A 45846-nucleotide genomic window follows, 5' to 3' on the forward strand; every position below is an offset into this window, starting at 1 on the left:
TCCGGCGTGAGACGGGAATGAGCTTCGCCGAATGGCGGCAGCAGGCCTGCGTCCTGGTCGCCCTGCCCCGGCTGGCGGCCGGCGACCAAGTGACGGCCATCGCCCTCGACCTCGGCTACGAGAGCCCCGCGGCCTACGCCACCATGTTCAAGCGCCTGCTCGGCGTCGCGCCGAGTCGTTACCAGCCGTAGGGGCCGCTCACCCTAGCCGAACGTCCCCGCGAACCGCTCGCGCAGCAGGTTCTTCTGGACCTTGCCCATGGCGTTGCGCGGCAGCTCATCGACGAAGAACACCCGCTTGGGCGCCTTGAAGGCCGCGAGCTTGGTCCGCGCCTGGGCGATCAGGTCAGCTTCGTCGCCCTGGCCTATCACCACCGCCACCACGGCTTCGCCAAAGTCAGGATGCGACACGCCGATCACCGCGCTCTCGCTCACCCCCGGCAGTTCGTCGAAGATCAGTTCGATCTCCTTCGGATAGACGTTGAACCCGCCCGAGATGATCAGATCCTTGGCCCGGCCGGAGATCCACACCCGGCCGTCAGCGTCTTGGCGGCCGACGTCGCCGGTGACGAAATAGCCATCGGCGGTGAACTCCTCGGCGGTCTTCTCCGGCATGCGCCAGTAGGCGGCGAAAACGCTCGGTCCCTTGATCTCAATGGCGCCCGTCTCGCCGCCGGCGATGCGCAGGTCCACGCCTGGCAGGGGATAACCGACGCTGCCGGCGATGCGTTCGCCCTCCAGCGGGTTGGAGGTGATGATCACCGCCTCGCTCATGCCGTAACGTTCCAGGATGCGCTTGCCGGTCCGAGCCTCGAACTCGGCGAAGGTCGATTCCAGCAAGGGCGCGGAGCCGGAGATGAACAGCCGCATGTGGCTGGCGTGATCTTGGGTGAAGCCGCGATTGGCCAAAAGGCGCGTGTAGAAGGTCGGCACCCCCATCATAACCGTGGCCTTGGACAAGCCGTCGAGCACCTGGGCGTCGTCGAACTTGGGCAACCAAACCATCGGCGCGCCCGACAGGAAGGCGCAGTGCAGTCCGACGAACAGACCGTGGACATGGAAGATCGGCAGGGCGTGCAGCAACACATCCTCAGACGTGAAACCCCAGATCTGATGCAGGGCCTGGGCGTTGGCCGCCAGGTTCCCGTGGCTGAGCATCGCGCCCTTGGACCGGCCCGTGGTGCCCGAGGTGTAGATGATCGAGGCCAGGTCATCGTCGTCCATGACCAGGGTCTGCGCGAGCGGCGGCCGGGTCCGCGCATCAGCGACCAGGGCCTGCGCGTCCTCAACGAACAGCACCGGCTCGGCGTCATCGAGGAAGTAGTCGATCTCCGCCTCGGTATAGGCGGTGTTGAGCGGCAGGAAGACCGCGCCCACCTTCAACGTCGCCAGATAGACCGCGACGGCCGCCACGCTCTTCTCCGACTGCAGCGCCACCCGGTCGCCAGGCTCGACTTCGTATTCGACCAGCAGGCTAGCGGTGCGCGCGACGTCGTCCTCCAACTCGCCATAGGAGATCGCGCTCCCGTCCGCGAGCAGGAAGGCCGGCTTGGAACGGTCGGCGGGAAAGCGCGACGAGAGCAGGTCGTAGAGGTTCATCGGGTCTCAGAGCGGGAGGGCGGTGGTGAACTTGATCTGCTCCATCGCAAAGGCGGAGGAGACGTCGTTCAGCGGAGCCGTGGCGATCAGGCGTTTGTAGAAGCGGTCGTAGGCGGAGATATCGGAAACCACCACCTTCAACAGGTAATCGGCCTCGCCCGCCAGTCGATAGAACTCGACCACCTCCGGCAAGGCCGCCGCGCCCTTGGCGAAGTCCGCGATCCAGGCCTCGTCGTGGCGGCTGGTGCGAACCGAGACGAAAACCACGAGGCCGAGATCCAGCTTGTCCCGATCCAGCAGCGCCACCTTGCGCTCGATCACCCCCTCGTCGGTCAGGCGCTTGACCCGCTTCCAGCAGGGGGTCTGCGACAACCCCACCCGTTCGGCCAACTCGGCGACAGGAATGGTGGAGTCGGCCTGCAACTCCCGCAGGATTCGCCGATCAATCGGGTCCAGGAGAATATTCGTCATTCATATCGCCATGTATGGAGAAATATTTTCTCCATACTGATCCAACTGCGATGAGATCGACAACGTCTTTCTCGGCCAGTCGCGCGATCCTGGGGCTCAAGCGATTTACAGGAGAGGCCCATGCTCGACGCGTTCACCCGGCACCCGACCGCCATCGGCGAAAGCTACGCTCAGCATCTGGCCCATGCCGCGGCCTTTGGCGCGACGATGATTGTCACCGGCATCGCCTGCCTGATCCACGCAATCTTCCCGTTCTGGTTCGAGAAGACCGCCAGCGATTGCATCCGACGTCTGCACGCCAAGATGAGCGCGCGGCTCCGCGTCGAAACTCCAGCGCCTCAGGGCTCGACGGCCGTCCAGGCGTAGGGGCCCTGCCCCTCTAGGCTATCACCGCTTCAAGGGCGCGATGAGCCGCGCGGGCTTGGGCCCATAGGTCCGGCGATAGCAAGTCGTCCGGGGCGATGCGTTCGGGCCAATAGGCTTCCACCACTTGCGACAGCGCCGCCCAACGCTCCGGGGTCAGCAGGAAGCGTTGGTCGATCCCCGCCAGCGCCGGTCCATCGACCGGAATACGCAGGCGCAGGCAGGCCGGGCCGCCGCCGTTGCGCATGCTCTCGCGCACATCGACCACCACGGCGTGCTTGATCGGATTGTCGCCGGCGACAACCGCCTCCACCGCGCTCCAGACCGCGGCGCCTTCCCGCGCGTCCGACGGCAAGACCAAGGCCATATCGCCACCCGGCAGGGTCACCAGTTGGGAGTTGAACAGGTAGGACGACACCGCGTCGGCCAGACTGACCCCGAAGGTCTCGACGATATGCAGGTTGGGCAGCCGCTCGCGCAGGGCGCCGTAGAGCCGCGCGGGGTCGGCGAACGCCTCGGGATGGGCCAGCAGCACATTGGCGTTGGCGACCACCACCACGTCGTTGTGGAAGGCGCCGGCCTGGACCGCCGCCTGGTTCTGCAAAGCATAGAGCGTGCGGGCCCGGTCCAGCCCCGCGAGCCGCGCCGCCGCCTCGCTGGCCCGGCGGTCCTGACGTTCTGGATAGCTCCCGCCCCGCAGTTCGCCGTGCACGAAGACGTTGAGGCCCGGAGCGCCATGGCTGGCCGCGAGCCGCATGTGATTGGCCGCGCCCTCGTCGCCGAAGTGACGGGCTGAGGGCAAGGGTTCGTGAACACAGAACCGGTCGGCGTCGGGGAACACGCGGCGCAGGAGTTGGAAGGTCTCATCGGCCTCGAAGCTCCGGTGCAGCATGCCGGCGAGATTGGCGGTGACCAGATGCACCCGGCCATCAGCGGTGTCGGGCGCCGCCAGGACGCTCGCGGCGTTGGCCCGCCACATGCTGGACGCCGAGCAGGCCGCGCGGAACAGGGGCAAGTCCTCCGAAGCGGCGGCCGTCAGGACGTCATCGTCACGGCCTTTGAACCCGAACGGCCGCAGGGCGGCGGCGGCCGGTCGCAGCGGCGGCGGCAGAAAGCCCTGGACCAAGCCCAGCTCCATCACCGTGCGCATCTTCGCCAGCCCCTGGCGGGCGGCGGCGCGCGGATAGGACACCTCGCCGAAGTTGGACTGCGAGGCGACATTGCCAACCGACAAGCCCGCATAGTTGTGGGTCGGCCCTGGCAACCCGTCGAAATTGATCTCGATCGCGCTCATCCCGTCAGCCCCGTGGCGATGCGGAAACTGGCGCTGTCAGCCTCCAGGCTCGCGACCGGATAGGCGCAGTAGTCGGCCGCGTAGTAGGCGCTGGGCCGATGATTGCCCGACAGGCCTGGCCCACCGAACGGCGCGGTGGCGGCCGCTCCCGTGGTCGGCCGGTTCCAGTTGACGATCCCGGCGCGGGCCTGCGACCAGAAGCGCCGATAGAGCGCCTCGTCATCTGAGATCAAGCCGGCGGCCAGGCCGAAGCGCGTGGCGTTGGCCACGGTCATGGCCGTCTCCCAGTCCGCGACCCGAGTGACCTGGAGCAGCGGCCCGAAGTTCTCGCGATCAGCGACCTCGACGCCGGTGACGTCGACCAGGCCAGGCGTCAGGTAGGGACGATCCGGCGCCAGCGGCTTTAGCTCACGGATTGGGCGGCCACCCAGCCGCCCTTGGGCGCGGAGCAGGCCACAGGCGCTGGCCATGTCGATCACCGGCCCCATGAACGGTTGCGGCTCATCGAAGGGCGCCCCGACCTTGATGCGGTCGATCAGCGCCGCCAGCGCTTCGATGATGCGCTCGCCCGCCACGCCTTGAGGAACGATCAGCCGCCGCGCGCAGGAACACCTCTGGCCGGCCGATACATAGGCCGACTGCACGATCAGATGCGCGGCGCTCTCGGCGTCGGCGACATCCCAAACGACCAGCGGATTGTTGCCACCCAGCTCCAGGGCGACGATCTTCTGGGGTTGCTCGGCCAGGGCCATATGGATCGCTTGGCCCGCCCCCACCCCGCCGGTGAAAAACACCCCGTCAGTGTCTGGGTGAGCGACCAGGGCCTGGGCGATCTCGGCGCCGCCGATCACCACCTGCAGAACGTCATTCGGCACGCCGGCCTCACGCCACAGCCCGGCCAGATAGAGGCCGCTGGCGGGGGTCTTCTCGCTCGGCTTGAAGACCACCGAATTGCCGGCCAGCAGCGCCGGAGCGATGTGGCCGTTCGGCAGGTGCATGGGAAAATTGAACGGCCCGATCACCGCCACGACTCCGTGCGGTCGATGAGCCAGCCTGGCTCGCGCGCCAGCCGCTTCGCCTACCCGTTCGCCGGCCCGCTCGGCCTGGGCGCGGATCGAGACCTCGACCTTGCCGGCGACCGTGTCAGCCTCTGTCAGGGTTTCCCAATAGGGCTTGCCGGTTTCCTCGCTGATCAGCCGGGCGATGACCTCCCGCCGCGCCTTGGCCAAATCGGTGAAGGCCCGGCCGATACGGTGACGTTCCTCCAGCGGCAAGGACGACCACGCCCCGAACCCATGCCGGGCACGCGCCATGACCGTGCTGAGCTCGGTGGCCGATGTCGCCGGGCCGCGCCACACGACCTCGTCGGTGCAGGGGTCGGTCGAAACGATCTCAGAATTCGACATGGCGAACGCGGTCTCCGATCTGAAGCTTTAGGGTCTGGGCGAGTTCGGGGCTGATCCGCAGTTGGTCCTCGGCCCAATGGACGAAGCCGCGCGTGGCCCGGAACGCCTCGGCCTCGCCGGTGCTGATCAGCACCTCGGGATCGCCGTCGCACGGGCCGATATCGGTCACGGTCGAGACCCGGCCGTCGCGGACGGCCCTCAGGCTGTCTATGTCGGCGACCATGGTCGGTCCGGCGTCGAAGATGTCGATGCAGCCTTCGAACTTGAACCCCTCCTCGCTCAGCAGGGCGTGGGCGCGAGCCCCGTCGGGATGGCATTGGCCCACCGCGAGCGCGGCGTCGGTCGGCAGCAGGTTGAGATAGATCGGATACTTCGGGCCAAGGTCGGCGATCACCTGCTTGCCGGCGCCGACGCTGATCCGGTCGGCCTCCTTGAACTCCAGGCCGTAGAACTTGCGGCCAACCGCCTCCCAGAACGGCGAACGGCCATCGACGTCCTGGTAGCCACGCAGCTCCGACACCACGCGCTCGCCAAACCAGTCGCGGTGCTGCGCCATGAACAGATAGCGGCTGCGCGCCATTAGCCGGCCGCCAGCAATCCCGCGTAGCCCCGGCCGCACGAACAGCCCGCCGACCTCAGCCGAGCCGTCATAGTCGTTCACCGGGGTTAGGAGGGTGTTCTCGACCACCTTCCCCAGGGCTTGGGAGGTCTGCCGCAGACGCCCGATCCGGTAGGAGTAGAACGGCCAGTCGCCGCCGACGCTCGGGAAGATGCAACCGGTGCCGACCACCTCGCCAGCAGCCTCCATCACCAGCAGGATCTGGCTGCCGGCCTTGCGCTCACCGGCCAAGGCCGCGACGCTGGCGGCGAGCAAGGCGCTCAGGCGCTCGCGGCAAGGGGGCAGATTGGTCATGCCGAGCCCCGCGGTGAGCGCGAGCGCGTGCAACGCTTCCAGATCGTGAAGTCCGGCCGGCCGGACGACGACGCCGATGGCGATCATGACATCCTCCGCAGAATGATCGAAGCCTAGGAACCCTAGTGTGATAGGGATTTCACGAAACAGGCGGCGGAAGACGACACCCTCCGCCGCAGAAGATGCGGCGAGATATGACCTTGGACGGATATTCTGCGCTCGATCGGCTGGACCTGCGAATCCTGGCGATTTTGCAGGCTGATGGCCGGATCACGAACCAGGCATTGGCCGAGCAGGTCGCGCTCTCACCCAGCGCCTGCCTGGCGCGCGTGCGGCGGCTGGAGGCCGACGGCCTGATCCTGGGATATCACGCCCGCCTGGACATCGAGCGCATCCGGCCGACCGTGACCATCTATGGCGAGGTGACGCTGAAGAGCCACCGCCCGGCCGATATGGCCGCCTTCGAGGCCGTGCTGTCCGATATCCCCGAGGTGGTCGAGGCCGCCCAGGTTTCCGGGCCCTTCGACTATCTGATCAAGGTGGTGACGCACGACGTCCGCGCGTGGGGGGCGCTGGCCGACCGCCTGCTGCAAGAGGGCCTCGGCGTCGACAAGATCGCGTCCCACATCTTGATGAAGGACGCCAAGCCTTATCGGGGTACGCCGGTGACCACGGGGCGCTAGCCCCTCTCCGCTTGAGGAGAGGTTAGCTCATCGCCTCCTTGATCTTCGTCGCCGGGATCTCGCCGGTGGCGAGCTTGGCGAGGATCAAGGCTGAGAGCTGGGCCCGCTCCACGAAGCTCTCAGGCCACGCATGCTCGGCTTCGCTATGGATGTCCCCGCCCCTCACGCCGAGCGTATCGACATTGGGCAGGCCGGCGGCGAACAGATTGTTGCCCTCGCAAACCCCGCCCGACGACCCCCAGGTGATCTCCTGGCCCAGCAGCGCGCCAGCCTGCTTCACCGCGCCAAACAAGGTCTGCTGCGCGGCGTTGAAGGGCTTGGCCGGCCGGGTGAAGCCGCCATGCAGATGCGCCTCGATCCCCTCGGCCGTGGTCGCCGCCACAGCCTGCTGGACGAAGGCCAGCGCCCAATCGGCGGCCGCGGCGTCAGGCGACCGAATATTGAACCGCAGCACGGCGCGATCAGGCACGACGTTCAGCGGCCCGCCGCCATCGATCCGCGCGACGTTGAGGGTCACGCCCTCGCGCTGATCGTTGGCCGCGACCAGCCGCACGGCCAGGTCGGCGGCGGCGGCGACGGCGTTGCGGCCCTTGGCGAATTCGCGGCCGGCATGCGCCGCGCGCCCCCGCACGACGACATGGAAATTGCCCGAGCCCTTCCGCTCGGCGGCCAGCGCCCCGCCGGCCATGGCCGGTTCATAGGTCAGGCCGACATGTCCCTGCCCCGCCAGTTCCGCCAGCAGCGGCCCGGAGGCCAGCGACCCGATCTCCTCGTCTGGCGAGAGCAGCACCCGGTAGCCAAGATTGGCCTGGGCCGGATGCGCCTCAATGGCCCGCAAGGCGGCCAACATCACGCTGATCCCGCCCTTCATGTCGGCGATCCCCGGCCCGTTAAGGGCGCCATCAGCCCGTGAGATCACGCGGGTAAAGCCGCTCTCAGCCGGGTAGACGGTGTCATAATGGCCGGTGAGGATCACCTGGACCGGCGCCTCCGGGCGCACGGTCAGGCGCAAGGCGGGCGTGTGGTGTTGAGCCCTCAACTCACCGTCGGCGGCCACCTCGTGACTGTCGGCCAGAGGGATGCTGTCCACCTGTCCAGGCAGGTCGCCCAGCAGGTCCTCCAGGACGGCGCGCTGGGCCTCGAGTCCCGCCAGGTTGCGGCTGCCGGACGCGATGGCGCACCAATCGACAGCGCGGCCAAGGATTTCGGCCTCTTCTCCAGCCAGCCGATCAAGGATCGTAGTGTCTTCGGAATTGAGCTTCATGGCCGAAGGTCACGCCGAAAACCGGGCGCGCGCAAGCGCGGCCTTGGATGCTATTTGAAAGGGCATGACCATCGCCTTCCTCACCCGTCTGCCCAACGACGACGCCAAACGATGGCTGGCGGCCTTGCGCGCGGCGCTTCCGAGCGATGACATCGTACTCGGGCTCGCCCCGGACGCCGAGCTCGCGGTTGTGGCCGCGCCCGCCCCCGGCGATCTGGCCAAGCTCCCCAAACTTGCCTTCATTCAGAGCGCCTGGGCGGGGGTCGACGGCCTGTTGGGCGACCCGCTGCTGCCCCGCCAAGTTGCGCTGGCGCGCCTGATCGATCCGAGCCTTGCCACGCAGATGGCCGAGGCGGTCGCCGCCCATGTGCTGGCGCTACACCGCCAATCACCCGCCTACCGGGCGCAACAGACCCAGGCGATCTGGCGACAACTTCCGCAAATCCCCGCCAGTGAGCGCCAGATCGGCCTGCTGGGCTTTGGTGAGATGGCGCGTGCCAGCGCGGCTCTGCTCGAGAAGCTCGGCTTCAAGGTCAGCGCCTGGAGCCGCAGTCACGGCGACTTGGGCGACCTGCTCGCCGGCAGCGACATCGTCGTCAACCTGCTGCCGCTGACGGCCCAAACCCAAGGCATTCTCGGCCGCGAGACCTTTGCCCGTATGAAGCCCGGCGCGGCGGTGATCAATGTCGGGCGCGGCGGTCATCTGGTCGAGGCGGACCTGATCGAGGCCTTGGCCAGCGGCCAGATTTCCCACGCGGTGCTCGACGTCTTTGAGACCGAGCCCCTACCCGCCAGCCATCCGTTCTGGAGCGACCCCGCCATTACCGTTCTGCCCCATGTGGCGGCGATCACCGATCCGGTCAGCGCATCGCAGCGCATCGCGGCCAACATCGCCCGCTTCCGCGCCGGCGAGCCGGTCGAAGGCCTGGTCTCGCCGGATGCTGGCTACTAATTTCAGTCTCTTCCTCTCCCGAAGGAGGGGAACGCCTCTATTCCCCTAGACTGGCAACTCGGTGACCGACTTCACCTCTTCCAGCACCGCATAGGTCCGCGTCTCACGCACGCCGGGCATCGCCACCAGCACCTCACCCAGGAAGCGCCGATAGGCCTCCATGTCGCTGACGCGCGCCTTGATCAGATAGTCGAAGCCGCCTGCCACCATGTGGCATTCGAGGATTTCGGGCGTACGCTGCGCGGCGTTGGCGAACTCGGTGAAGGTGTCCCCTGTGGTGCGGTCGAGTTGAACCTCGACAAAGATCAGGAGCGCGCGGTCGATGGCCTTGGGATCGAGGATGGCGGCAAAGCCGGTGATCACGCCGCGCTCGCGCAGGCGGCGCACCCGATCAGAACAGGCCGAGGCCGACAGATTGCACTGCTGGGCCAGGTCGAGGTTGCTGATCCGGCCATCGCGCTGCAGCACCCGCAAAAGCCGCCGATCGGTGTCATCAAGCTGCACATTATCCGGCATATTGTCAGCTTCTCTAATTTCGGTGCGCCCAAAGCCCCATAGGTCCGTAGGACATCCGCCATCATAAGAGCTACGCCGGACGATAGAAATTCCATTCTTTCAAGGCCTCGTCATGACTTCCTGGACCGCTCTCGACGACCCATCCGCCAAGTATCGTGACGAGACCGAAGCGGTCACCGCCTTGCTGGCCGCCCGCCCGCTGTCGCCCGAACAGCGGGCGAGCGTGCGGGCCCAGGCCGTCGATCTGGTGCGGACCGCGCGCCAGTCGGCCAAGCGGCAAGGCGTGGTCGAGAGCTTCCTCCAGGAGTTCAGCCTGAGCACCCGCGAAGGTTTGGCCCTGATGTGCCTGGCCGAAGCCCTGCTGCGCACTCCCGACCAGGACACCCGCGACCGGCTGATCGCCGAGAAGATCGGCGGCGCCGATTGGGCCAGCCACCTTGGCCAATCCGACAGCCTGTTCGTCAACGCCTCGACCTGGGGCCTGATGCTGACCGGCAAGTTGGTCGAGGTCGACGACCAAGAACGCAGCGACCCTCCCGGCTTCCTGCGCGGACTGGTGGAACGGATCGGCGAGCCGGTGGTGCGCAGGGCCGTCGCTCAGGCGATCGGCATCATGGGCGAGCAGTTCGTGCTCGGCCGCACCATCCAAGGCGCCCTGAAGCGCGCCGCCAAGGAAGGCCAAGTTTGCTCGTTCGACATGCTGGGCGAAGGCGCCCGCACCGCGGCCGACGCGGCTCGCTATGAGCGCTCCTACGCCGACGCCCTGGAAGCGGTCGGCAACGGCTCCAAGGGCGCTGGCCCGGAATCCGGCCACGGCGTTTCGGTCAAGCTGTCGGCGCTCTGCCCGCGCTATGAGGCCACTCATGAGGCCCGCGTCTGGACCGAGCTCTATCCACGCATCAAACGCCTGGCCCTGATCGCCGCCCGTCACGACATCAACTTCACCATCGACGCCGAAGAAGCTGACCGGCTGACCTTGTCGCTGAAACTGCTTGATCGCCTCGCCCGCGAGACGGAACTCGGCGACTGGAAAGGTCTTGGCCTCGCCGTCCAGGCCTATCAGAAGCGCGGCGCGCTGGCTGTCGCTCGGGTCGCCGAGATCGCCAAGGACAGCGGCCGCCGCCTGATGGTGCGGCTGGTGAAGGGCGCCTATTGGGATTCGGAGATCAAGCGCGCCCAGGTGAACGGCCGCCCCGACTATCCGGTCTTCACCACTAAGGCGGCCACCGATCTTTCCTATCTGGTCTGCGCGCGCGAACTGATCGCCGCCAGTCCCCACATCTACGCCCAGTTCGCCACCCACAACGCCCACACCCTGACCGCCGTCCACGCCATGGCCAAGCAGTCCGGCGTGCGGATCGAGTTCCAGCGTCTGCACGGCATGGGCGAAGCGCTCTATCGCGCCGCGGCTGACCTGCGGGCCGGCGCCGTGGTGCGTACCTACGCTCCAGTTGGCGGTCATGAAGACCTGCTGCCCTATCTCGTTCGCCGCCTGCTAGAGAACGGGGCCAACACCTCCTTCGTCCACGCCCTGCTGGACGAGCGCGTGCCGGCTGAAGACGTCGTGATCGACCCGATCACCGCAGTCGAGAAGGCCGGCGCCGGGCCGCATCCGAAAATCCCCCGCCCTGCCGACATCTACGGCGCCGAGCGCAAGAACTCGATGGGCGTGGATCTCTCTATCCCCGACGAGGCCGCACGCCTGCACCATGCCGCCCGCGCGCTCCAGCCGTTGGCCTCAGGTCCTCTAATCGGCGGCGCCCTGCGTCAGGGTGTCGATCTGCGGGCGGTTCGCAGCCCCACCGACAGCAGCGTCGTAGTCGGCCACGCCACCGAGGCCTCCGCCGCCGACATCGACGCAGCCTTCGCAGCCGCCCGCGCCGCTCAACCGGCCTGGGACGCCATCGGCGGCTACCGGCGCGCCGAGGTGCTGCGCCGGATGGGGGCGGCCCTCGAGGCCAATATGGACCGGCTGATCGCCATTTGTACCCGTGAGGCCGGCAAGACCCTGGCCGACGGCGTCGCCGAGGTCCGCGAGGCGATCGACTTCTGCCGCTACTACGCCCACCTGGCGCAGACACGGTTTGCCAGCCCTGAGACGCTCAAGGGGCCGGTCGGCGAGACCAACAGCCTGGAACTACACGGCCGCGGCGTTTTCGTCTGCATCAGCCCGTGGAACTTTCCTCTGGCCATCTTCACTGGCCAGGTCGCCGCGGCGCTCGCCGCCGGCAACGCCGTCATCGCCAAGCCCGCCGAGCAGACCCCGCTGATCGCCGCCGAGGCCGTGGCCCTGTTCCACGAGGCCGGCCTGCCGCCCGCACTGCTGGCTCTCACGCCAGGCCAGGGCGAAAGCGTCGGGGCGGCGTTGACGGTCCACCCGGGCTGCGACGGCGTCGCCTTCACCGGCGGCACGGACACCGCCCGGCGCATCAATCAGGCCCTCGCCGCCCGGCCTGGCCCCATCATCCCCTTCATCGCCGAGACCGGCGGCCTGAATGGCATGTTCGTCGACACCACGGCCCTCAAAGAGCAGGTGGTGGACGATGTCGTGCTCTCGGCCTTCGGCTCGGCCGGTCAACGCTGCTCGGCTCTGCGGCTCCTGTTCCTGCCGAGTGACACCGCCGACACGCTGATCGAATGCCTGAAGGGCGCCATGGACGCCTTGGTCATCGGCGATCCTGCCGACCCCGCGACGGACGTCGGGCCCGTGATCGACGATGAAGCCCGCAACGCTCTGGCCGCCCACGCGGTACGTCTGGAGAAAGACGCCAAGATCCTGCACCGGCTGCACACGCCGATCGACGGAACCTTCTTCGCACCGATGCTCGCCGAGATCCCAGCGGCGAATTTCCTGGAGCGTGAGGTGTTCGGCCCCATCCTGCACGTCGTGCGCTACGAGCCGTCTGAACTCGCGAAAGTCGCCGGTGAGCTCGCGGCCCTAGGCTATGGCCTCACCTTGGGCGTCCACTCGCGCATCGACGCCTTCGCGACCGAGGTACGCAGCCTGGTCCCGGCGGGAAACGTCTATGTGAACCGTTCAATCATCGGCGCCGTGGTCGGCGTCCAGCCGTTCGGTGGCGAAGGCCTCTCCGGCACCGGCCCAAAAGCGGGCGGCCCAAACTCGTTGTCGCGCTACGCGATCGAACGCGCCATCAGCGTCAACATCACCGCCCAGGGCGGCGATCCGGCCCTGTTGAATCTCAGCATGTAGGAGAAATTTGAGGAGCCCCGGAAACGGGGTTCTTCGCGATGGTACCACCTCTCGGGTTCGAACCGAGGACCTCTAGATCCACAATCTAGCGCTCTAACCAACTGAGCTAAGGCGGCGTGTCGCGAGGCGCCCTTCTAGTCGCGGTCGGCGGACCAATCAAGCGCTGCTGCGTGCGACCAAGTGATCTTTCCAAGAAAAAACAGCGGCCACGAAAAAGCCCCGGGGGTTCGCACCGCCGGGGCTCATTCTTGTAGTCGACGCTAGCGGCTTGGAGCCGTTAGCCCTTCGGAAGCACGAAGCGGATCGGGATCCGCACAGTGCCGCCTTCGACGGGCGCGCCGTCCTGGGTCTTGGGACGCATACGGAAGAGCTTGCTCAACCGAATGGCCGCAGACCCGAAGTCTTGGTCCGCAGGATCCTCGGAAACCACTTCGCAGCTTTCGAGGCTTCCCTTCGCCGTCACCTGGCAGCTGAGCGTCGCTCGGCCTTCGATGTTCATCCGCATCGCACGGTCAGGATAGTACCGCGCGATGTCCTCGCCCGAAGGTCGACGAGCCCAATCGGGGTTCGTGATGACCGAGGGACGCGGAGGAGCCGGAGGCGCAGCCTTCGGCGGTTCCGGAGTCTCGATCCGCTTCTCAACCGGCGGAACCGGCAGAGGGGGGATCGTCGGCATGTCCGCCGGCACATTCACCGGAGGCCGCGGTTGCAGCTTCGGCGGCGGAGGTGGCGGGGTGTTCGGCGGCGGAGGCGGAGGCGGCGGAGGAGGCGGCGGAGCGGGCTTGATAATCGCCACGTCCGTCACGTCATCCGAGTACTCCTTGTACGTCGGCTCGAACTTGGACTTGTACAGATAGTAACCAAGAGCGGCGTGCACGACGATGGAGCCAACGATGGCGACAGTAACGCCAACATTACGCTTCTTCTTCGGCTCGTCGAAGACGCTCCGCTCGTGGTGCTCTTCCTGGGTAGTGTCGGTGGTTTCAGCCATTCGTCACCCCCCTCTAGTTCTTGTCTTCGCCGATTAGGGCCACGCTGTAGAAACCGTTGTCCTGAAGCATGTTCATCACACCCATGAAGTCCCCATAGAGGACGTCTTTATCGGCGCGAATGAAGATGCGTTCTTTCTCCGGATTACGTTGCCCGATCGTGCTGCGCAGTTCGTTACCGAGATCAGCAACGTCCGTGGGGGTGTCACCAAGATAGATGCTGCCACCCGCCTGAATGCTGATGTAGACCGGCTTAGGAGGGTTCGTAGAGGGTTTAGCGATCGCGGGGGGAAGAGCAACTTCCACAGTCACGGCGGCCATTGGCGCCGCGACCATGAAGATGATCAGGAGGACCAACATAACGTCCACGAAGGGCGTAACGTTGATTTCGCTGTTCGCGTCTACCGCATACCGGCCACCCCCAGAACCTGAGAGTTTGGCTCCCATGTCGGTTAGGCCCCTTTGTCGAGCTGCCGGGAAATGGCGTTCATCAGTTCAGCAACGAAGCCTTCCGTACGCGCACCGTAAGCGGAGATACGGGTCTGGAAGTAGTTGTAGAAGATAACCGCGGGGATAGCGGCGAACAGACCGATACCGGTGGCGAGAAGCGCTTCGGCGATGCCGGGGGCGACGACGGCCAGGTTGGTCGTGTTGGTGTTCGCAATGCCGATGAAGGAGTTCATGATCCCGTAAACGGTACCGAACAGACCGATGAACGGACCGGACGAACCGACAGAGGCCAGGAACTGCATGCCGCTGGACAGACGCTTACCAAGGTTCGCTTGAACCGCACCAACGGCCATTTCAGCCCGGTGCAGCGTGGTTTCACGGTGAGCGCCGTTAACGGCGAGGCCCGCTTGACGCGACAGTTCGATTTCTTGAGCAGCCGCGGCGGCCATATCGGCCAGCGGGTTGCCTTCGAATTCGTCCGAGAGCGCGATACGGCCCATGTCGTTAACCGACTTGGCTCCACGGAAAGCTTCGACGAAGCGGTCCGAGGATTTGTTCAGCGAGCCGAATTCGACAAGCTTGGTGACCAGCAGGGTCCAAGAGAGGATCGAGGCCAGGACCAGGCCGATCATGACGACCTTAACGACCGGTTGGGCGTCCATGAACATCTGGATGACGGTCAGCTGACCGGCATGTTCGATGGTGGCCGGGGCGACGTCAGCCGCAGGAGCGGCGGCGTCGGCGGCAGGAGCAGCGGCGGTGGCCGCGGCGTCAGCAGCCGGAGCGGCTGCTACAGCGTCGGCGGCGGCGGGCGCGGCCGGAGCGGCGGCTTCCTGCGCGAACGCCGGCACGCTCGTCATCAGCGCAACAGCACCGAGGAGAGCGATGAAAGGGATCTTTCGTTTGTTGTCGAGCATCTGTCGCCAGTTCCTGATTGGTCTAGCACGTTTGGACCGAAGGGTCGTCGCGCGAGAGCGTCTCCCACCCTAACTAAACAAGCCCCTCGCCCCGCCTGGTTTGCACCAGCCAAGACGCGAGAGCCGCTTTCGCTGCGCCCGACCCGTGGCGCCTGTTTCCACTTGCGTGAAACTGGGCGTTCAGAGGCGGGTGCGAATTCGCTCTTCCCGGGGGAAGCTCGAAATCTTACCGCTATGTTAGACGTGCGGCAGGGGTCCTTTGGCAACCCCTATTCCGGGCGTCAAGAGGGCATACTTCCGCCTGCGACGCCACGAACCTGCCCCGGGGCCATGTAATGTTGCGACGCACAACGCACGACCCAAGTAATCCCGGTCGATTTTCTACTTTCGGAGGAATTTTTACGCTGCATCGCAGCAAATCTGGCGGAACGCTGATCTTGAAATAACCATCCCTTTGACAGCCACAAGGGGTCCGGCCGCCTGGATTTCACGCACCGGGCGCCAACATCGGCGACATGGGATTCTCTACCGCCGCCGCCGCTCAGCGTTCATCGACGCCCGATCGCCGAAACCAAATAGCGCGCGCCGCCGCCATGAGGCGATTTGCGCCGCTCAGGACGCCCCAAGACCAGGCGGAGAAGGTTCACATGAAGACAGAGAAGCAGAAGATGCTCTCCGGGCAGCTTTACAACGCCGCCGATCCCGAGCTTCAGCGCGATCAGGCTTCAGCCCAGGCCTGGATGGCCGCCTACAACGCTCCAGCCGGCACCAGCGCGCAGAAGCGCCACGCCCAGTTGGTCGATGGATTGGCCCAGGTCGGCCGCGACGTCGTCATCCGCCCACCGTTCCATCTGGACTACGGCTACAACATCACGTTGGGCGACGGCGTGTTCATGAACTTCGGCTGCGTGGTGCTGGATGTGGTCGCCGTTACCATTGGTGACGGGACTCAGATCGGTCCCGGCGTCCAAATCCTGACAGCTGACCACCCTCGCGATCCAGAACAACGCCGCTCCGGCATGGAGTACGGCCGTCCGATTCGGATCGGCTCCAATGTGTGGATCGGGGGCGGCGCAATCATCCTGCCGGGCGTGACCATTGGAGACGACGCGTTGATCGGCGCCGGAGCTGTCGTCACGCGCGATGTGCCAGCCGGCGTGACCGCTGTCGGCAACCCCGCGAGAGTCCTCTAGATCCCGAACGCCAGCCCTTCGTCTTCACCGACCGTGCGGCGCACAGGTAAGATAGACAGCATGATGGGCGCTCCCGCTGAACCAACCAGCAAGTCTTCATTCCCCGCCATCGCCGATGGGCGGACGCGGCTGCTAATCCTCGGCAGCCTCCCCGGAGAGATATCTCTCGCCCGCGCCCAATATTACGCCCACCCCCGCAACCAGTTCTGGCGATTGATGGAGACCGTGATCGGGCTCCCCCTGGTGGACGTCGCCTATGCGGACAGGCTGAACACCCTGCTCGCGGCCGGCGTCGGGATGTGGGACGTCATCGCCTCGGCCGAACGGATCGGCAGCCTGGACACCAAGATCCGCAATCATGAGGCCAACGCGCTGGCGGAGTTCGCCGCCACCCTGCCCTCGCTGCGGGCCATCGCCTTTAATGGCGGCAAGGCCTCGAGCATCGGCCGCAAGCAACTAGGCCCCGCCCCCTGCTACGCCCTCGTCACCCTGCCCTCCAGCAGCCCAGCCCACGCCGCGGTTCCCATCGACCGCAAGCGGGCCGAATGGCAGGTGCTGAAAAGCTTCCTGCACGGCGAAACCTGACCCGGCGCGCGACACGCGCGCGGGAGATCACTGTGGAGAGTGGGTTCGCGCCTCGGGAGCGAGCCGGGTCCAGACGTCCTCAAGAGCGGTCACGAAGCGGGCGTAGGACCATTGCTGGGCGGTCTCGAAAGCCGCCTCTCGCATCTGCCGCAAGGGCGCCCCGCCGGTCGCCACGAGATCAGCGGCCTCGGCGAGCGCGTCAGCCGCAGCCTCACAATCGTCTTCTGGGGCCCAAAACCCATTCGAGTCGGTCGCGAACTCTCGACCACCAATGCCGGTGAACCCCGCGCAGACGGCCCCGCTGGCCATGGCCTCAAGCGGCGTCATTCCCACCGATTCAAAGCGGCTCAGGCTCAAGAACAGAGACGACGACCCAAGTGCGCGCGCCACCTCCCGTTCGGCGAGGTTCGTGATCTCGGACCACGGAAGGGCTGCATGCCGAGCGTGAACCTTTTTGAAGAATGCCTGGATAATCTTGGCCTCGGATTGGCGCTTGCGAGGCGAATAGGCCACCGCGCCCACGCGATCCGCCTCCGGCCGAAACAGGCGTTCGTCGGCGAAACAAGGAATGATCTCGACCTTCGCCGCAGGATAGGCCCGTCGGATGCTTCTTGCGTTCGTCTGACCGACCGCGATGAAGGTCGGAGCGCGGTCTGGGGGAAATTGGTCGATGGCGTCGTAGGCCAGGCCGGCGAACGTGAACTGGTTCTGCTCAAACACGACGACGCGATGGCGGCCCTTGGCCGCCGTCAAAAGCGCATTGGGTGCGTCCGAGGGAAGAACGAGAATATCGTCGGGTCGGAAATCGGCGCCGACCTCCATCGGAACGACGAAGTCGAGCCAAGGGGGCGGCACGGAGGCTGGCGAGCGCCACCATACGCATTCGAAGCCGAGCCTCGCCAGCGCCTAGACGTGCCGAAGCACGACCTTCTGCCCGCCCGAGACGGCGCCAGTTGGATACGACAGGTACACGATGCGAGACATGCGCGTCGGTAACACACGCGGCGGGAGCGCAAAACCAACGACGGCCCAGACATATAGCCAGCGGGGCGGAGACCGCCCAGCGCGGCAAACACCGGTCAAATCTCTGAGTTTATCGAGGAGAAAGTGGTGCCTGGGGGCGGGTTCGAACCACCGACACGTGGATTTTCAATCCACTGCTCTACCAACTGAGCTACCCAGGCCAAGAGCCGTTCCGATCAACGATCAGGCGGTTCAGGATCTTTCAATTCGCCGCGTTCTGGAGGAAAGCGGCAGGCCCCGCCTGCGCGGGAGCCGCGTCTATAGAAGAGGTGTTCGCCGCTGTCCAGCGGCTCTTCAGTCTTCTGAATCTTCGTCGTCCGGACGGCTGTCGTCATCGACCACCGGGATGGCGTAGCGGTTGGTCAGCCAACGCTGCAAGTCCACGTCCGCGCACCGTTTGGAGCAGAACGGGCGGTACTCGGGGATCGAGGGCTTTTTGCAGATCGGGCAAGGGGCGCTCATGACGCACTCACATCGAAACGCTCGCGGGCGGAGGCAGGCTCGGGACGAATCGTGAAGCGAGCGCCGATCCTGGCGGCCAGCTTCATGGCCAGGGGCTTGGCGGCCTCGGCGACAGCCGGGGCGCAGACGGCGGTCAGACGCGCGCCCGGCTGGGCCGCCCCCTCGTTGTCGATCGCCCGGATCAGGCGCAGGGCCAGGGTCAGGTTCGACAAGGCGCCGGTCGCATCACACAGAGTCTCGGCCACGGGCGGAGCGCGGCGCGGAATAGTCATCTCCATGGTGCCGAACCGGCCGACCGGGCCAATGGCGACGCCGGGATTGTCCGGCGAGAAGGCGCTACGGGCGGCGGTCAGCAGCGCATTGCCGTCGTGGCCGCGCCCGACCAGGTCGATGACCACGATCCCGCCTAGGCTCTTCAAGCGCAACAGACGGCCGGCGGCGGCCAAGGCGGCTAGGTTCGCCGCCCGGGTGACGCGCTTGACGTCATTACCCTTGCGCTCGCCAATGTCGACGTCGATGGCGACCAGGGCGCGCGTCGGTTCAATGGCGATATTCCCACCGCCGGGCAGCGGATGGATGATGTCCAGCGCCTCGGCCTCGGCCTCATCGGCGACCTGGCGCGCCTCGCGACCTTCGATGATGTCGACGCCGCGCGCGAAGTTCATCAATTGCTCGGCCATCGACGGCGGCGCGGCCAGCGGACGTGGCGCCCCCTGGGCCGGGCCGATCACCCGCACGGTGGCGAGTTTGCCGAGCCGCGGCTCGGTACGAATCTCGACCTCCAGCGACTGGCCCTCGACGGGCCGGGCGTCAGGCTTGAACGAGAACAGCGCCTCGACGCCGCCGAGATCAACAAAGGCCGAGGCGAAGGCCGGCTCCACCTTGCGCACCCGCGCAATGTGGCGCGCGCCCAGGCGGGTCGCCTGGTCATCGCCGTCGCGCTCGATCAACAGGCGCTCGGGGCGGCCGTCCAGCAGGACGACGCCGCGCGTTTCACCGATGCCGCGATCCAGAAAGAGGCTGCGCTCGCTCATGTGCGGACAAACCCCAGGCCGGTCAGAAGGTTCATGGTTTCATAGAGCGGCAGGCCGACCACGGCCGGATAGGAGCCCTGGATCGACATGACGAAGGCGCCGGCCTTGCCCTGAATAGCGTAGCCGCCGGCCTTGCCGATCCCCTCCCCGTCCTGGAGATAGGCGTCGATCTCGGCGGGCGTCAGGCGCTTGAAGTGCAGCCGGGTTTCAACGAGCCGCTTCACCGTGCGGCCGTCAGGCGCGACCACGGCGACGGCGGTCAGCACCTTGTGAGCGCGGCCCGAGAGCAGTTCCAGACATTTGCGACCCTGCGCCTGCGTCTCGACCTTGGGCAGGATACGGGTCCCGACCGCGACGATGGTGTCGGCCGCCAGCACATAGGCGTCACTGTTGGTTTCGGCGACCTTGGCGGCCTTGGCGAGCGCCAGGCGCAGCGCTGTCTGGCGGGGGGTCTCGGTCTTCAGAGGCGTTTCGTCGATCTCGGCGGCCACGACCGCATCAGGCGTCAGGTCGACCTGACGCAGGAGATCCATCCGCCTGGGACTTGCGGAAGCCAGCACCAGGCGCTGCGATGTCATATTTGGCAAAAGGCCTCTAACGGACTCGGAAGGTGATACGGCCCTTGGTGAGGTCGTAGGGGGTCATCTCGACCACGACCTTGTCGCCTGCCGAAACGCGGATGCGGTTCTTACGCATCTTGCCGGCCGTGTGACAGGTTATCTCGTGATCGTTCTCGAGTTTCACCCGAAACATGGCGTTGGGCAGGACTTCACTGACCGTGCCGGGAAATTCCAACAACTCTTCTTTCGCCATGCAAGCTCCAACAGGTGGCGGTCAAAGGGAACGGCCAACGAAGTGAGTCGCGACGTGAGCCGGAGCTACAGATGTAGCTTTAAGCGCTGTACGCGCTCGAATGGCCAATAGCTAGCGGGGGAACCGTTCGGCGATCCGCTGCGCCAGACTGTCGCGCACCTCGCGATAGGCGGCCAGTCGCGCCTCGCGCGAACCGTCAGCCAGGGTTGGATCGAAGGTGGGCCAATACTCGATGTCGGCCGAGCGTCCGCGGGTCAGTTCGACGGCACGATGCTGGGCCTCGGGCGTCAGCGAAATGACCAGATCGAAGGAGGCGTCCTCCAGATCATCGAAGGTCTTCGGTGCGTGGCTTTCCAGGTCGCAGGATATCTCGGCCATCACCGAACGCACGAAGGGATCGGCGCCCTCGCCCGCCTCGCCGGCCTCGCGCTTCAGGCCGCAGCTATCGACATAGACCCTGTCGCCCAGCGCGCGCTTCAGCAACGCTTCGGCCATGGGCGAGCGCACCCGGTTGAAATTGCAGGCGAAGAGGACCGCGCCGGGCAAGGGCGACCGCGATGCGTCAGCCGGCATAGAGCCTAGCCTCGCCAATGCAGGGCGCAGATCAGCGTGAACAGCCGCCGCGAGGTGTCGAGATTAGTCTCGATCTTGCCATGCAGCCGGGTCCGCAGCAGCTCGGAGGCTTCATTGTGCAAGCCACGCCGGCCCATATCCAGCGCCTCGATCTGCTGAGGCGTGGAGTTGCGGATCGCCTGATAGTAGCTCTCGCAGATCAGGAAATAGTCCTTGATGAGCATGCGGAACGGCGACAGCGACAGGATATGGCGCTTCTCGTAGTCCGGGCCGCGGACATCCAGCACAAGCCGGTTCTCCAGCAGCCCCATGCGCAGGTCATAGGGACCAGTCGCCGCGCCCTCGGGGAAGAAGTAGTTCTCCTCCAGAAGATCGAAGATGGCGATCTGCCGCTCCTGCTCCTGGTCGCGTGAGACCGCGGCGAGGGAATCCTCGTCGATCTCCACGGACTGCAGGCGGTGATGGGTGCGGTCTTCGTCGGCCATGGCTCAATGGGTGAGGGCTTGCCTGGAGCTTTATTGCAAAGCACCCCCTAACGTCATCCTGCCACGTGCGATCTTCGCACCCGTGCACAATAAAAAGCGCCCGGCGTGTCTCGCCGGACGCTTTCGAGGCCAACTAGGCCCGCCTAGTAGCGGTAGTTCGCATTCTGATAGCCGGCCGGCTGGACGTAGGCGCCGTGGACATAGCCGACGCCGACGCCGTTCTGGCCCACCAGGATCCACTCAGTGCCACGCACCCTGGCCAGGGCTTGGAAAGTCTGGCCCGGCCGCAGGCTACCCACCCGCGCCGCCGAGGTGGTGGGCGCCGCCCGCAGGTTCAGCGTCGAGCCCGAAACGAAGGACCCGCCGTCACGAACATAGGCGGCCGGGGACAGGTTGCCGTTCAGGCGATAGCCGTTCTGGACGTAGGTCGTAGGACGGTAGGCCTGTTGCTGCTGGCCGTAGTAGGCGTTCTGACCGGCCGCATCGCGCTGCATCTTGCAGCCGACCCAGGAGCCGGTCGCCGCGCCGGCGACGGCGCCGATGGCGGTGCCCGTGCCGCGATCGTTCTTGGCCAGGTTCGAACCCGCCGCCGCGCCGACCAGCGCGCCGATCAGGGCGCCGCCCATCTGCTTGCCGCCGGGCGCGTCGCAGCTGACGATGGAGCCGGGGCCGCCGCCGGTCGGCGCGCGGTACTGCTGGGCGTTCGCCGTGCTCACGGCGCCGATCGCCAGAGCGCCGGTCAGGGTCGCCACGGCCGCGCCGCGCATCAATTTCGAAGTCTTCAGAGTGCGCATAGCCAGGTCTCCGTCCTTGGTAAGGTTCTGTCTGGAGCCTTCCGGCCCCGATGACGAACACCCTAGAGCGGGCTTCCTGAACGGCCTCCAAGACGGAACTGACAGGAACTGTTCAGCTTCGTTGACGACTGCGCCAGACTCATTCCTCTCCCCCGGGAGAGGTCAGGTGAGGAGGAGGCGCGCAGCGGCGCTCTACCGACCATCAGCCCGCGTATCGGCAAGGCAAAAGCCCCTCACCCAGCCTCTCCCCGGCGGGGAGAGGAGAAGTTACCCCTGCTTGGTCAGGCGGATCGCGGCCGAGCGCGCGTGGGCGGGAAGCCCTTCGGCGTCGGCGAGCGCGACAGTGCGCGGCCCCAGGATCGCGAACGATTTCTCATCGCACTTCACGATCGAGGTGCGCTTGATGAAGTCGAACAGCGAAAGGCCCGAGGAGAAGCGCGCCGCGCGGCTTGTCGGCAAGACGTGGTTGGAGCCGGCCACATAGTCGCCGATGGCCTCAGGCGTCAGCCGGCCGAGGAAGATCGCCCCGGCGTGGCGGACCTGATCGGCCAGGCGCTCTGGATTATCGAGCGCGAACTCGACGTGTTCCGGCGCGATGTAGTTGACCAGACGCGGCGCTTCTTCGAGCGGCGCGATGATGATCGCCCCGTGATCGCGCCACGAGGCGGCGGCGTCCTCACCCGTGCTCAGCGACTTCAGTTGCTCGGCGACCTGGGCGGCGACCGCTTCGCCGAACGCCTCGTCGTCAGTGATCAGAATCGATTGGGCGGCGGGGTCATGCTCGGCCTGCGACAACAGGTCGGCGGCGATCCAATCTGCACGGTTGGCGCCGTCGGCCACCACCACGATCTCCGAGGGGCCAGCCAGGGCGTCGATGCCAACCGTGCCATAGACCCGGCGCTTGGCGGCGGTGACATAGGCGTTGCCGGGGCCGACGATCTTGTCGACCGGCGCGATGGGGCCGGCGCCATAGGCGAGCGCGGCCACGGCCTGCGCGCCCCCGACGCGCCAGATCTCGGTGACGCCAGCCTCCTTGGCGGCGGCCAGGACGGCCGGCTGCAGGCGCCCAGGCGGCGTGACCATGGCGATGCGCTCGACGCCAGCGGCGGCGGCGGGCACCGCGTTCATCAGCACCGTCGACGGATAGGCGGCGCGGCCGCCCGGCACATAGATCCCGACCGCTTCGATCGCCGTCCAGCGCCAGCCTAGCTCGACGCCGGCCTCATCGGTGAAGGCCATGTCAGCGGGCCGTTGGCGCTCGTGATAGGCGCGGATGCGCTTTGCCGCGAAGGCGATGGCCTCGCGAACCTCGGGCGAGCACTCAGCCGCACCGGCCTCGATCTCGTCAGCCGTGACCCGGATGTTGCTTTCGTCAACCTCGACGCGGTCGAACTGGCGTCCGAACCGAAGCACGGCGGCCAGCCCCTCGGCGCGAACGGCGGCCAGGACGTCACGGACGGCGGTGTCGACTTCCTCGGGCGTCTCGCGGCGCTCGTCGATGAACGCGGCGAAGGCGGCCTCGAAGCCGGGATCGGAGAAACGGAAGCTGCGCATGGGCGCTGTTTAGCGGCCAGGGCCTTGCCGCGCTAGGGCTCAGAGCTCGTGTTTGGGCGTCCGCGGCGTCGGCCAGGGCGGGCTGACGTCGGCCAGCACCGCGTCCAAGCACTCGACCTCCGCCCGCAGGTCGCCGCCGCCGGCGAAGGTGAAGACCACCGCCCCGCCCGGCGCCTCGCCCGGCTCGAACGCGATGTTCAGCAGCTCGACCACCGCGTCCTTGGCCCCGCGCCGCAGCTTGCGGGCCTGGACCTTCAGCACCGAGCCAAGCTGGATGGCCGAACGCACGCGCTCGCCGCCCTGGCCTTCCCAGCGATAGCGGTTGAGCGCCAGGGTCAGTTGGCGGGTCGCCGGCTCGTATAGGATGTCGCCGATCTTGCCGACCGCGTCCTGCAGGGCGGCGGCGATCACGGCCAGGTCCTCGGCGTCTTCCGCCAGTAGGCGCAGACCAGCAGTCTCTGTCATTTCAATCCTCTGGCTCGCCGGTTCCGGCGATGCGGCGGACATTGGCCCCGCAAGCGCCCAGCTTTTCCTCAAGGCGCTCAAAGCCGCGATCAAGGTGATAGACGCGGCTGACCACCGTCTCGCCCCGCGCGGCCAAGGCCGCGATCACCAGGCTGACCGAAGCCCGCAAGTCGGTGGCCATGACCTGAGCGCCTTCCAGCGTCTCGACGCCGCGCACGCGGGCCTCGCCACCCGACACCAAGATGTCCGCGCCCAGCCGCGCCAGTTCAGGCGCGTGCATGAAGCGGTTCTCGAATATCGTTTCCTTGATCACGCTCTCACCGTCGGCCAGCGTCATCAGGGCCATGAACTGCGCCTGCAAATCGGTGGCGAAGCCCGGATAGGGATCGGTCTCGATCTCCACCGCCTTCAGCCGCGCGCCGTTGCGCTTGATGGTCATCCCGTCGTTGTGGCGGATCACCTCGACTCCCGCCTCGACCATCTTGTCCAACAGGGTCTCGACGAAGTCGCTACGAGTCTTGGTCAGGCGCACCTCACCACCGGCCATGGCGGCGGCGAGCGCGAAGGTCCCGGTCTCGATCCGGTCCGGGATCACCGAATGTGTCGCACCGTGCAGGTGGTCGACGCCCTGGATGCGGATGGTCGACGTGCCTGCCCCCGACACCTGGGCGCCCATCTTGTTCAAGCATTCGGCCAAGTCGCCCAGTTCAGGCTCGCGCGCGGCGTTCTTCAGCACCGTCTCGCCCTTGGCGAGCACCGCGGCCAGCATGACATGCTCGGTCGCCCCGACCGAGACGAACGGAAACTCGATCTCGGCGCCGATCAGGCCACGCGGCGCCTGGGCGTAGACATAGCCCTCATGCAGGTCGATTGACGCGCCGAGCGCGCGCAGCGCTTCGAGATGCAGGTCCACGGGGCGCGCGCCGATTGTACAGCCGCCGGGCAGTGAAACCTTGGCGTGGCCGGTCCGCGCGATCAGCGGCCCCAGGACATTGAATGACGCCCGCATCTGGCGGACTAGGTCGTAAGGCGCGAAGGCGCTGACGATCTCGCGGGTATGAAGGATGGTCTCGGCGCCGTCGTCGCCATCCTGTTCGATGATGTCGGTCCCGAGCCGGCGCAGCAATTGGCCGAGGAAACGGGTATCGGCCAGGCGCGGCATGTTGGTTAGGCGCAAGGGTTGGTCGGTAAGCAGGCTGGCGGCCATGAGCTTGATAGCCGAATTCTTGGCGCCGCTGATGACGATTTCGCCCTCAAGCCGCGCGCCGCCGATGATGGCGATACGATCCAATCTAGTCCCTCAGAAGGGGGCATGCGCTTAGGGGGCGCTCTCCCAGACCCTTCGCTGGCTATCTAGCCTGCGTGGGACGACGGCGAAAGCGGCCCCGCTTCACGAGCACTTGTCCGAATCGTCGGGCTTCGCGGGCGGCTTGGCGCTCGCTTTACGGCGTCGCAGATTCGCCCTGAGCGCGGCGACAAGCGCCGTCTCCCTCTCTTCAGCAGCCGTTTTCCCCGGTTTTTCCATGCAGAATGGGGGTGCGGCGAGACGACTTGCACGTCAAGTGCGGTTTCCGCGATTTTACGCTTCACTCCGGCCCGCGCTTTGGCTATAGCCCGCGCCTCGTCGCCGCCGTAGCTCAGTGGTAGAGCGCATCCTTGGTAAGGCTGAGGTCCAGGGTTCGAGTCCCTGCGGTGGCACCAGTGTTCCCCCAACCCTTCTAGGGGTTGGGGGAACGCCAACTCCCCCAACATCGCGACGAGAAATTTAGAGCAGCCGCTCCATTCGCGCGATGAACGCTTCGTGGCTCTCGACATTTCCCCATTCGCCGATCTGCGGCGCCAACGAGGTTAGATCGGCCAATTGCCGTTTGGCCTGATCGAACCGTTCCGAGCGTCGCCGCCGGAAGGTGTCGGCCACCATCACCCGCAACAACAGAGTCGCAGCCATCGGATGGCGCGCCTCCAGCATGGCGGCCGCGGGTTCCAGCACTTCGATTCGGCTGGGTTCAATCTCGGAGGCGCGACTTAGGACCAACTCCGCCGCGGCCCCGACCGCCGGCCACGACGCCAGGAACCCCAGTGCGTCGCTGAACTTGGGATAGAGCTTGGCGAAATCCAACGCCCGTTCCTCGGCCTCGACGTCGTCGAAGTCCTTTAGCCTGCGCAGGAAGTCTCGCAGTCGACCAACCGCCAGGCGCGTCTCAAACGCCCCCCAGCGAAGCTCCTGCGCCAGTTCGTTTTGACCATCGGCCTCCAGGGCGGCGATGTAGACCTCCTCCCAGGCCTCGCCCCCAGTTGGAAGCACTCTGCCCCCGGTTGGAGGCGCTGAGTGAGCGAGCGCGGCCAGGGCGTCCTCGGTCCGGCCCGCCGCCAACAGTCGCCGCGCGATCTCCGCGCCAGCCATGGGCAGCCGCGCCTCGGCCTCAGGAACAGTGGCGATGTAGCCCTCCACGTCGCCCTGCGCGTCGGCCAGGGCCTGCACAGCCGCCCGCACCCCGGGCCGCCCACGCGGCGCGGTGTCCAACAATTGCTGCAAACGAGCCCGAAGCGCCGCCAAGCCTGCCGCGTCGAGCGCCGGAACCAGGGTCGTCACCAGGTCGCCCAGCACCTGTTCGCTATCAGCCTCCAACAGATCGGCGACCTGCTCGGCCAGAGCCAGCGGCTCGGGGCGCGCACGCGCCACGATGTCGCCAGCCGCCGCCACGCCGGCGCGAAACGCCTCTTCGACCTGGCCGCGTCCGTCGTCCACCAGGTTAGCCAGCCCCTCGGCCATCCCCAGGAAGCGCCATAGGAATTGCAGAGCCAGGGCCGCGTCCTTCTCCGCCAATGGCCCCACGATCATCGAGCGCTGGAGCTCAAGGTCACGCGCGAAGGCCTTGTAGCTGCGCCAGTGCACGCGCGAGCGCCGATCCTCGATGGCGGTCAGCCGCTTGGCGATCTCGTTCGCCAGATGATCGGCCCCCACCTCGCTGGCCAATTCCATGCGTAGCCGCCGCTTGAGGCTAGGATCGCCGTCGGCGACGTCCATCAACACCGCCGCCAGGCGTTCGGCGCCCAGGGCGACGAGGTTGGGCGCGTTCAGCGTCTTGCGCGAGCCAGCCCGCTTCACCTCACGCACGACGGCCTCATGGACAGCAGATTCAAAGGGGCGGGCTCCAAGCTCGGTCGACGGATGCTGGCCGGGCGCCACGCCAGCGACAGCCGCCGAAGTCTCGCAGGCCGCGGTCGATCTGGGCCACGTTCTCGCCCAGCGAGCGACGATGATGATGAGAACGCACCTAGCCCCTCAGCCGCACTTCGGCGAGGCCGATAAACCGCGAAAGCGTCGGCGCCGACCGGCAGGTCGCACTTTTCCGCCCGAGGCCGGTGCGCGTCTGACCCCTAGGCGATACCCTGTATCGGCGCTGACATCAGGATATCGGCATCGGAGAGTCCGCTCCGGACAGGCCGCTGAGGCGCAGCAACGGTGCGGGCTGGAGCCGAGGCCACCACCCGCAGCCCGACCAGTCCGGGTTCAAGGGTGATCCGACCATCCAACTGCGTCATCCGGGCCTGCATGCCGCTGACCCCTACCCCGACGGACCGCACCGCCGGGTCAGACAGGCCGACGCCGTCGTCCTCGACCTGTAGAGACACCTGCTGGTCTTCATAGCGGAGCAACACCCCGACCGACCTCGCCCTCGCATGGCGGTGAACGTTCATCAGCGCCTCCTGCATGACCCGGAACAGGGCGAGTTCAAGATCGAGCGACAGGGACTGACTGGCGCCCACGACATCCACCGAGATGCGCAGTCCGGTCCGCCGCGCGAACCCATCGGCGAAGGCCCGCAGGGTATCAGGTAGGCCGCGCTCTTCCAGTTCCGGCGGATGCAGCATGAACGAGAAGGTTCTGATCTCGCGCTGGGCGGCCGACAGGGCGGTACGGGTGTCGTGAAGCGCCGAGCCACCCTCCAGGTGAAGGCTGATCCGGCGCTCCAGAGCCGTCAGCGACAGGTCCATGGCGACCAAGTGCTGAACAGTGGAGTCGTGCAGTTCACGTCCAACTCTGCGCCGTTCGGAGGTCTCGGCAATAGCGAGCGCGTGGGCTGCCGCCTCCAGGGCCTGGGACAACGCATAGTGCTCGCTGACGTCCGTGGCCGTACCGATGGTCTTGCGCACCGCCCCGCTGGCGTCGCGGGCGAACACCCGGGCGCGCGAGCGTATCGGCAACCACCGGCCGTCCGGCGCCAGCATCCGCAGCGTCACGTCCGAGACCGCGTCGTCGTTCATGGACGCCAGTTGGGCCAGGTGATTGATGAAGTTCGGTACGTCCTCGGGGTGCATCCGCTCACGGATGGCGTCAAAGTCGATCCCAGCCGGCGGAATGCCAAGCAAATCCAGCAGCTCCTTTTGGACGTAGCTGGTTCTGTGCGCGGCCAGGTCATAGACATAGACCATTCCCATGTTGAGCGGCCCCAGCCGATCAAGCAGGGTGCGCCGCTCCTTGGAGAACATGTCGCGGCGAGCCGGCTCTATCGTCAGCAGGATCTGGCCCGCGGCCCCATTGTGAATAGGACTGGCCACGACGTCGCGCCGCAGAGCGCTCGTGGCGGTTCGGTAGGTGATCGAGGCGCTGGCGGCCTTGGCCTGCTGTTGGCACCGCCTGACCGCGTCGGAAATCAGCAAGTAGCTCTCAGGTGGAAAGACGTCTCGCAATCGACGCCCCCGTATCGCAGAAGCTTTCAGACCCAGCTCGGCCAGGAAGGCGCTGCTGAACCCCATGAAGCTTGGATCCCCGTCGTTTACGTCCAGCACGGCGGCCGGCCTCGGCATCGCCGAAAGGATGGGGCCATAGTTGATCGATCTTGCTCTACTTGTCTTGTGCGCCAACCCCGTCATCGACACCATCGCCCTCCTCGAAGGGCGCCGCCTCATCAAGCGGCGCCGTACGCGGAACTGAATAGTCCCACGGCTTCCGCCCCGTCCCAACGCCAACTATACACATACAGCTAGATCAGGGTTCTTACCTATACGATAATGCCACCATCAGGTGTACTACCTAAGGGATCGCTGATCCCGATAGGAGCAACCGATGCTGAGAATTCTCATCGCAGACGATCATGAGATCGTGCGGCGCGGTGTTCGACAGATCGTCGAGGCCCATCCTGGCTGGGAGGTTTGCGGTGAAGCGGCCGATGGCCAAGCGGCGCTGAACATGGCCATCCAGGAGAAGCCGGACGTGATGGTGCTGGATGTTTCCCTACCGGTGATGAACGGGATCGCGGTGACCCGGCGGCTCCGTCAGGACGCACCTCAGACCAAGGTCCTGCTGTTCACCATGCATGATGACGACGAGACGGTGAGCGCCGGCCTGTCGGCTGGAGCCCGCGGCTATCTCCTGAAAATGGAGAACGAACAGCTTTTGGAGGCGGCGATTTCGGCGCTCGGGGCCAACCGGCCCTACTTCTCCTCGGTCGTGTCGGAACTGCTCCTGGACGCGGCGGTTCATGATCGCCGGAAATCTCGACTGGAGAGCTTCACCAATCGCGAGTTGGAGGTCGCTCAGCTGATCTCAGAGGGCAATTCCAACAAACACATCGCGCGTCTACTGTCCTTGAGCGTGAAGACCGTGGAGAGCCATCGCGCCGCGGCGATGCGCAAGGCCGGAGTGCACACCACCGCCGAGTTCGTCAGATTCGCCATCAAGCAAAAGCTCATTCAGCCCTGATAGGGTTCCATGCGGAGCATGCGCTGAGGGCGGTGGGTGAAACCCTGTGAGGGTCTCGCCGTTGCGAGGGCTCGACGTCCGCGCCTGGTTTCCCAACGTTTCGACCGACCGAAGCCACCAGCCAGGAACCGGAGGCCGAACTCGAATTCAGAGCGCGGCGCACAGGCTATCCTGAGACAGGCTTGAGGGTTTCGCCCGACTGACGCGGAGGCGGCGCGGGCAAACCATCGGTGCGGTTCAGGCACGCGAAGGAAGCCCTCCATGTTCCGCCAAGTCACCGCCCCGGCTATGTTGACGCTTCTACTGCTGGCGGGCTGCGCGAGCGGCCCGGATGTTAGGGTCGACGTCGATCCCTCGGCCAATATCGCCGGCTACCGAACCTATTCCTGGGCCTATCACGACACCCCGCGCGGAATGAACCCGCTAGCCTACCAGCGTGTACGGCAGTCCATAGACGCCAACCTGGCGACCCGAGGCTATAGCCAGGCCGACCCTGGCGACTTCGCGATCAGCTTCACCCTTGGCGCGCGCGACAAGGTCGAGGTGACTGACTTTGGCCCCTACGGCCCCTTCTATCCCGGCTATGGCCGAGGCTTCCGTGGCGGCTGGGCCGCGCCCTACAACAATGTCGACGTGCGCAACGTCACCGAAGGCACCCTCACCATCGACATCTACGACACCGGCACGAAGAAGCCGGTCTGGCACGGCGTCGCGACCCAGAACATCGGATCGAACGTCACCCAGGATCAGATTGATCTCGCGGTGAGTTCAGTGCTCGCCAAGTTCGCACCCGGCCAAGCGGCTCCGCCGCCAAACTAACTCAGCACGCCACCCGCCAGGTGTCGTTCCTGGCGGGCAAAGACACCCACTGGGAGCCAAGCCCATGAGGCAATTCAAACTACTTGCGGCGTCCATTCTCGGAGCCGGTCTGCTGACAGCCCCTATCCACGCGGCCGCCCAGACGCCACCGGCCCAGCCCTCGGCGCCAGCAGTCGATCCGGCCGCGCTCAAGGCGCTTGAGACCATGAGCGCCTATCTGCGCACCCTGAACGCCTTCGAGATGAAGGCCGACGTGGTGGCCGACGACGTCACCGACGAGGGGCGCAAACTACAGATCGGCAGCACCATCACCTACCAGGTGCGCAAGCCCAACCAGTTCACCATCGACACCGTCTCCGACCGCAAGGTCCGCAAGCTCTATTACGACGGCAAGCAGATCACGCTCTTCGCGCCGAAGGTCGGGTTCTACGCCCAGGCCCCGGCCCCGCCGACGATCCGCGAGACCCTGGACGTGCTGCACGACCAGTATGACATCGAGGTGCCCCTGGAGGACCTCTTCCGTTGGGGTGAGCCGGGCGACAATCGCGACCAGCTGACCCGGGGCTTCTATGTCGGCCCGGCCAGGATCGGCGGGATCGAGACCGATCAATACGCCTACAGCACCGGCGACGTGGATTGGCAGGTCTGGATCGAGCGGGGCGATAAACCGGTTCCGCGCAAGATCGTCATCACCAGCCTGTTCGACGAGACCGATCCGCAGTTCGCCGCGACCATGAGCTGGAACACCGCCCCAGGCCTCAAGGACGCCGACTTCACGTTCGCGCCGCCGCCGAACGCGACCTCGATCAAGTTCGCCACCGCGACCACAACAGCCACCAAGTGAGGAGCGCCGTCATGATATCCGCTCGTCGAGCCCTGCATCTCCAAGCCGCCACCCTGATGGGCGCGGCCCTGGCCATGACGATCACCGCCATTCCCAAGGACGCCTTCGCCCGTCCAGGCGGCGGCGGTGGGGGCGGCGGCCGCGCCGCCGCCAGCAGCGTTCAGCGTGGCGGCGGCGGGGGCGCCCAGCGCGCCGCCGCCTCCAGACCTCAGACCGGCGCCAGGCAACAACCCGCCGCGCGCCCCGCCAACGCCAATCGCGGCGGCGACGTCGCTCGGGGCGGAGGGAACGCCGCCTACGGAGGCGGTAACGTCGCGCGCGGTGGCGGCAACACGGCCTACGGCGGCGGCAACGTCGCGCGCGGCGGCAACAACCGGGTGAACACGGGCAACGTCAATGTCGGCAACGACGTGAATATCGATGTCGATAACGGGTGGGACAACAACGGCTGGGACTACCATCCCGTCGCCCGGGGCGTGGCCTTCGGCACCGCGGCGGCGGTGACGTCGGCCGTCGTCGGCTCGATGATCTACAGCCTGCCGCCGTCCTGCTCCAACCGCGTGTACGGCGGCGTCACCTACTCCTACTGCAATGGAGCCTGGTACCAGCCGCAGTATTCTGGTTCCCAGGTGACCTACGTCGTCGTCAACCAGCCCTACTGACGACTCGCGGGATACCGACCGGGTTCGCACTCGTCGTCTCGCTGGCCGCTCGGCGCCCTCGGTGAGGTCCGAAACAGGCGCCCAATCGGGCGGCGAGGCGTTTCTAGCCCCCCCAGCCCCAAAGGAAAGCTGGGGGGATGGCTGGCAGGGTCAAGGTGCGGACGACGCCGATCACGCAGGCGACCGACGACAGCAGGGCCAAGATCATTCGCACCCTTGGGCGCTTGAAGGTCTGGCAAATCCCCCCAAAGAACAGCGCGCTGGCCAGGATCACGGTCGCCTGAACATAGATGTCGCCAATGTCGTTGTCGCGCTGCCCCTGATCGAAGATAGCCTGGGCTTTGGCTTCGAGCGCCTCGGCCTGTACGCGTTCCGGCAGGCTGTATTCCTTCATGACGAAGGGTCCCTGCGGCGCGTCGGGGTTGGTCAGCGGATGCAGCGCGGTCCAGGCGTCGAACGCCTGCCGGAAGTCAGGCCGAAACCGCGCGTAGTAAAAGTCCTGCAACTGGGTTTCGCCGGCGCCCACCGCGTTGAGCCAGGATGAGAAGATCGCGAGATCCACGGCCTCCAGGATGTCGGCCCGAGCCGAGGCCTTCGCCCCCTCGATCCGCAGGGCGTTGGCGCGGGTGTAGCTCGCCGCCTGCTCGCCGTCCCAGAGCGCCGCCTGATAGGTGGACCAGGTCGTGGTCAGCGCGGCCACCGACAGGCTGACGACAATCAGCGCCTCCAGCCACGGAGGATCGACCTGATGCTTAGCGTCCACCATCCTCAGACCTCCACCTCTGGCTTGCGCTCATGCTCCGGCTTGCGCTCATGCATGAAGGCTTCGAGGTCGCGCTCCAGGAAATAGCTGAGGAAGGTCCGTATCGCGGCGATCGCCGCCAATTGGCCGATATCGTCCCAGGTCGGGGCGATGGCGGTCCGCACGATGTCGGCGGCCAAGGCGAACTCCAGCGACAGCAATATCCACGAGGCGAAGCGCACCCAGACGACGCGCTTGATCCCCTGCCCGCTCAACTTGTTCCAGCCCATCCCCAGGCGGATCAGCGCCTCTGCGGCGCCCAGCGCGACGACCAGCACCGTGGCCAGTTCACAGGCCAGGGCCACGGTCTCGACGACAATGTTCAGGAAGCTCTCCATGGCCCCACGGCGCCATGAAGGGCCTCGCGGCGAAATCGGGCGAAACCCCGAAGGCCGCCAGATCGACGCCTAGCCAGCCGCCGCCGCGATCAGGACCACGGGACTGCGGCGGACGTTCTGGGGCGCGCTGGCGGCCTGCCTAGGGTCCACACCTGATCCCTGCGACCGATGGTCCATGATGTCGTCGCCGCTCAGGACATCGAACGGAGACGACCATGCCCGTGGGAAAGCCCAACATCCTCGTCATCTGGGGCGACGGCATCGGGATCAGCAATCTGAGTTGCTACGCGGACGATCCTCCGCGCCAGAAGGCCGCGAGCTTCACCATCGGCCAAATCATGGCGAAGATGGAAGCCAGCCTGGCGGGACAATAGGCCATGGCTCCACCGCTTGCCTCCTGGCGCTCCGGCCCGGCCCGTGACGCCATCCTCGATTTCGTCGAGGCGGTGACTGCACAAGGCGGGGCGGACTTTGTCCCCCCGCCCGAGCGGATCGCGGTGTTCGACAACGACGGCACACTCTGGTGCGAGCAGCCGGTGCAGGTGCAGGTCGCCTTCGCCCAGGCCCGCCTCCATCAACTGGCCGACGCCGACCCGACGCTCAGGCGCCGCCAGCCCTACAAGGCCTTCCTCGACCACGACCTGGCGACAATCCACACATTGGGAAAGCAGGGCGTCTTCGAAGTCGCTTTCGCGGCGCACTCCGGCCTCACCGTCGAGGCCTTCGACAAGCTGTCAAAGGCTTGGCTGGCGACGACCCTGCATCCCAAGTTCAAAAGGCGGTACACCGAACTGGTCTACCAGCCGCAGCTCGAATTGCTGGCCCATCTGCGGGAGAACGGCTTCAAGACCTTCATCGTCTCAGGCGGCGGCGCCGACCTCATGCGGTCCTTCGCCGAACAAACTTACGGGATCCCGCCAGAGCAGGTTGTCGGAAGCTCGGTCAAGACCGAGCTGAAGGAGATCGACGGCGAGTTGCAGCTCATGAAATTGGCGGAGCTGCAGAGCTTCGACGACCGCGAGGTGAAGGTGCAGAACATCGGCCTGCACATCGGCCGGCGCCCCATCCTGGCCTTCGGCAACTCGGACGGCGACCTAGCGATGATGCGCTACACCTTGTCGGGCGCTGGCCGGCGTCTGGCCCTACTGGTCCACCATGACGATGACGAGCGCGAGGTCGCCTATGATCGGAACTTCCGCCTCAGCCCTCTCGTCGAGGCGCTAGACAAGGCTGGCGACTACGGGATCACGGTCGTCAGCGTCGCCAAGGATTGGGCCGAGGTCTTCCCGCCAGGCGCTTAGGACGTCAGGTGAGCACCCGAGGTCCGATAGGGGGATGGCCTGATCGCTGGCGGCCCGATAGCGTGGTCCTCTGAATCATGTCCATCGCCGCCGCATCCCCCCCTGAACCGCAAACGCGCCCCGGCATGGTCTGGATTCCGGGCCGGACGTTTCGCATGGGCTCCGACCGGCACTATCCGGAGGAGGCCCCGGCCCGTGACGTGACTGTCGCCGGTTTCTGGATCGACCAGGCCCCGGTGACCAACCGCGACTTCAGGGCCTTCATCGAGGCCACCGGCTGGATCACCCAGGCCGAGATCGCACCCCGCGCCGAGGACTATCCCGGCGCCGATCCGAGCCTGCTGACCCCCGCCTCTCTGGTGTTCACCCCGACCGACGGGCCGGTGGACCTGCGCAATATCGCCAATTGGTGGCGGTTCCTGCCGGGAGCCCAGTGGCGCCGCCCCTATGGACCAGACAGCTCGATCGAAGGGCTGGACGACCATCCCGTCGTCCACGTCGCCTGGAACGATGTCGTCGCCTACGCCGCCTGGTCCGACGCCGAGCTGCCGACCGAGGCCGAATGGGAGTTGGCCGCGCGCGGCGGGCTGGAGGACACCGAGTTCGCGTGGGGCGATGAGTTCACGCCCGGCGGTCAGCAGATGGCCAATACCTGGCAGGGCCAGTTTCCGTACCAGAACACCGTCGAGGACGGCTGGATCCGCACCTCGCCGGTCGGCGCCTATCAGGCCAACGGCTATGGCCTGGTCGACATGGTCGGCAATACCTGGGAGTGGACACAGGACTGGTGGTCGTCGCACGCCGCCGAAGCGCCCAAGAGCTGCTGCGCGGCTAGCCGGCCGCTCGCCGAGATCGAGACCGCCAGCATCGATCCGAACGACCCGGCGCGCATCACGCGCAAGGTGCTAAAGGGCGGCTCCCACCTCTGCGCGCCCAGCTACTGCCGGCGCTATCGGCCGGCCGCCCGGCACGCCCAGCCGATCGACACATCGACCAGCCACGTCGGCTTCCGCTGCGTGCGCAGGCCGCCCGCGGATCGGGCCTCCTGACAGGTTCGGAGCGGGTAACACCTGATCCTCGTCTCCACCGGCGCCCGACATGGTCGGGAAAACCCTGGTCGGAGCCTCCCATGCCGAAGCGTATCTCAGCGGTTGTCGGCCTTGGCGCGGCCCTCCTCTTCCCTCTAGCGGCGCTCGCCGCCCTGCCGACAGCCGCCCTCGCCCAAGACCACGACAGCGCCGAACTGGCCAAGCAACTGTCCAATCCGGTCGCCAATCTGATCAGCGTGCCGTTCCAAGCCAACTATGACTGCTGCTTTGGGCCGGAGGACGCCGGCAAGTTCACGCTGAACATCCAACCGGTCATTCCGGTCAGCCTGAACGAAGACTGGAACGTCATCATCCGCACCATCGTGCCCGTGATCTGGCAGGACGAGACGGTCGCCGGCCAAGGAGACTCGTTCGGGTTCGGCGACGTCACCCAGAGCTTCTTCTTCACGCCGAAGAAGACCAAGGGCGGCGTCGTGTGGGGTGTCGGCCCCGCGATCCTCTACCCGCTGGGCAACGATGAGCTGGGAACCGAGAAGTGGGGCCTGGGCCCGACCGCCCTGGTACTGAAGCAATCGGGGCCGACGACGGTGGGCGTGCTGGTCAACCACATCTGGTCGGTAGCCGGGCAGACGAACCGCGACGACGTCAGCACGACCTTCTTGCAGCCGTTCTACGCCTACGCCTACCCCAACAGCACGACCGTCTCGATCAATCTGGAATCCACCTACGACTGGGAGCGCGACCAGTGGACGATCCCGCTGAACGCCGGGGTCAGCCACATTTACAAGGTCAAGGAGCAGCCGGTCTCGCTGGCGGTCCAGGGCCGCTTCTATCTGGAGCGTCCGGAGCAAGGCCCCGAGTGGGGCGTGCGGGTCGTCGCCACCCTGCTGTTCCCGAAGAAATAACGCCGGGCGCGTGACTGGACCTCTTGAAATTGCGCAAAACTACACAACGTTCTCTGGTAGATTTTACGGAGAACCGCTGATGACCACGCTCGTCTTCGTCGCCCTGGCCCAGGGCGACCAACAGGCCGGATACACGGCCAGCTTCCCCGACCTGCCGCAGGTCACCGCCAGCGGCGCCGACATGGCCGAACTGGTCGTCGGCGCCCGCGAGGCGGTTCTGAAAGAACTGCAGGCCATCGCCGACGATGGCCGCGAATGGCCCAAGCCGACACCGATCGAGGACGTCACCCACAAGCCCGGAGTCATCGCCTTCCTGGTCGACATCACCGTCGAGGACACGCCGGTGCGGGTGAACATCTCGATCGGCGAGCGACTGCTGAAGCGGATCGATCAGGGCGCCGAAGCGCGCGGCATGAGCAGGTCAGGCTTCATCGCCTCGGCGGCCCGCACCGCGCTCGGCGACCGACCGGCGAGCCCCGGCGTCACCGACTTCGACGCCGTCGCCCGCAAGCTGCAGGACGAGTGGTCGGTGCTCGGCCGCAAGATCACCGACAGCCTCGGCCCCGACTCGGCGTTCAATCGCAACATGACCGAGTTCGACAACAAGGTGACCGAGACCATCCGCAAGACCGCCGACAACATCTCGGCGGCCATGGCGCGCCGGAAAGAGACCGAGGCGCGGGCCGCGCGCGACGAGGCCGCGCCCACGGCCGAAAGCTAGCGGCGCGTGGGCTCCGCCGCGCTGGTCGCCGCCGCACGATCAAGCGACGACCTGAAGGCGCGCGAACTGAAGCGGATGCAGACCATCGCCACCGGCCTGCTGGTCGTGATGGCGATGGTCTTCGTCGCCGCCAGCCTGGCGGACGACCGATGGCCATGGCTGGGCTATGTGCGCGCCTTCGCCGAAGCCGGCATGGTCGGGGCCTGCGCCGACTGGTTCGCGGTCACCGCCATCTTCCGCCGGCCGCTGGGCCTGCCGATCCCGCACACCGGCATCATTCCGCGCAACAAGGACCGGATCGGCCAGGCCTTGGGCGACTTCATCGCCAACAACTTCCTGACCGTCGACGTGCTCGACAGCCGGCTCAAGCAGCTGGAGGTCGCCCGCTGGGGCGGCGAATGGCTGCGCCAGCCGCGCCATGCGCGCCGCCTCGCCCGACGGCTGGCGAGCCTGTTGCCCGGCGCTCTGCGGGTGCTGCCCAAGGACATGCTGCGCGACACCGCCGCCTCGGTCGGCATGACCGCGGCCAAGGCTATTCCAGCCGCCCCCACCGCCTCCAAGATCTTGGCCGCCGTCTGGAACGAGGGCCGCTCCCAGGCCCTGTTCGACTGGGGGATCGACCAGCTCTCCGCCTACCTCGCCGAGCACGAGGAGGAGATCGCGGCCAATGTCGAAACCCGGTCCTGGAAGTGGATGCCGAAGTTCGTCGACAAGATGATCGCCGAGAAGATCACCAAGGGCCTGGCGCAGGTGCTGGAGGAGATGCGCGCGCCCGACCACCCCTGGCGCCAGGAACTGGGCGCGGCCATCGAGACCTTCATCGAGCGCCTGGCCCACGATCCCGAGCTGATCGCCCAGGGCGAGGCGCTGAAGCTGCGGCTGCTGCAGGACCCGCGCCTGCACGAACAGGCCCGCAGCGTCTGGAACGAACTCGAGGGCCGGCTCAGCACCGCCGAGAGCCCGATGATCGCCGAGCGGCTGGAGCAGATGCTGCTGGCCCTGGGCGAATGGCTGCACACTGAAGAAAGCGCCCAGGCGCGGCTGAACGAATGGGCGCGCATCCTGGCCCGCCAGGTCATCGCCCCCCGCCGCCATGAGATCGGCGGCTTCATCGCCCAGGTGGTGGCGAGCTGGGACACCAAGGGCGTCGTGGACAAGCTGGAGTTGCAGGTCGGCAAGGACCTTCAGTACATCCGCGTCAACGGCACCATCGTCGGCGGTCTTGTAGGCCTTGTCATCTATACGTTGAGCCAAGCCCTGAACCTCTAGGCGCCGCGCAGCTAAGGCGCGAATGCGTCGCAAAAACTTTTGCATCGCCACCAGGGCGTGCTAGTGCGACCCACTTGCAACTAGCTTGACCTGGAGCCGGCATGTCCCTTTCTGTGTTCGCCAACGTTCTGATGCGGACCACCGCCGGCGCCTGCTTGGCGATGATGGGCGGCGCGGCCTACGCCGAGGCGGAAACCGAGGACAAACGCCGCAAGGCCCCCGTCGCGATCAGCGCTCAGAGCGCGGCCAGCGACGTCAATGACGTGGAAGCCGTGGTCGTCACCGCGTCGGGCTTCGAACAGCGCGTGGTCGACGCCCCGGCCAGCGTCACGGTCATCCCGCGCCTGGAGCTGGAGCAGATGCGGGCCACCAACCTGGCCGAGGTGCTGTCCACGGTCGAGGGCGTCGATATCGGCGGCGCGGTCGGCAAGACCGGCGGGCTGAACATCAATATCCGGGGCATGGGCTCGGACTACACCCTGATCCTGATCGACGGCCGCCGCCAGAACACCGCCGGCAGCGTCACGCCCAACGGCTTTGGCGAAACCTCGACCAGCTTCCTGCCGCCGGTCGCCGCCATCGAGCGCATTGAGGTGGTCCGTGGGCCGGTCTCAACCCTCTACGGCTCCGACGCCATGGGCGGGGTGGTCAACATCATCACCCGCAAGATCGGCGAGACCTGGGGCGGCTCGGTCACCCTGGACGCCACCTTCCAGGGCGACGAGCAGTTCGGCGACCTCCAGGGCGGCAATTTCTACGCCAACGGCCCGATCGTTCGCGACCTGCTGGGCCTAGCCGTGCGCGGCAGCTTCGTGAACCGCGAGGCCTCCAACCTGACCTTCGAGAACACCACGGGCGCCGATGCGCCGGTGACAGGCTTTGGCCGCAGCTCGACCAAGAGCGAACTGCGCAACATCGGCGGGCGCTTGAACCTGACGCCCCACCCCGACCACGACGTCTGGCTGGACGTCGATGTCTCGACCCAGTGGTACGACAACAGCAAGGGCCAGATGGGCACCAACACCACCGCGGGCGGCTACGCCAATGCGCTGGAGTTCAACCGCGAGCAATACGTCCTGGCCCATGACTGGCGCACGCCGTTCGGCGTGATCGAGAGCAACCTCTCGCAGGCCAAGACCGAGACCATCGGCCGGATCATCCCCAATGGCGTGGCCGGCGCCGGCGGCGCGCGCACGCTCGAATCGACCAACACCATCTTCGACACCAAACTGTTCTCGCAGTGGCGCAACCACACCTTCACCGTCGGCGGCCAGTACTGGGACGCCGAGATGGTGGATGGCGTCGCGCCCGAGACCTTCGAGCACCAGCAGTGGGCGGTGTTCGCCGAGGACGAATGGCGGTTCACCGACAACCTGGCCCTGACCCTGGGGGCGCGGCACGACGACCACAGCACCTTCGGCTCGCACTTCAGCCCACGCGCTTATCTGGTCTGGAACGCCAATGACAAATGGACGGTGAAGGGCGGCGTCAGCCAGGGCTTCAAGACCCCCCGGCTGGAACAACTGGCCAGCGGCATCAACGGCTTCGGCAACCAGGGTCGCCTGCCGCTGCTCGGCACCCCGACCCTCAAGCCGGAAACCAGCACCAGCACCGAGTTCGGCGTCTATTACGACAACCTCGCCGGCTTCAGCGCGAACGCCACGGTGTTCAACAACACCTTCGAAGACAAGATCTCCACCGGCATCCCGGTCGCCAACTGCAGCGCCGGCCTCAGCCAGGCTCAGTACAACGCCGGCGTCGGCGGCCCGGCCGGCTGCGTCGATGTAGGGTTCTTCCCGAACTTCCCGACCTTCGGCCAGAGCGTGAACATCGACGAGGCGGTCACACGCGGCATCGAGACCTCGGCGCGACTGCGGTTCGCGCAGGATTGGAACCTCGGCGTCAACTACACCTACACCGACAGCGAGCAGAAGAGCGGCGCCTCGACCGGCAAGCCGCTGACCGACACCCCCAAGCACATGCTGAACGCCAACCTGCGCTGGGCGGCCACCGACCGGCTAACCACCTGGCTGCGCGGCGAGTATCGCAGCGAACGCTTCCGCTCCGACGCCGCCGTCCGCCAGGTCTGGGGCGACTACAAGGCCTACAGCCTGTTCCACGTCGGCGGATCGTTCCAGGTCACCCAGAACGTCACCATCAATGCGACGGTCTACAACCTGCTGAACACCGACTTCGTGAAGCTTCTGCCCTACGGCTCGCCGGTGGCCTACGCCCCTGAGTACACCAACAACCAGGAGCCCCGCCGCCTCTGGATCTCGGTGAAGGTCGACTTCTAAGTCATGCTGGGCGCCTCTGGGGGTTCTCCCCCGGAGGCGTTTTCGTATGCCGAAAAGCGCCTAGTGGGCCAAGCAAGCCTTAGCCCGATCCACCACGTCCAGGACGCGCGAGCGGCAGATCGCCGCGTTGGCCAGTACTCCTGACATCTTCAAAGCCCCTCCCCCGAAAGGTCGCGCTGGTCCGCAATCTGTGGTATGGATCACACCAGCAGCTTCAAGGACGCGAAACTGCTAAGACGCCGGGTACGGCTTTCGCTCCGCGAGCCTCTGATTACTTGAAAGTACGGCTATAGCTATCCAACCTGACGCAGGTTTGGCGTTGGCGGTCGTCGCCTCGTCTACGGCTCCCATCGTTTTGCTGGACGGCGAGCTCACCGTCATTGGCGCAAGCGCATCGTTCTTCCGCGCATTTCACATCGACCCGTCAACCGCGACCGGCCTGAAGCTTTTCGCTCTAGGCTCCGGCGAATGGGACGTGCGCCAACTCCGGTCGCTGTTGAAGGCAACAGCATCCGGCGACGCCGAGATCGAGGCCTACGAGATGGACCTCAAGAGCGCCCAAGGCGCCCCTCGCAGGCTCATTCTCAACGCGCAGAAGCTTGACTACGGAGACGCCGCGCATAGCTGGATTCTATTGTCCGTCGCCGATGTCACTGACGCGCGCCTAGCTGAGAAGCTGAAGGATGACCTTCTGCGAGAAAAGGCGATCCTCCTCCAGGAGGTCCAGCATCGCGTCGCAAACAGCCTCCAGATCATCGCTAGCGTGATCTTGCAGAGCGCCCGCAAGGTCAGCTCAGACGAGACACGGCTTCACCTCACCGACGCACATAATCGGGTGATGTCGGTCGCGGCCCTGCAGCAGCAGTTGGCGGCCTCCCGGCTGGGTGAGGTCGAGCTAAAATCCTATTTCACGAAGCTCTGTGAGAGCATCGGCGCATCCATGATCAGGGATCACGATCAATTGGTCCTGGAGGTGAAGGCCGATGATAGCACCTGTGAGGCCGACGTCTCCGTGAGCCTTGGCCTCATTGTCACCGAGTTGGTCATCAACTGCTTGAAGCATGCCTTTCCCGGCGGACGCCTGGGAAAGATCGAAGTTGGCTATCACTCCCGCGGGCCAAATTGGACCCTATCGGTCGAAGACGATGGGGTGGGCATCCCCAAGGACAGGGCAAGCTCGACACCGGGCCTGGGCACCAGCATCGTGGAGGCGCTCGCAAGGCAATTGAGCGCCCGCGTCCAAGTCTCTGACGCTCACCCGGGGACCTTGGTCTCGGTGATCCACAATCAGATCGCGGCGGTCGCTGAGGCGGACGACGACGCGTTGCAGTCAAAGGCGGCGATCTAGGCGTAATTTGGCGCCGACAATCACGCGCCCCGGACTAGTCCTCGCCCGCGAACTGGCCGATCAAACTGAGGCCCTCGATCCAGGTCGCGCCGTCTTGCTTGGTGACGGTGCGCACCTTCCCCGCTCCAGTGGCGGCGATAGCGTCGGCCAGGGGCTGAGAGTGCGTGACCAGCCAGACCTGCGAGCGCTCCGCGGCCTGGGTCACCAACTGAGCGAGCGGGGCCATCAGGTCCGGATGCAGGCTGGCCTCAGGCTCGTTTAGCGCGATGAACGGCGGCAATCGATAGGCCAGCAGCGCCCCAGCCAAGCCGAGAAACCGCAGCGTACCGTCGGACAGTTCCTCGGGCTCGAACACCCGCTGGGGGAACTCAGAGAACACCATGCCGAAGGTCGCCACCCGCTCGGGCCTTGGAACGACCAGACGCGCGCCGGGAAAAGCCGCGGCGATCACGGCGTCCAGGTCGTGGGTGTCCTCGCGAATGTGGGCCAGGGTGGCGAACACCGCCGCCAAGTTCGCGCCGTCCGAGGCCAAGGTCGGGGTCGCGACCGCGGGACACGGCCGGCGCAGGGGCGAACCCGCGTCGGTGCGTAGGTCGTGGTAGAAACGCCACTCCAGCAGGGTCCGCCGCACCATGTCCAGCATCGGAAAGCGGCTGGGGTCCTCCAAACGTCCCAGCACCGTCTCCGAGCCGAGCAGGTCGATGTCGATCTCGATCGGACGTCCCGCCTCGTCCCTCGCCATCACCGAGGGACCGCGACGATCCACCAGTCGGACCTGCCGCTCGCCATTGTCATAGGAGAGCCACTCTTCCTTGATCTGCGGTTCGGCGGCGAAAGCGGCGGCGGTGGGCGCGGGAAAGCCGATGGCGACATGGTAGCGATAGACCCCGCGCGCGGCGCCCCGCGCCTGCGGGTCGGAGAGGCTGGCCTCCAGCTCGATGCGGGCCGGTCCCGAACGGCGAGCGCCAGCCCAGAAGGCCGCTTCCATCCCTTCCTGCGCCAGTTCGAGCCCCAGGGTATTGGTCGCCGCCGCCCGAACCAGCTCCAGCGCGCGATAAAGGTTGGTCTTGCCGACCCCGTTGCCGCCGACAAAGACTTCGAGCTCGGAGACCGGGCAGACGATCTTGCGCAGCGACCGGTAGCCGGACGCGGAAAACTCACGCAGGCGCAGCAAGGATCGACCCTCCGACGATTGTCAGGTCAGGAATAACAGCCCGCGCCTGGTGCGTCCGCCTTCAGGCGGCGAGATTGAACACCGCGCGCAGATCGCGCGCCAATTCATCAACGCGGCGCAGGTCGGCGTCCCAGGAGAACATGAACCGAGCCCCGCCGCCGATGAAGGTGTAGAAGCGCCAGCCCCTGACCCGCAGCGCGTCCAGGTGCTCGTCCGAAGCCTTCAGGAACACAGCGTTGGCCTGGACCGGGAACATCAGGCCCGCGCCAGGCAGCGTCCTCACCTGATCGGCCAGGGCGGCGGCGCAGGCGTTGGCGTGGGCGGCGTTGCGCAGCCAAGCGCCGTCCTGAAGTATCCCGATCCATGGCGCGGCCAGGAAGCGCATCTTGGAGGCCAGTTGCCCGGCCTGCTTGCAGCGATAGTCGAAGTCCTCGGCCAGGGCGTGGTCGAAGAACAGGATCGCCTCCCCCACCGCCATGCCGTTCTTGGTGCCGCCGAAGCACAGCACGTCGACCCCGGCCTTCCAGGTGATGTCGGCGGGCTCGCAGCGCAGGTGGGCGCAGGCGTTGGCGAACCGCGCGCCGTCCATGTGCAGCCGCAGGCCTAGCTCACGGCAGACCGCCGAAATCGCCCGCACCTCGTCCTGCGAATAGACCTGTCCGGTCTCGGTCGGCTGGGTGATCGTGACCACGCGGGGCTTGGGATAGTGGATGTCGCTGCGCTTGCCGGCGATCTCGCGGATCGCGGCGGGGGTCAGCTTGCCGTCCGGGCTGGGCGCGACCAGCAGCTTGGAGCCGTTGGAGAAGAACTCCGGCGCGCCGCACTCGTCAGTCTCGACGTGGGCGGATTCGGCGCAGATCACGCTATGATAGGATTGGCAGAGCGCCGCCAGCGTCATCGAGTTAGCCGCCGTGCCGTTGAAGGCGAAGAACACCTCGCAGTCAGTGGCGAACAGCGCACGGAAAGTGTCGGCGGCGGCCTGCGTCCAGGCGTCCTCGCCATAGGCCGGCGCGTGGCCACGATTGGCGGCGTCCATCGCCGCCCAGGCTTCCGGGCAGATGCCGGCATAGTTGTCGCTGGCGAACTGTTGAGCGGCGTCGTGCATGAGATCAGGCCCCTTCATCGGCTACGCATCGAACGGCGTCTGACGTGAGGCTTGATCCCGTAGTTTGCCGGACCGGCCACATCCCCCCTTGCGGAGGCGCCACCTTGCTCGGGAGCAGGTTGGCGTTGAGCGTCAGCTCAACTCTTGATGCTTTTACAGGGGCTCGATAGTCGAATTTGGGGCGGCGCTCAAGAGCGGCCGCCCCGGGTGTCGTTAGCTCGCAGGGGCCACCGGCGGCGGGGCGGCGAACGGCTTGATGTTGAGGTGCTGGTAGATTTCGGCCGGATAGTAGGCGACGCCGCCCTTCATGGTCATGCGGACCTCCCGGATCTTGGAGATGTCCTTGGTGGGATCGCCGGCGACCAGGATGAAGTCGGCCAGCTTACCGCGCTCGATAGAGCCGAGCTGATGGTCGCGGCCGAAATAGACCTCGGGATCCAGGGTCGCCAGACGCAGGGTCTTGGCGGGCGTGATGCCGGCGGCGACATAGACTTCCAGTTCGCGATGAACCGAGAAGCCGGTGCCGTCGTCTGTGCCGGGCAAGAGCTGGATGTTGTTGTCGTCCAGCAGCTTGAGGACCTCGAGCACCTTCTTGAAGCCTGCCTGATAGTCGGCGTCCTCCTGCGGTGAGTTGACGGTCACGAAGCTGCGCTTGCGGTAGCGCTGATAAGCGATCGGCACATGGTCGATGTAGTAGGCGTCGCCCGCCTGCACCTGGCCCGAACGGCTGAGCATCAGGCGCTCGAGGATCATCGCCGTAGTGTCGAGCTTGGCGCCCTTGGCCTTCATCAGGTCGATGGTGGCCTGGACGCGGGGCGAGGTCAGGTCGAGGTCCTTGCCGCGCGCCATGCCGGTCAGGCGCAACGGCGTGCGGGTGTCTTCCTTGCGATCGAGGATCCAGCCCAGCATGAGCTGGTTGATGTGGGCGATGTCGTCATAGCCGTCACGGATCACCCGGTCGGGCGAGGAAAAGGCCGGGACGTGACCGGTCACGCCCATGCCCAGGCGGTGAGCCTCGGCGGCTAGCGGCGCGACCCACTCGGGGTTCATCGAGTTGTAGATCTTGATCTGCCAATAGCCGTGGTCAGCGTACCAGCGAACGTTGTCCAGGCCCTCTTCCAGCGTCGCGGGGATGAAGCCGTGGCGAGCCGAATAGTCGCTGCGGCCCTCCAGGAAGCCGTTGCGGACAATGCGCGGGCCAGCGAGCAGGCCGTTGTCCATGCCCTCCACCCAGCCGAGCAGTTCCTCGTTGTGGTTGCCCTGGTCGCGCGTAGAGGTGACGCCGGCGGCCAGATAGAACAGGTTCGACGACAGCGTCGTATGCGAATGCATGTCGTGCAGGCCGGGCACCAGCGTGCCGCCCTGCCCGTCGATCACCACCTCGCCCTTGGGCGCCGGAGCGCCGGGAATCTCTGGCATGACGCCGGTGATCTTGTCGCCGAACACCACCACCGACGACAGCTCGCCGAGCTTCATGGTCTTGGGATCGAACACCCG

General features: G+C 66.3%; 47 protein-coding genes, 3 tRNA genes and 1 riboswitch. Of the genes, 20 read left to right on the plus strand and 30 right to left on the minus strand.

The annotated features are described in order from the left end of the window. The coding region (locus Q7T84_RS12090) for an AraC family transcriptional regulator (protein WP_304809138.1) at positions 1-191 on the plus strand (191 nt) is incomplete at its 5' end. A 12-nt stretch (positions 192-203) separates the two neighbouring features. Here Q7T84_RS12090 and Q7T84_RS12095 read toward each other — a convergent pair. Both Q7T84_RS12095 and Q7T84_RS12100 read right to left on the minus strand, forming a co-directional pair. Continuing rightward, on the minus strand, positions 204-1598 hold the full coding sequence (locus Q7T84_RS12095) for an AMP-binding protein (protein ID WP_304809141.1): 1395 nt from the start codon (positions 1596-1598) through the stop codon (positions 204-206). 6 nt (positions 1599-1604) lie between these two features. Continuing rightward, positions 1605-2069 (minus strand): Lrp/AsnC family transcriptional regulator, encoded by a 465-nt coding sequence (locus tag Q7T84_RS12100; RefSeq protein WP_304809144.1) that lies wholly within the window; start codon positions 2067-2069, stop codon positions 1605-1607. A gap of 120 nt (positions 2070-2189) precedes the next feature. Here Q7T84_RS12100 and Q7T84_RS12105 point away from each other — a divergent pair, with 120 nt between their 5' ends. Then, the gene (locus tag Q7T84_RS12105; RefSeq protein ID WP_304809146.1) at positions 2190-2435 is read left to right on the plus strand and encodes a DUF6356 family protein; all 246 of its coding nucleotides are present in this window, start codon (positions 2190-2192) and stop codon (positions 2433-2435) included. Positions 2436-2448: 13 nt separating this feature from the next. On the opposite strand, the gene Q7T84_RS12110 is transcribed toward Q7T84_RS12105, so the two are convergent. From Q7T84_RS12110 to Q7T84_RS12120, 3 genes are read right to left on the minus strand one after another with little or no spacing between them, the layout of a single operon-like run. After that, positions 2449-3726 (minus strand): N-succinylarginine dihydrolase, encoded by a 1278-nt coding sequence (locus Q7T84_RS12110; RefSeq protein WP_304809148.1) that lies wholly within the window; start codon positions 3724-3726, stop codon positions 2449-2451. Beyond that, on the minus strand, positions 3723-5132 hold the full coding sequence (gene astD / locus Q7T84_RS12115) for a succinylglutamate-semialdehyde dehydrogenase (protein ID WP_304809152.1): 1410 nt from the start codon (positions 5130-5132) through the stop codon (positions 3723-3725). The genes Q7T84_RS12110 and astD overlap by 4 nt, the downstream gene beginning before the upstream one ends. After that, positions 5119-6132: an arginine N-succinyltransferase gene (locus tag Q7T84_RS12120; RefSeq protein WP_304809155.1), complete on the minus strand. Its 1014-nt coding sequence runs from the start codon at positions 6130-6132 to the stop codon at positions 5119-5121. The genes astD and Q7T84_RS12120 overlap by 14 nt, the downstream gene beginning before the upstream one ends. Positions 6133-6239: 107 nt before the next feature. Between Q7T84_RS12120 and Q7T84_RS12125 the strand changes: the two genes are divergently transcribed. Further along, complete coding sequence (locus tag Q7T84_RS12125; RefSeq protein ID WP_304809158.1) at positions 6240-6728, plus strand: Lrp/AsnC family transcriptional regulator; 489 nt, start codon at positions 6240-6242, stop codon at positions 6726-6728. 22 nt (positions 6729-6750) lie between these two features. Here Q7T84_RS12125 and Q7T84_RS12130 read toward each other — a convergent pair whose 3' ends face one another. Beyond that, positions 6751-7992, minus strand: coding sequence for a hydrolase (locus Q7T84_RS12130; protein WP_304809160.1), 1242 nt, complete (start codon positions 7990-7992; stop codon positions 6751-6753). A 64-nt stretch (positions 7993-8056) separates the two neighbouring features. Between Q7T84_RS12130 and Q7T84_RS12135 the strand changes: the two genes are divergently transcribed. Further along, positions 8057-8944, plus strand: coding sequence for a glyoxylate/hydroxypyruvate reductase A (locus Q7T84_RS12135; RefSeq protein WP_304809163.1), 888 nt, complete (start codon positions 8057-8059; stop codon positions 8942-8944). A gap of 45 nt (positions 8945-8989) precedes the next feature. Here the strand turns inward: Q7T84_RS12135 and Q7T84_RS12140 are convergent, their stop codons facing one another. After that, on the minus strand, positions 8990-9460 hold the full coding sequence (locus tag Q7T84_RS12140; RefSeq protein WP_304809166.1) for an Lrp/AsnC ligand binding domain-containing protein: 471 nt from the start codon (positions 9458-9460) through the stop codon (positions 8990-8992). Between the two features lie 112 nt (positions 9461-9572). Here Q7T84_RS12140 and putA point away from each other — a divergent pair, with 112 nt between their 5' ends. Next, positions 9573-12671 (plus strand): bifunctional proline dehydrogenase/L-glutamate gamma-semialdehyde dehydrogenase PutA, encoded by a 3099-nt coding sequence (putA, locus tag Q7T84_RS12145; protein WP_304809171.1) that lies wholly within the window; start codon positions 9573-9575, stop codon positions 12669-12671. Positions 12672-12710: 39 nt separating this feature from the next. Here the strand turns inward: putA and Q7T84_RS12150 are convergent. The 4 genes from Q7T84_RS12150 to exbB all read right to left on the minus strand — a co-directional run bounded on the left by Q7T84_RS12150 (position 12711) and on the right by exbB (position 15027). Next, positions 12711-12787, minus strand: a tRNA-His gene (locus Q7T84_RS12150). 161 nt (positions 12788-12948) lie between these two features. Beyond that, positions 12949-13662: an energy transducer TonB gene (locus Q7T84_RS12155; protein WP_304809173.1), complete on the minus strand. Its 714-nt coding sequence runs from the start codon at positions 13660-13662 to the stop codon at positions 12949-12951. Positions 13663-13675: 13 nt separating this feature from the next. Further along, complete coding sequence (locus Q7T84_RS12160; RefSeq protein WP_304809175.1) at positions 13676-14107, minus strand: biopolymer transporter ExbD; 432 nt, start codon at positions 14105-14107, stop codon at positions 13676-13678. Positions 14108-14112: 5 nt separating this feature from the next. Continuing rightward, positions 14113-15027, minus strand: coding sequence for a tonB-system energizer ExbB (exbB, locus tag Q7T84_RS12165; RefSeq protein ID WP_304809177.1), 915 nt, complete (start codon positions 15025-15027; stop codon positions 14113-14115). A gap of 647 nt (positions 15028-15674) precedes the next feature. Here exbB and Q7T84_RS12170 point away from each other — a divergent pair. Both Q7T84_RS12170 and Q7T84_RS12175 read left to right on the plus strand, forming a co-directional pair. Then, a complete protein-coding gene (locus tag Q7T84_RS12170; protein WP_304809180.1) occupies positions 15675-16220 on the plus strand; it encodes a sugar O-acetyltransferase in 546 nt (181 codons plus the stop codon). Between the two features lie 60 nt (positions 16221-16280). Continuing rightward, on the plus strand, positions 16281-16805 hold the full coding sequence (locus Q7T84_RS12175) for a DNA-deoxyinosine glycosylase (protein WP_304809182.1): 525 nt from the start codon (positions 16281-16283) through the stop codon (positions 16803-16805). Positions 16806-16832: 27 nt separating this feature from the next. On the opposite strand, the gene Q7T84_RS12180 is transcribed toward Q7T84_RS12175, so the two are convergent. The 12 genes from Q7T84_RS12180 to murA all read right to left on the minus strand — a co-directional run bounded on the left by Q7T84_RS12180 (position 16833) and on the right by murA (position 25299). Next, positions 16833-17627 (minus strand): glycosyltransferase, encoded by a 795-nt coding sequence (locus Q7T84_RS12180; RefSeq protein WP_304809184.1) that lies wholly within the window; start codon positions 17625-17627, stop codon positions 16833-16835. Between the two features lie 286 nt (positions 17628-17913). Next, positions 17914-17989 (minus strand) — tRNA-Phe (locus Q7T84_RS12185). A gap of 133 nt (positions 17990-18122) precedes the next feature. Next, positions 18123-18290 (minus strand): DNA gyrase inhibitor YacG, encoded by a 168-nt coding sequence (locus Q7T84_RS12190; RefSeq protein WP_304809187.1) that lies wholly within the window; start codon positions 18288-18290, stop codon positions 18123-18125. After that, positions 18287-19324: a ribonuclease E/G gene (locus Q7T84_RS12195; RefSeq protein ID WP_304809189.1), complete on the minus strand. Its 1038-nt coding sequence runs from the start codon at positions 19322-19324 to the stop codon at positions 18287-18289. The genes Q7T84_RS12190 and Q7T84_RS12195 overlap by 4 nt, the downstream gene beginning before the upstream one ends. Beyond that, positions 19321-19902, minus strand: coding sequence for a Maf family nucleotide pyrophosphatase (locus Q7T84_RS12200; RefSeq protein WP_304809192.1), 582 nt, complete (start codon positions 19900-19902; stop codon positions 19321-19323). The genes Q7T84_RS12195 and Q7T84_RS12200 overlap by 4 nt, the downstream gene beginning before the upstream one ends. Positions 19903-19918: 16 nt before the next feature. Further along, positions 19919-20137 (minus strand): translation initiation factor IF-1, encoded by a 219-nt coding sequence (infA, locus tag Q7T84_RS12205; RefSeq protein ID WP_304809195.1) that lies wholly within the window; start codon positions 20135-20137, stop codon positions 19919-19921. A 111-nt stretch (positions 20138-20248) separates the two neighbouring features. Next, positions 20249-20710: a low molecular weight phosphatase family protein gene (locus tag Q7T84_RS12210; protein ID WP_304809198.1), complete on the minus strand. Its 462-nt coding sequence runs from the start codon at positions 20708-20710 to the stop codon at positions 20249-20251. Positions 20711-20715: 5 nt separating this feature from the next. After that, positions 20716-21195 (minus strand): UPF0262 family protein, encoded by a 480-nt coding sequence (locus tag Q7T84_RS12215; RefSeq protein ID WP_304809207.1) that lies wholly within the window; start codon positions 21193-21195, stop codon positions 20716-20718. Between the two features lie 143 nt (positions 21196-21338). Further along, entirely contained in the window at positions 21339-21989 is a 651-nt protein-coding gene (locus Q7T84_RS12220) for an SH3 domain-containing protein (protein ID WP_304809210.1), read from the minus strand. A 267-nt stretch (positions 21990-22256) separates the two neighbouring features. Then, a complete protein-coding gene (gene hisD, locus Q7T84_RS12225; protein ID WP_304809213.1) occupies positions 22257-23543 on the minus strand; it encodes a histidinol dehydrogenase in 1287 nt (428 codons plus the stop codon). A 39-nt stretch (positions 23544-23582) separates the two neighbouring features. After that, positions 23583-24008: a DUF2948 family protein gene (locus tag Q7T84_RS12230; RefSeq protein WP_304809216.1), complete on the minus strand. Its 426-nt coding sequence runs from the start codon at positions 24006-24008 to the stop codon at positions 23583-23585. Position 24009: 1 nt separating this feature from the next. Next, complete coding sequence (gene murA / locus Q7T84_RS12235) at positions 24010-25299, minus strand: UDP-N-acetylglucosamine 1-carboxyvinyltransferase (protein ID WP_304809219.1); 1290 nt, start codon at positions 25297-25299, stop codon at positions 24010-24012. A 335-nt stretch (positions 25300-25634) separates the two neighbouring features. Between murA and Q7T84_RS12240 the strand changes: the two genes are divergently transcribed. Next, positions 25635-25709 (plus strand) — tRNA-Thr (locus Q7T84_RS12240). 64 nt (positions 25710-25773) lie between these two features. Here the strand turns inward: Q7T84_RS12240 and Q7T84_RS12245 are convergent. Together Q7T84_RS12245 and Q7T84_RS12250 are read right to left on the minus strand one after the other, a co-directional pair. After that, entirely contained in the window at positions 25774-27126 is a 1353-nt protein-coding gene (locus Q7T84_RS12245; RefSeq protein ID WP_304809222.1) for a DUF6880 family protein, read from the minus strand. 263 nt (positions 27127-27389) lie between these two features. Continuing rightward, positions 27390-28673, minus strand: coding sequence for a PAS domain-containing protein (locus Q7T84_RS12250; RefSeq protein WP_304809225.1), 1284 nt, complete (start codon positions 28671-28673; stop codon positions 27390-27392). Positions 28674-29079: 406 nt separating this feature from the next. On the opposite strand from Q7T84_RS12250, the gene Q7T84_RS12255 reads away from it, so the two are divergent. The 4 genes from Q7T84_RS12255 (at position 29080) to Q7T84_RS12270 (ending at position 32040) form a co-directional block, all read left to right on the plus strand. Further along, a complete protein-coding gene (locus Q7T84_RS12255; protein ID WP_304809229.1) occupies positions 29080-29715 on the plus strand; it encodes a response regulator transcription factor in 636 nt (211 codons plus the stop codon). 261 nt (positions 29716-29976) lie between these two features. After that, a complete protein-coding gene (locus Q7T84_RS12260) occupies positions 29977-30534 on the plus strand; it encodes a DUF4136 domain-containing protein (protein WP_304809232.1) in 558 nt (185 codons plus the stop codon). 64 nt (positions 30535-30598) lie between these two features. Further along, a complete protein-coding gene (locus Q7T84_RS12265; RefSeq protein WP_304809235.1) occupies positions 30599-31378 on the plus strand; it encodes a DUF2092 domain-containing protein in 780 nt (259 codons plus the stop codon). Between the two features lie 11 nt (positions 31379-31389). Beyond that, the gene (locus Q7T84_RS12270) at positions 31390-32040 is read left to right on the plus strand and encodes a hypothetical protein (RefSeq protein ID WP_304809238.1); all 651 of its coding nucleotides are present in this window, start codon (positions 31390-31392) and stop codon (positions 32038-32040) included. A gap of 103 nt (positions 32041-32143) precedes the next feature. On the opposite strand, the gene Q7T84_RS12275 is transcribed toward Q7T84_RS12270, so the two are convergent. Beyond that, on the minus strand, positions 32144-32806 hold the full coding sequence (locus Q7T84_RS12275; RefSeq protein WP_304809242.1) for a hypothetical protein: 663 nt from the start codon (positions 32804-32806) through the stop codon (positions 32144-32146). Positions 32807-32808: 2 nt separating this feature from the next. Continuing rightward, positions 32809-33180 (minus strand): DUF1622 domain-containing protein, encoded by a 372-nt coding sequence (locus Q7T84_RS12280; protein WP_304809244.1) that lies wholly within the window; start codon positions 33178-33180, stop codon positions 32809-32811. A 215-nt stretch (positions 33181-33395) separates the two neighbouring features. Between Q7T84_RS12280 and Q7T84_RS12285 the strand changes: the two genes are divergently transcribed. The 8 genes from Q7T84_RS12285 to Q7T84_RS12320 all read left to right on the plus strand — a co-directional run bounded on the left by Q7T84_RS12285 (position 33396) and on the right by Q7T84_RS12320 (position 42070). Continuing rightward, complete coding sequence (locus tag Q7T84_RS12285; RefSeq protein WP_304809246.1) at positions 33396-33554, plus strand: hypothetical protein; 159 nt, start codon at positions 33396-33398, stop codon at positions 33552-33554. 3 nt (positions 33555-33557) lie between these two features. Further along, positions 33558-34481 (plus strand): HAD family phosphatase, encoded by a 924-nt coding sequence (locus tag Q7T84_RS12290; RefSeq protein WP_304809248.1) that lies wholly within the window; start codon positions 33558-33560, stop codon positions 34479-34481. 125 nt (positions 34482-34606) lie between these two features. Beyond that, positions 34607-35530: a formylglycine-generating enzyme family protein gene (locus Q7T84_RS12295; RefSeq protein WP_304809250.1), complete on the plus strand. Its 924-nt coding sequence runs from the start codon at positions 34607-34609 to the stop codon at positions 35528-35530. A gap of 80 nt (positions 35531-35610) precedes the next feature. Continuing rightward, a complete protein-coding gene (locus tag Q7T84_RS12300; RefSeq protein WP_304809252.1) occupies positions 35611-36435 on the plus strand; it encodes a hypothetical protein in 825 nt (274 codons plus the stop codon). A 79-nt stretch (positions 36436-36514) separates the two neighbouring features. After that, positions 36515-37156: a type II toxin-antitoxin system HicB family antitoxin gene (locus tag Q7T84_RS12305; RefSeq protein WP_304809254.1), complete on the plus strand. Its 642-nt coding sequence runs from the start codon at positions 36515-36517 to the stop codon at positions 37154-37156. Positions 37157-37162: 6 nt separating this feature from the next. Continuing rightward, complete coding sequence (locus tag Q7T84_RS12310) at positions 37163-38425, plus strand: DUF445 domain-containing protein (protein ID WP_304809256.1); 1263 nt, start codon at positions 37163-37165, stop codon at positions 38423-38425. A gap of 101 nt (positions 38426-38526) precedes the next feature. Then, positions 38527-40722, plus strand: coding sequence for a TonB-dependent receptor domain-containing protein (locus Q7T84_RS12315; protein ID WP_304809258.1), 2196 nt, complete (start codon positions 38527-38529; stop codon positions 40720-40722). Between the two features lie 319 nt (positions 40723-41041). Beyond that, positions 41042-42070 carry a sensor histidine kinase gene (locus Q7T84_RS12320; protein ID WP_370653655.1) on the plus strand — a complete coding sequence of 343 codons (1029 nt, stop codon included), beginning with the start codon at positions 41042-41044 and terminating at the stop codon, positions 42068-42070. Between the two features lie 34 nt (positions 42071-42104). Here Q7T84_RS12320 and Q7T84_RS12325 read toward each other — a convergent pair whose 3' ends face one another. The 3 genes from Q7T84_RS12325 to Q7T84_RS12335 form a co-directional block, all read right to left on the minus strand. After that, the gene (locus Q7T84_RS12325; protein ID WP_304809263.1) at positions 42105-43244 is read right to left on the minus strand and encodes an AAA family ATPase; all 1140 of its coding nucleotides are present in this window, start codon (positions 43242-43244) and stop codon (positions 42105-42107) included. A 61-nt stretch (positions 43245-43305) separates the two neighbouring features. After that, positions 43306-44349: a low specificity L-threonine aldolase gene (locus Q7T84_RS12330; RefSeq protein ID WP_304809265.1), complete on the minus strand. Its 1044-nt coding sequence runs from the start codon at positions 44347-44349 to the stop codon at positions 43306-43308. A gap of 50 nt (positions 44350-44399) precedes the next feature. Then, positions 44400-44505: riboswitch (SAM-I-IV-variant riboswitch) on the minus strand. A gap of 57 nt (positions 44506-44562) precedes the next feature. After that, the coding region (locus Q7T84_RS12335; protein ID WP_304809267.1) for an amidohydrolase family protein at positions 44563-45846 on the minus strand (1284 nt) is incomplete at its 5' end.

Origin of the sequence: Phenylobacterium sp., assembly GCF_030654915.1 — a bacterium.
GTDB lineage: Bacteria > Pseudomonadota > Alphaproteobacteria > Caulobacterales > Caulobacteraceae > Phenylobacterium.

Coding starts and splice junctions, on each gene's coding strand:
- Q7T84_RS12180 (WP_304809184.1), bottom strand. CDS start 17,627: ATGGAGGTCGGCGCCGATTTCCGACCCGACGATATTCTCGTTCTTCCC.
- Q7T84_RS12255 (WP_304809229.1), top strand. CDS start 29,080: ATGCTGAGAATTCTCATCGCAGACGATCATGAGATCGTGCGGCGCGGT.
- Q7T84_RS12215 (WP_304809207.1), bottom strand. CDS start 21,195: ATGGCCGACGAAGACCGCACCCATCACCGCCTGCAGTCCGTGGAGATC.
- Q7T84_RS12175 (WP_304809182.1), top strand. CDS start 16,281: ATGATGGGCGCTCCCGCTGAACCAACCAGCAAGTCTTCATTCCCCGCC.
- exbB (WP_304809177.1), bottom strand. CDS start 15,027: ATGCTCGACAACAAACGAAAGATCCCTTTCATCGCTCTCCTCGGTGCT.
- Q7T84_RS12330 (WP_304809265.1), bottom strand. CDS start 44,349: ATGCACGACGCCGCTCAACAGTTCGCCAGCGACAACTATGCCGGCATC.
- Q7T84_RS12220 (WP_304809210.1), bottom strand. CDS start 21,989: ATGCGCACTCTGAAGACTTCGAAATTGATGCGCGGCGCGGCCGTGGCG.
- Q7T84_RS12120 (WP_304809155.1), bottom strand. CDS start 6,132: ATGATCGCCATCGGCGTCGTCGTCCGGCCGGCCGGACTTCACGATCTG.
- Q7T84_RS12290 (WP_304809248.1), top strand. CDS start 33,558: ATGGCTCCACCGCTTGCCTCCTGGCGCTCCGGCCCGGCCCGTGACGCC.
- infA (WP_304809195.1), bottom strand. CDS start 20,137: ATGGCGAAAGAAGAGTTGTTGGAATTTCCCGGCACGGTCAGTGAAGTC.
- Q7T84_RS12260 (WP_304809232.1), top strand. CDS start 29,977: ATGTTCCGCCAAGTCACCGCCCCGGCTATGTTGACGCTTCTACTGCTG.
- astD (WP_304809152.1), bottom strand. CDS start 5,132: ATGTCGAATTCTGAGATCGTTTCGACCGACCCCTGCACCGACGAGGTC.
- Q7T84_RS12155 (WP_304809173.1), bottom strand. CDS start 13,662: ATGGCTGAAACCACCGACACTACCCAGGAAGAGCACCACGAGCGGAGC.
- Q7T84_RS12280 (WP_304809244.1), bottom strand. CDS start 33,180: ATGGAGAGCTTCCTGAACATTGTCGTCGAGACCGTGGCCCTGGCCTGT.
- Q7T84_RS12160 (WP_304809175.1), bottom strand. CDS start 14,107: ATGGGAGCCAAACTCTCAGGTTCTGGGGGTGGCCGGTATGCGGTAGAC.
- Q7T84_RS12195 (WP_304809189.1), bottom strand. CDS start 19,324: ATGAGCGAGCGCAGCCTCTTTCTGGATCGCGGCATCGGTGAAACGCGC.
- Q7T84_RS12265 (WP_304809235.1), top strand. CDS start 30,599: ATGAGGCAATTCAAACTACTTGCGGCGTCCATTCTCGGAGCCGGTCTG.
- Q7T84_RS12210 (WP_304809198.1), bottom strand. CDS start 20,710: ATGCCGGCTGACGCATCGCGGTCGCCCTTGCCCGGCGCGGTCCTCTTC.
- Q7T84_RS12315 (WP_304809258.1), top strand. CDS start 38,527: ATGTCCCTTTCTGTGTTCGCCAACGTTCTGATGCGGACCACCGCCGGC.
- Q7T84_RS12140 (WP_304809166.1), bottom strand. CDS start 9,460: ATGCCGGATAATGTGCAGCTTGATGACACCGATCGGCGGCTTTTGCGG.
- Q7T84_RS12190 (WP_304809187.1), bottom strand. CDS start 18,290: ATGAGCGCCCCTTGCCCGATCTGCAAAAAGCCCTCGATCCCCGAGTAC.
- Q7T84_RS12100 (WP_304809144.1), bottom strand. CDS start 2,069: ATGACGAATATTCTCCTGGACCCGATTGATCGGCGAATCCTGCGGGAG.
- hisD (WP_304809213.1), bottom strand. CDS start 23,543: ATGCGCAGCTTCCGTTTCTCCGATCCCGGCTTCGAGGCCGCCTTCGCC.
- putA (WP_304809171.1), top strand. CDS start 9,573: ATGACTTCCTGGACCGCTCTCGACGACCCATCCGCCAAGTATCGTGAC.
- Q7T84_RS12125 (WP_304809158.1), top strand. CDS start 6,240: ATGACCTTGGACGGATATTCTGCGCTCGATCGGCTGGACCTGCGAATC.
- Q7T84_RS12135 (WP_304809163.1), top strand. CDS start 8,057: ATGACCATCGCCTTCCTCACCCGTCTGCCCAACGACGACGCCAAACGA.
- Q7T84_RS12170 (WP_304809180.1), top strand. CDS start 15,675: ATGAAGACAGAGAAGCAGAAGATGCTCTCCGGGCAGCTTTACAACGCC.
- Q7T84_RS12300 (WP_304809252.1), top strand. CDS start 35,611: ATGCCGAAGCGTATCTCAGCGGTTGTCGGCCTTGGCGCGGCCCTCCTC.
- Q7T84_RS12230 (WP_304809216.1), bottom strand. CDS start 24,008: ATGACAGAGACTGCTGGTCTGCGCCTACTGGCGGAAGACGCCGAGGAC.
- Q7T84_RS12305 (WP_304809254.1), top strand. CDS start 36,515: ATGACCACGCTCGTCTTCGTCGCCCTGGCCCAGGGCGACCAACAGGCC.
- Q7T84_RS12200 (WP_304809192.1), bottom strand. CDS start 19,902: ATGACATCGCAGCGCCTGGTGCTGGCTTCCGCAAGTCCCAGGCGGATG.
- Q7T84_RS12110 (WP_304809148.1), bottom strand. CDS start 3,726: ATGAGCGCGATCGAGATCAATTTCGACGGGTTGCCAGGGCCGACCCAC.
- Q7T84_RS12130 (WP_304809160.1), bottom strand. CDS start 7,992: ATGAAGCTCAATTCCGAAGACACTACGATCCTTGATCGGCTGGCTGGA.
- Q7T84_RS12295 (WP_304809250.1), top strand. CDS start 34,607: ATGGTCTGGATTCCGGGCCGGACGTTTCGCATGGGCTCCGACCGGCAC.
- Q7T84_RS12270 (WP_304809238.1), top strand. CDS start 31,390: ATGATATCCGCTCGTCGAGCCCTGCATCTCCAAGCCGCCACCCTGATG.
- Q7T84_RS12095 (WP_304809141.1), bottom strand. CDS start 1,598: ATGAACCTCTACGACCTGCTCTCGTCGCGCTTTCCCGCCGACCGTTCC.
- Q7T84_RS12275 (WP_304809242.1), bottom strand. CDS start 32,806: ATGGTGGACGCTAAGCATCAGGTCGATCCTCCGTGGCTGGAGGCGCTG.
- Q7T84_RS12105 (WP_304809146.1), top strand. CDS start 2,190: ATGCTCGACGCGTTCACCCGGCACCCGACCGCCATCGGCGAAAGCTAC.
- Q7T84_RS12285 (WP_304809246.1), top strand. CDS start 33,396: ATGCCCGTGGGAAAGCCCAACATCCTCGTCATCTGGGGCGACGGCATC.